The organism is Mesorhizobium sp. CA16 (assembly GCF_020165175.1).
Lineage (GTDB): Bacteria > Pseudomonadota > Alphaproteobacteria > Rhizobiales > Rhizobiaceae > Mesorhizobium.
The window spans coordinates 1-56493 of record NZ_JAIUHP010000012.1 but is presented as its reverse complement, the minus strand read 5'-3'; the positions used below and the strand labels follow the sequence as shown (position 1 = coordinate 56493).

53 protein-coding genes, 2 pseudogenes and 1 riboswitch (1 of these 56 only partly in view) are annotated in these 56493 nt (G+C 64.4%); of the genes and pseudogenes, 29 read left to right on the top strand and 26 right to left on the bottom strand.

The genetic code is table 11. From position 1 onward, the window contains the following. Positions 1–460: the 3' portion of a response regulator gene (locus tag LB525_RS17700; RefSeq protein WP_224545565.1), read on the top strand. 1874 nt of this gene lie to the left of the window's left edge; 460 of the gene's 2334 nt are visible here — the last part of the coding sequence; its start codon lies off the left edge, out of view; the stop codon is at positions 458–460. Positions 461–693: 233 nt separating this feature from the next. On the opposite strand, the gene LB525_RS17695 is transcribed toward LB525_RS17700, so the two are convergent. The 5 genes from LB525_RS17695 to LB525_RS17675 all read right to left on the bottom strand — a co-directional run bounded on the left by LB525_RS17695 (position 694) and on the right by LB525_RS17675 (position 4748). Then, positions 694–1830: a sterol desaturase family protein gene (locus LB525_RS17695; RefSeq protein WP_224545564.1), complete on the bottom strand. Its 1137-nt coding sequence runs from the start codon at positions 1828–1830 to the stop codon at positions 694–696. Positions 1831–2067: 237 nt separating this feature from the next. Beyond that, positions 2068–2184 (bottom strand): hypothetical protein, encoded by a 117-nt coding sequence (locus LB525_RS17690; RefSeq protein WP_224545660.1) that lies wholly within the window; start codon positions 2182–2184, stop codon positions 2068–2070. A gap of 29 nt (positions 2185–2213) precedes the next feature. Continuing rightward, a complete protein-coding gene (locus LB525_RS17685) occupies positions 2214–3074 on the bottom strand; it encodes a lytic transglycosylase domain-containing protein (protein ID WP_224545563.1) in 861 nt (286 codons plus the stop codon). A gap of 4 nt (positions 3075–3078) precedes the next feature. Further along, positions 3079–4329, bottom strand: coding sequence for a flavodoxin-dependent (E)-4-hydroxy-3-methylbut-2-enyl-diphosphate synthase (ispG, locus tag LB525_RS17680; RefSeq protein WP_224545562.1), 1251 nt, complete (start codon positions 4327–4329; stop codon positions 3079–3081). A 239-nt stretch (positions 4330–4568) separates the two neighbouring features. Continuing rightward, on the bottom strand, positions 4569–4748 hold the full coding sequence (locus LB525_RS17675) for a YdcH family protein (protein WP_042641511.1): 180 nt from the start codon (positions 4746–4748) through the stop codon (positions 4569–4571). Positions 4749–4987: 239 nt separating this feature from the next. Here LB525_RS17675 and LB525_RS17670 point away from each other — a divergent pair, with 239 nt between their 5' ends. Further along, entirely contained in the window at positions 4988–5191 is a 204-nt protein-coding gene (locus tag LB525_RS17670) for a YdcH family protein (protein ID WP_040985243.1), read from the top strand. A gap of 18 nt (positions 5192–5209) precedes the next feature. Here the strand turns inward: LB525_RS17670 and LB525_RS17665 are convergent, their stop codons facing one another. Beyond that, on the bottom strand, positions 5210–6010 hold the full coding sequence (locus LB525_RS17665; RefSeq protein ID WP_224545561.1) for an IclR family transcriptional regulator: 801 nt from the start codon (positions 6008–6010) through the stop codon (positions 5210–5212). 122 nt (positions 6011–6132) lie between these two features. Between LB525_RS17665 and LB525_RS17660 the strand changes: the two genes are divergently transcribed. The 8 genes from LB525_RS17660 (at position 6133) to LB525_RS17625 (ending at position 12607) form a co-directional block, all read left to right on the top strand. Next, entirely contained in the window at positions 6133–7005 is an 873-nt protein-coding gene (locus LB525_RS17660) for a transporter substrate-binding domain-containing protein (RefSeq protein ID WP_411966407.1), read from the top strand. Between the two features lie 116 nt (positions 7006–7121). Next, a complete protein-coding gene (locus tag LB525_RS17655) occupies positions 7122–7787 on the top strand; it encodes an amino acid ABC transporter permease (protein WP_140841553.1) in 666 nt (221 codons plus the stop codon). Position 7788: 1 nt separating this feature from the next. Beyond that, on the top strand, positions 7789–8439 hold the full coding sequence (locus LB525_RS17650; RefSeq protein WP_224545560.1) for an amino acid ABC transporter permease: 651 nt from the start codon (positions 7789–7791) through the stop codon (positions 8437–8439). A 3-nt stretch (positions 8440–8442) separates the two neighbouring features. Continuing rightward, entirely contained in the window at positions 8443–9234 is a 792-nt protein-coding gene (locus LB525_RS17645; protein WP_224545559.1) for an amino acid ABC transporter ATP-binding protein, read from the top strand. 37 nt (positions 9235–9271) lie between these two features. Beyond that, on the top strand, positions 9272–9733 hold the full coding sequence (locus LB525_RS17640) for a RidA family protein (RefSeq protein WP_140841559.1): 462 nt from the start codon (positions 9272–9274) through the stop codon (positions 9731–9733). Between the two features lie 19 nt (positions 9734–9752). Next, the gene (locus tag LB525_RS17635) at positions 9753–10958 is read left to right on the top strand and encodes an aminotransferase class V-fold PLP-dependent enzyme (protein WP_224545558.1); all 1206 of its coding nucleotides are present in this window, start codon (positions 9753–9755) and stop codon (positions 10956–10958) included. Between the two features lie 78 nt (positions 10959–11036). Further along, positions 11037–11534 (top strand): 5-(carboxyamino)imidazole ribonucleotide mutase, encoded by a 498-nt coding sequence (gene purE / locus LB525_RS17630; RefSeq protein WP_224545557.1) that lies wholly within the window; start codon positions 11037–11039, stop codon positions 11532–11534. Further along, complete coding sequence (locus LB525_RS17625) at positions 11531–12607, top strand: 5-(carboxyamino)imidazole ribonucleotide synthase (protein ID WP_224545556.1); 1077 nt, start codon at positions 11531–11533, stop codon at positions 12605–12607. The genes purE and LB525_RS17625 overlap by 4 nt, the downstream gene beginning before the upstream one ends. A gap of 153 nt (positions 12608–12760) precedes the next feature. Here LB525_RS17625 and LB525_RS17620 read toward each other — a convergent pair whose 3' ends face one another. Next, positions 12761–13183: a lysozyme inhibitor LprI family protein gene (locus LB525_RS17620; protein ID WP_224545555.1), complete on the bottom strand. Its 423-nt coding sequence runs from the start codon at positions 13181–13183 to the stop codon at positions 12761–12763. Positions 13184–13426: 243 nt separating this feature from the next. Between LB525_RS17620 and ykgO the strand changes: the two genes are divergently transcribed. From ykgO to LB525_RS17605, 3 genes are all read left to right on the top strand, one after another. Then, positions 13427–13552: a type B 50S ribosomal protein L36 gene (gene ykgO / locus LB525_RS17615; protein ID WP_040974291.1), complete on the top strand. Its 126-nt coding sequence runs from the start codon at positions 13427–13429 to the stop codon at positions 13550–13552. A 128-nt stretch (positions 13553–13680) separates the two neighbouring features. Next, on the top strand, positions 13681–14301 hold the full coding sequence (locus tag LB525_RS17610) for a hypothetical protein (RefSeq protein WP_224545554.1): 621 nt from the start codon (positions 13681–13683) through the stop codon (positions 14299–14301). Between the two features lie 154 nt (positions 14302–14455). Beyond that, positions 14456–15517, top strand: coding sequence for an alpha/beta fold hydrolase (locus tag LB525_RS17605; RefSeq protein ID WP_224545553.1), 1062 nt, complete (start codon positions 14456–14458; stop codon positions 15515–15517). Positions 15518–15590: 73 nt separating this feature from the next. Here LB525_RS17605 and pyk read toward each other — a convergent pair whose 3' ends face one another. Both pyk and LB525_RS17595 read right to left on the bottom strand, forming a co-directional pair. After that, complete coding sequence (gene pyk, locus LB525_RS17600; protein WP_095767318.1) at positions 15591–17018, bottom strand: pyruvate kinase; 1428 nt, start codon at positions 17016–17018, stop codon at positions 15591–15593. Beyond that, positions 17015–17503: a DUF1036 domain-containing protein gene (locus LB525_RS17595; RefSeq protein WP_224545552.1), complete on the bottom strand. Its 489-nt coding sequence runs from the start codon at positions 17501–17503 to the stop codon at positions 17015–17017. The genes pyk and LB525_RS17595 overlap by 4 nt, the downstream gene beginning before the upstream one ends. Before the next feature lie 235 nt (positions 17504–17738). Between LB525_RS17595 and LB525_RS17590 the strand changes: the two genes are divergently transcribed. The 3 genes from LB525_RS17590 to LB525_RS17580 all read left to right on the top strand — a co-directional run bounded on the left by LB525_RS17590 (position 17739) and on the right by LB525_RS17580 (position 20452). After that, the gene (locus tag LB525_RS17590; protein ID WP_095767316.1) at positions 17739–18536 is read left to right on the top strand and encodes an N-formylglutamate amidohydrolase; all 798 of its coding nucleotides are present in this window, start codon (positions 17739–17741) and stop codon (positions 18534–18536) included. A gap of 23 nt (positions 18537–18559) precedes the next feature. Next, positions 18560–18868 carry a DUF1244 domain-containing protein gene (locus LB525_RS17585; RefSeq protein WP_095767315.1) on the top strand — a complete coding sequence of 103 codons (309 nt, stop codon included), beginning with the start codon at positions 18560–18562 and terminating at the stop codon, positions 18866–18868. 402 nt (positions 18869–19270) lie between these two features. Continuing rightward, complete coding sequence (locus tag LB525_RS17580; RefSeq protein ID WP_224545551.1) at positions 19271–20452, top strand: MFS transporter; 1182 nt, start codon at positions 19271–19273, stop codon at positions 20450–20452. Here LB525_RS17580 and LB525_RS17575 read toward each other — a convergent pair. From LB525_RS17575 to LB525_RS17535, 8 genes and pseudogenes are all read right to left on the bottom strand, one after another. Beyond that, a pseudogene (locus LB525_RS17575) lies at positions 20410–20586 on the bottom strand (LysR family transcriptional regulator); the annotation flags it as partial. The gene LB525_RS17580 and the pseudogene LB525_RS17575 overlap by 43 nt on opposite strands. A gap of 595 nt (positions 20587–21181) precedes the next feature. Next, entirely contained in the window at positions 21182–21340 is a 159-nt protein-coding gene (locus LB525_RS17565) for a DUF3309 family protein (protein WP_040991775.1), read from the bottom strand. A gap of 97 nt (positions 21341–21437) precedes the next feature. Next, positions 21438–24614 carry an efflux RND transporter permease subunit gene (locus tag LB525_RS17560; protein ID WP_224545550.1) on the bottom strand — a complete coding sequence of 1059 codons (3177 nt, stop codon included), beginning with the start codon at positions 24612–24614 and terminating at the stop codon, positions 21438–21440. Between the two features lie 74 nt (positions 24615–24688). Further along, positions 24689–25891 carry an efflux RND transporter periplasmic adaptor subunit gene (locus tag LB525_RS17555; RefSeq protein WP_224545549.1) on the bottom strand — a complete coding sequence of 401 codons (1203 nt, stop codon included), beginning with the start codon at positions 25889–25891 and terminating at the stop codon, positions 24689–24691. Between the two features lie 86 nt (positions 25892–25977). Continuing rightward, positions 25978–26196 (bottom strand): hypothetical protein, encoded by a 219-nt coding sequence (locus LB525_RS17550; protein WP_224545548.1) that lies wholly within the window; start codon positions 26194–26196, stop codon positions 25978–25980. Positions 26197–26258: 62 nt separating this feature from the next. Beyond that, positions 26259–27680 (bottom strand): coniferyl aldehyde dehydrogenase, encoded by a 1422-nt coding sequence (locus tag LB525_RS17545; RefSeq protein ID WP_224545547.1) that lies wholly within the window; start codon positions 27678–27680, stop codon positions 26259–26261. A 123-nt stretch (positions 27681–27803) separates the two neighbouring features. After that, complete coding sequence (locus tag LB525_RS17540; RefSeq protein WP_224545546.1) at positions 27804–28934, bottom strand: patatin-like phospholipase family protein; 1131 nt, start codon at positions 28932–28934, stop codon at positions 27804–27806. A gap of 493 nt (positions 28935–29427) precedes the next feature. After that, complete coding sequence (locus tag LB525_RS17535; RefSeq protein ID WP_224545545.1) at positions 29428–30528, bottom strand: citrate synthase/methylcitrate synthase; 1101 nt, start codon at positions 30526–30528, stop codon at positions 29428–29430. 89 nt (positions 30529–30617) lie between these two features. Here LB525_RS17535 and LB525_RS17530 point away from each other — a divergent pair, with 89 nt between their 5' ends. Next, positions 30618–31763, top strand: coding sequence for a citrate synthase family protein (locus tag LB525_RS17530; RefSeq protein WP_224545544.1), 1146 nt, complete (start codon positions 30618–30620; stop codon positions 31761–31763). Between the two features lie 253 nt (positions 31764–32016). Here LB525_RS17530 and phaR read toward each other — a convergent pair whose 3' ends face one another. Next, the gene (gene phaR / locus LB525_RS17525; RefSeq protein ID WP_095767308.1) at positions 32017–32610 is read right to left on the bottom strand and encodes a polyhydroxyalkanoate synthesis repressor PhaR; all 594 of its coding nucleotides are present in this window, start codon (positions 32608–32610) and stop codon (positions 32017–32019) included. A gap of 304 nt (positions 32611–32914) precedes the next feature. Here phaR and LB525_RS17520 point away from each other — a divergent pair, with 304 nt between their 5' ends. The 6 genes from LB525_RS17520 (at position 32915) to LB525_RS17495 (ending at position 41006) form a co-directional block, all read left to right on the top strand. After that, complete coding sequence (locus LB525_RS17520) at positions 32915–34102, top strand: acetyl-CoA C-acetyltransferase (protein WP_224545543.1); 1188 nt, start codon at positions 32915–32917, stop codon at positions 34100–34102. 119 nt (positions 34103–34221) lie between these two features. Next, positions 34222–34944, top strand: a complete 723-nt coding sequence (locus LB525_RS17515) for a beta-ketoacyl-ACP reductase (protein WP_224545542.1) — start codon at positions 34222–34224, stop codon at positions 34942–34944. A gap of 719 nt (positions 34945–35663) precedes the next feature. Next, positions 35664–38972, top strand: a complete 3309-nt coding sequence (locus tag LB525_RS17510) for a helicase-related protein (RefSeq protein ID WP_224545658.1) — start codon at positions 35664–35666, stop codon at positions 38970–38972. A 151-nt stretch (positions 38973–39123) separates the two neighbouring features. After that, positions 39124–39510 (top strand): RNA-binding S4 domain-containing protein, encoded by a 387-nt coding sequence (locus tag LB525_RS17505; protein ID WP_224545541.1) that lies wholly within the window; start codon positions 39124–39126, stop codon positions 39508–39510. 202 nt (positions 39511–39712) lie between these two features. Beyond that, on the top strand, positions 39713–40051 hold the full coding sequence (fdxA, locus tag LB525_RS17500) for a ferredoxin FdxA (protein ID WP_095767304.1): 339 nt from the start codon (positions 39713–39715) through the stop codon (positions 40049–40051). 373 nt (positions 40052–40424) lie between these two features. After that, complete coding sequence (locus tag LB525_RS17495; protein ID WP_040991750.1) at positions 40425–41006, top strand: CarD family transcriptional regulator; 582 nt, start codon at positions 40425–40427, stop codon at positions 41004–41006. A 68-nt stretch (positions 41007–41074) separates the two neighbouring features. Here the strand turns inward: LB525_RS17495 and LB525_RS17490 are convergent, their stop codons facing one another. The 3 genes from LB525_RS17490 to LB525_RS17480 form a co-directional block, all read right to left on the bottom strand. After that, complete coding sequence (locus tag LB525_RS17490) at positions 41075–41851, bottom strand: amino acid ABC transporter ATP-binding protein (RefSeq protein WP_224527960.1); 777 nt, start codon at positions 41849–41851, stop codon at positions 41075–41077. After that, complete coding sequence (locus tag LB525_RS17485) at positions 41848–42528, bottom strand: ABC transporter permease subunit (RefSeq protein ID WP_140841602.1); 681 nt, start codon at positions 42526–42528, stop codon at positions 41848–41850. Before LB525_RS17485 ends, LB525_RS17490 begins: the two co-directional genes overlap by 4 nt. A gap of 160 nt (positions 42529–42688) precedes the next feature. Next, the gene (locus LB525_RS17480; RefSeq protein WP_095767302.1) at positions 42689–43462 is read right to left on the bottom strand and encodes an amino acid ABC transporter substrate-binding protein; all 774 of its coding nucleotides are present in this window, start codon (positions 43460–43462) and stop codon (positions 42689–42691) included. A 302-nt stretch (positions 43463–43764) separates the two neighbouring features. Here LB525_RS17480 and LB525_RS17475 point away from each other — a divergent pair, with 302 nt between their 5' ends. Together LB525_RS17475 and LB525_RS17470 are read left to right on the top strand one after the other, a co-directional pair. Continuing rightward, positions 43765–44628: an RNA polymerase factor sigma-32 gene (locus tag LB525_RS17475; protein ID WP_095767541.1), complete on the top strand. Its 864-nt coding sequence runs from the start codon at positions 43765–43767 to the stop codon at positions 44626–44628. Positions 44629–44784: 156 nt separating this feature from the next. Then, complete coding sequence (locus tag LB525_RS17470) at positions 44785–46881, top strand: caspase family protein (RefSeq protein ID WP_224527962.1); 2097 nt, start codon at positions 44785–44787, stop codon at positions 46879–46881. Positions 46882–47049: 168 nt separating this feature from the next. On the opposite strand, the gene LB525_RS17465 is transcribed toward LB525_RS17470, so the two are convergent. The 4 genes from LB525_RS17465 to thiB form a co-directional block, all read right to left on the bottom strand. Continuing rightward, positions 47050–48516, bottom strand: a complete 1467-nt coding sequence (locus tag LB525_RS17465; RefSeq protein ID WP_140841608.1) for a M48 family metalloprotease — start codon at positions 48514–48516, stop codon at positions 47050–47052. A 153-nt stretch (positions 48517–48669) separates the two neighbouring features. Beyond that, positions 48670–49458, bottom strand: coding sequence for a thiamine ABC transporter ATP-binding protein (gene thiQ, locus LB525_RS17460; protein WP_224527965.1), 789 nt, complete (start codon positions 49456–49458; stop codon positions 48670–48672). After that, entirely contained in the window at positions 49455–51077 is a 1623-nt protein-coding gene (thiP, locus tag LB525_RS17455; RefSeq protein ID WP_224527969.1) for a thiamine/thiamine pyrophosphate ABC transporter permease, read from the bottom strand. Before thiP ends, thiQ begins: the two co-directional genes overlap by 4 nt. Before the next feature lie 232 nt (positions 51078–51309). Further along, complete coding sequence (thiB, locus tag LB525_RS17450; protein ID WP_224527973.1) at positions 51310–52320, bottom strand: thiamine ABC transporter substrate binding subunit; 1011 nt, start codon at positions 52318–52320, stop codon at positions 51310–51312. Between the two features lie 45 nt (positions 52321–52365). Beyond that, a riboswitch (TPP riboswitch) is annotated at positions 52366–52471 on the bottom strand. Positions 52472–52606: 135 nt separating this feature from the next. Between thiB and LB525_RS17445 the strand changes: the two genes are divergently transcribed. From LB525_RS17445 to LB525_RS17430, 4 genes are read left to right on the top strand one after another with little or no spacing between them, the layout of a single operon-like run. Further along, positions 52607–53251 carry a thiamine diphosphokinase gene (locus LB525_RS17445; protein WP_224527976.1) on the top strand — a complete coding sequence of 215 codons (645 nt, stop codon included), beginning with the start codon at positions 52607–52609 and terminating at the stop codon, positions 53249–53251. A gap of 1 nt (position 53252) precedes the next feature. After that, the gene (locus tag LB525_RS17440) at positions 53253–55067 is read left to right on the top strand and encodes an ABC-F family ATP-binding cassette domain-containing protein (protein ID WP_224527979.1); all 1815 of its coding nucleotides are present in this window, start codon (positions 53253–53255) and stop codon (positions 55065–55067) included. Between the two features lie 55 nt (positions 55068–55122). Continuing rightward, on the top strand, positions 55123–55365 hold the full coding sequence (locus tag LB525_RS17435) for a type II toxin-antitoxin system CcdA family antitoxin (protein ID WP_095767295.1): 243 nt from the start codon (positions 55123–55125) through the stop codon (positions 55363–55365). Further along, positions 55365–55664 (top strand): CcdB family protein, encoded by a 300-nt coding sequence (locus tag LB525_RS17430; RefSeq protein ID WP_224527982.1) that lies wholly within the window; start codon positions 55365–55367, stop codon positions 55662–55664. The genes LB525_RS17435 and LB525_RS17430 overlap by 1 nt, the downstream gene beginning before the upstream one ends. A 32-nt stretch (positions 55665–55696) precedes the next feature. On the opposite strand, the pseudogene LB525_RS17425 reads toward LB525_RS17430, so the two are convergent. After that, positions 55697–56493 (bottom strand): annotated as a pseudogene (locus tag LB525_RS17425) (hypothetical protein); the annotation flags it as partial.

Below are 56493 nucleotides of genomic sequence, written 5' to 3'. Positions count from 1 at the left end.
CACCGTCATCCGCGGCCCGGCCGTGCCGGTCCCGGCGGCACCGGAATCGACGGCAGCGCCGAGCGGCCCGATCGATATCCTGATCGCCGAGGACAATGACGTGAACCAGCTGGTCTTCGGCCAGATCCTCAACGGTTTTGGCCTCAGCTATCGCATAGCCGGCAATGGTCGGACGGCTGTCGAGATGTACCGCTCGTTGCGCCCGCGCCTGGTGCTGATGGACGTCTCCATGCCGGAGATGAACGGTTATGAGGCGACGCGCGCCATCCGCGCCATCGAAGAGCAGAACGGCGATCACACGCCGATCATCGGCGTCACCGCGCATGCGCTAAAGGGCGACCGTGAAAAATGCATCGAGGCAGGCATGGACGACTATCTGCCGAAACCGGTCTCGCCCGACCGCCTCGGCGCCAAGATCGGCACCTGGCTCAGCGAGACCGTGGCGGCGAAGACGGCTTAAGCGTCAGGCGCCAGGTGCGTTCGGCGGCCACCGCCGAGTTCCTTCGCGCCCCCTCTGCCCTGCCGGGCATCTCCCTCACTTGGGGGGAGATCGGCAGTTCCGGCGCTTCGTCCGTCCGTTGGAGATTGGCGAAAGCAAACGTGACGGCCAATCTCCCCCTTGTGGGGAAGATGTCCGGCAGGACAGAGGGGGGGCGCTGTTCGGCCGACTCTGAACCAGCTCTTTTCGAGCCTTCAGCCCCGCCGGAACGGATACAGGAATTGCCGCCAATAGCCTTTCGGCACCGGATGGCCGTGAATGCCATAGCCCTTCGGCCACCGTCCCTCGGGCAGATGGTAGGTGCCGAATAGCCGGTCGAGCAGCGGAAAATGGATGGCGAAGTTGACGTCGATTGCCTCTTTCTCGAGCCCGTGATGCCAATGATGGAAGCGCGGTGACACCAGCACCTTTTCCGCCGGACCGAAGCTCGTTCCGATGTTGGAATGGATGAAGGACGAATAGACGTAGACGATCAGGATATAGGTCTGGATCGCCGATTCATCGAAGCCCAACACGAACATCGGCGTCGCCGTCAGGCTGCGCAGCACGATGATTTCCAGGAAATGCATCCGCGCGCCGGCGATCCAGTCCATCGACTTGGCTGAATGATGCACGGCGTGGAAATTCCACAGGAATGGGATGCGATGGAAGGCGCGGTGCACCCAATATTGGGCGAGATCGGTCAGGAACATCACCGCCAGCAGCTGCACGATCCAAGGCAGGTCGTGGACCCAGGCGCGCACCGACCCAAGACCGCCTTGCGCATTGACGAAATTGGACGGCGCGAGCGTCAGGTAGGTCAATATTTGCACCAGCAGCGACGAGACCAAATAGTAGAACAGGTCCTCGCGCCATTCGTCGCGGAACACGGTCTGGCCCTTGCTGCGGGCAAAAATGCGCTCGAGCGGAACGAATAAAACCCCCATGAACAGGGCGTTCAGGATGAAGAAGTCGAGACCGAAGAACACCCCCTCGATCCGCAACTCGTGACGCACCGGCAGCATGCCGACGAGCGAGGCCAACAGCACGGTGACCATCGCCGCCACGCCAAGGGTCTTTTCCCTGCGCAGCATCATGCTCAGAATGGCCAGGATGTAGCCGGAGATAAGCACGAAATAGAGGACCGGCTTGAAGAACAGCATCTGGTGGATCGGAGCCAGGTCCGGCATCGAGGTCAGCGATGGATAGCGCAACACGATGACCATCAAGAGGGCGGTGATGCCCGCAAGCAATGCGATCGAGCCGGACAGCCAGCCGGACCCGAATGGCCGCTTGGCGCGCGGCGTCTCGAGTTCGCCGACAACCTTTTTTAGGAAATTCTCCTCCGGCATGATGCTCCCCCTCATAAGATCATGAATAAAAATGGGCCCTGGAAATACTGAACCCGCCCTTACTATGGCAAAGCGCATTAAGATTTGAACACCCCCGCCCTGACAAGCGGATTCTCGTCGCAACATTAGCAATTGGCTATCGGCGTTGTTGACGGCCGGGAAGCTCGCGTCCCCGCCAGGAATGCAAGTCGCTACAATTTAAATCGCTGCTGGATGAGGCGGGCGCATTCGCCGGCATCAGCCGGCTGGTGTCGAGCTCAAGGTCGTAGGCGACACCCGGTGCACGCGTTCGAATTGCCAGCGGGCAAGTCCGGGCAGTCGGTCTGCACGCCGGCTTTCGCGCGTTTCGAGCACCTCTTGCGGCCCCCTGTCCTGGCGTTGCGTCACCGATTGCGCAACACCACGCAGGCGCCGCCGACGCTTTGCAGCTTGTCGCAGATACCGTTGGCCTCGCCGCGCGAGTCGGCGCCGATCCTGACCGCGTAGATGCCGCGCCGGCCGATCGGCGTGCGAACCCGGCTCACCACCGGATCACGGCTGGCGAGCAAAGCCGGGAACCGGCCCCTGACCCGCAGCCACTGGCCTATCGCCGCCGAGCGGCGGAAATTGCCCGCCACCTGCACGCCCCACGGCTTCACGTTGATCGAAGCCATGGCGACGGTCCGCGACATGATCACCGGCAGCCTGCGGCAGGCAAGCGCGAAGCTCATCTTCGGGTCGAGCGGCTGGACGGTGCCGGCATAGGACCTGTCCGAGAACTTATCCACGGGCTCGCCCATAACGTCGAAGACATAGCTTTCCGTCTCCATTGGCAGGAAGCCGCCCGAGCTCAGCCAGCGCGACACGCGGTTCTCGCCGGCATTGTAGGCCGCGGCCGCGAGCCCGAGATTGCCATAGCTGACCTTCATCTCGGCGAGATATTTCGCCGAGGCCGGGATGGCCTGCCCGATGTCGAAGGGATCGGCGAGCCCGCGCATCTTCGCGGTGCCCGGCATGAATTGCGCGATGCCTTCGGCGCCGACCGGGCTCACCGCGCCCGGATCGAAGCGGCTCTCCTTCCAGATCAGCCGGGCGAAGAAATCCTTGGGCAGGCCGTTCTGTTGGGCCTGGGTCTCGATCAGATCGCAGACGCGGGAAATCAGGCGCTTGGCGGCCGACTTCGACTGCGGCGGATCGGCGAATGCCTGGGCGGCCGGGCTCAGCACGAAAAACAAGAGCAGCGTTGCCTTTAGGAAACGCCGCATCGGTTCATTCCGCGGCGGCTTTGCCGTGTCCGTACCGCTGCTCGATATAGTCGCCGACCATCTTCTCGAAATCCTGCGCGATCGAAGGGCCGCGCAGCGTCGCAGCCTTCTTGCCGTCGATGAAGACAGGCGCCGTCGGCGTCTCGCCGGTGCCGGGCAGCGATATGCCGATGTCGGCGTGCTTGGATTCGCCGGGACCGTTGACGATGCAGCCCATCACCGCGACCTTGAGGTTCTCGACGCCGGGATATTTCTCGCGCCATACTGGCATGTTCTTGCGGATATCGGCCTGGATGCTCTGGGCAAGTTCCTGGAACACAGTGGAGGTGGTGCGGCCGCAGCCGGGGCAGGCCGCGACAATCGGCACGAACTGCCGGAAGCCCATGGTCTGCAGAAGTTCTTGCGACACCTGCACCTCGCGCGTGCGGTCGCCATTCGGCTCCGGCGTCAGCGAAATACGGATCGTGTCGCCGATGCCCTGCTGCAAGAGGATGCCCATCGCCGCGGAAGAAGCGACAATGCCCTTGGTGCCCATGCCGGCTTCGGTGAGGCCCAGATGCAGCGCATGATCGGAGCGGGTGGCAAGCTCGGTGTAGACGGCGATCAGGTCCTGCACACCGCTGACCTTGGCCGACAGGATGATCTTTTCGCGGCCAAGCCCGATCTCTTCCGCCATCTCGGCCGACAGGATCGCCGACTGTACGATCGCCTCGCGCGTGACTTCCTGCGCGGTGAGCGGCGAGCCCTTCGCCTGGTTGTCGTCCATCAGCCGGGTCAAAAGCTCCTGGTCGAGCGATCCCCAATTGACGCCGATGCGTACCGGTTTGTCATATCTGATCGCCATCTCGACGATCGCGGCGAACTGGCGGTCCTTCTTGTCCTTGAAGCCGACATTGCCCGGATTGATGCGGTATTTGGCCAGCGCTTCGGCGCAGGCCGGATGATCGGCGAGCAGCTTGTGCCCGATATAGTGGAAGTCGCCGACCAGCGGCACATCGATGCCGAGCCGCAACAGCCGCTCATGGATGCGCGGAACCGCCGCCGCGCTCTCGTCGCGGTCGACCGTGATGCGCACGATCTCGGAGCCGGCACGATGCAGCGCCGCGACCTGGGCGATGGTCTGGTCGACATCGGCGGTATCGGTGTTGGTCATCGATTGCACGACGACCGGTGCGCCGCCGCCGACCATCACGCCGCCGACCGATACGCCGACCGACCGGCGACGCGGGAAGGGAGAAGAAAAATATCCGGTCATGCCGGTCGCCTTCATTTGGGAGTTTCGGCATGAGGTGGCGGAGCAAAGATGGCTTGTCAATGGCAAGCGGCGAGCCAGCCTGCAAATCGGCTAGAGCCGTGCGGGAAATAACAACCGGTCCGACCGCAAGATTTGCGGCCAGCTTTCCGTCAACTTCAGTTAAAAGCACCGACCCGGTGGCATTTCTTGCCACCGGAAATTCACCGCAGCGGGTTGCGATGATGGTGCCTGGAAGAGCTTCAGTGTGTCGTCGGACTAGCTTTCAGCTTTTCAATCTCGTCCTTGATTGCCAGCTTGCGTCGCTTGAGATTCACGATTTCGAGGTCGTCGACCGAAGGATGGTTCATCGCATCGGTGAGCTCGCGCTCGATATCACCGTGTTTCCGCTGCAACTCGTCAAGATGGGATGCAAGAGACATGAATGGTTCTCCCTTTCATGGTTTCCTCGATTGCAGCCGTCGCAGGAGCCTCCACCGCAGGTTGCGACTGTGACGGCACCATGACAGTTTGCCACCAACCGATCTCGATGTCGAATGCCACGTGGTAGCATTCCACGACAAAGTGAAATGTGGTAAGGGCTGCGCGCCGGTCACAAACCCGCAAGTCACGGCCCCGCCCAAACAGCCCGATTGGGCGATGCATACGCAGACGGTAGATAATGTCCGAACAGGAACAGGCTGAAATACGCCTCGAATATTCCCGGCTCAAACAAGAACACGCCGATTTCGACGCCGCCATCAACGCGATGATCGCCACCGGCTGCGACCCGCTTCAGATCCAGCGCATGAAGAAGAAGAAGCTGATGCTGAAAGACCGGCTGTCGGCGCTGGAAGACCGCATCATTCCCGACATCATTGCCTGAGCGGATCGCCCCGCGCCGTCAAGAGATCGATAGCCGTGCCGCGCGTTCGCGCAGCAGCCCGAGAAGTTCGCCGGTCCGTTCTTCGGACGTGTCGATCGGCACCACAAGGCACATGGTCGCTTCGACCTTGCCTGGCGCAGAGAACACCGGCGCCGCAAGGCATTTTGTGTAGGCATCGACCAGGCCTGACGTGACGCAATAGCCGGTGATGCGCGCCCGCGCGATATCGTCGATGAAATCGTCGAGTTCGAGCTTGCGGCCGTCCGGCAGCACGAGGTCGTCTCGCGTGACCATAGCTTCGATCCCGCCGCGGTCGAGGCCGGCAAGCAGCAGCCGGCCGGAAGCAGTCCAGGGCAGCGGGATCTGCAGGCCGGTGGCCGAACTGATGCGGAATGGCCTGGTGCCCGGGCTCGAATGGACGATCGTGTAGCGGCCGCTCTGCAGCATGCAGAGTTCGGAGGTCTCGCCGGTCTCGCGCGACAGCGTGTCGACCTCCTGGCGGCCGCGCCTGAGCAGGTCGTTGCCGCGCATATAAGCCATTCCATAGAGATAGAGCTTCTTGCCGAAATAGACGCGGTTGCCGTCGCCAGCCATTTCCAGCAGCCCGGCTTCGACCAACTCGCGCACCAGCGTATAGGTCGTCGAGCGCGGCGCATTGAGCCCTTTGGCCAGGTCGCCGATGCCGATCGCACGCTGGTTGGCGTGCAGGAATTCCAGGATGTTCAAGGCCCTGTTGAGCCCCTTCTCGCGCGAGCCCGCCGGCCGCTCTTCATCCGCACCGTCGCTTGGCCACTCGGTCAGCGTTTCACTCTCTTGCATTGTCGATTCCTAGTGCTAGTATCTGTCTTGTACAGGATACACACGTCTCTTGTAAGAGACAATCGCTGATTGCGACGCGTATCTCTGCTGCATTGGGGAACACACCATCAAAGGAGGTCGCCGTGAACGACACATCCGGCAGACGTGATTTTCTGAAACTGGGAATGGCGGGGCTGGCCACCGCCGGCGCGCTCACCGCCATCAGCGCCGAGAAGGCGGCGGCGCAAGCCGCGTCCGACAGCGTGCTGCGCACTGCGCTCGATCGCGGCAAGCTGATCGTCGGCACCGGCAGCACCAACGCGCCGTGGCATTTCGAGAACGATGCCGGCGAGCTGGTCGGTATGGACATCACCATGGGCCGCATCCTTGCCAAGGGCCTCTTCGACGACCCGACCAAGGTCGAGTTCGTCATGCAGGATCCGGCGCAGCGCATTCCGAACGTGACGACCAACAAGGTCGACATCACCATCCAGTTCATGACCATGACGGCGCAGCGCTCGCAGCTGATCCACTTCTCGCGGCCATATTACGTCGAAGGCGTCGCGCTGCTGACGCTGCCTGGCTCCGAGAACAAGACCTTCGACAAGCTCCTGGCGAACGGTGCCAACACCCGCATCTCGATCCTGCAGAATGTCGACGCCGAAAGCTCGGTGCATTTTGCCTTGCCGCAGGCGCAGGTGCTGCAGATCGATACCCAGGCGAACGTTCTGCAGGCGTTGGAATCCAAGCGCGCCGATGCCGCCGCTGTCGATCTGTCGACGGTGCGCTGGCTCGCCTCGCGCAATCCCGACAAGTATTTCGACGCCGGCAAGAGCTGGTACTCGATGCTTTACGGCGCTGCGGTCCGGCAAGGCGACCTCGACTGGCTGACCTTCGTCAACCAGACCTTCACCATCGCCATGTTCGGCCATGAGACGGCGCTCTACGATGCCGCCTTCAAAGAATATTTCGGTCAGGAGCCGCCGCCGCGCCATCCGGGCTTCCCGGTCATCTGACGCGCCACACAACCAACCGGCGGAAGGGCGGGGCAACCGTTCTTCCGCCTGTTCTCCTCACACCGCCCATGCGAATGATGAATGCTACGTTCACCGCGGGCCATTGAGACGGACGCATGGGCTATACGCTCAATTTCAACCTGATCTGGCGGCATTTCGACAAGCTGTGGGGCGGCTTGCTGCTCAGCCTCGAGCTTGCCGTCATCTCGATCGCCATCGGCATCGTCATCGGCTTGGTGCTGGCCGTCTGGTATGTCTCGGCCGGACGCGTGGTGCGCGCCATCATCGCCGCCTATGTCGAATTCATCCGCAACGTACCGCTGATCCTGTTGGTCTATTTGGTCTTCTACGGCCTGCCGACGGTCGTCGACCTTGCCTACAGCGCCCCTACTTCGTTTGTCCTGACGCTATCGGTCTATAGCGGCGCCTATCTCGTCGAGGTGTTCCGCTCGGGCCTGGAGGCGGTGCCGCGCGGTCAGCTCGACGCCGGCAAGGCGATCGGCCTTACCCCATGGCAGCGCCTGATCCACGTACGCCTGCCGACGATGCTGCGCATCACGCTGCCGGCACTGTCCAACACCTTCATCTCCCTGTTCAAGGACACCTCGATCGCCTCGGTGATCTCGGTCCCCGAGCTCACCTACGGCGCCCAGTGGATCAACTTCAACACGTTCCGCATCGTCGAGGTCTATCTGGTGACGACGGCGATGTATCTGGTGACCGGCTACACCTTGCTGTTTGCGCTGCGGCTGGTCGAACGCCGGTTCAGGGCGGCGCGCTGAGATGCTGAGCCAGATCCTCTACGCCCTGCCGTTTCTTGCCGAAGGCTTCGCCGTGACCTTATGGGTCTCGCTGCTGGTCGTGGTCCTGTCCTTGATCGCCGGGGTCCTGCTGGGGGTCGGCCTGGTCTACGGCCCAGCACCGCTGCGTTGGGCGGTGCGCATCTTCTCGGACACCATCCGCGGCATCCCGATCCTGGTGCTGATGTTCTTCGTCTATTACGGCCTGCCCGCGGTCGGCGTGCACCTTCAGTCCTTCTGGGCAGCGGTGCTGGCGCTGACCTTGTTCAAGACGGCGCAGGTCGTCGAATATCTGCGCGGCGCCGTCGCCTCGATCCCGAAAGGCCAGTCGGAAGCGGCGATGGCGATCGGCCTCACCTTCCGCCAGCGCCTCACCTCGGTGATCTTCCCGCAGGCCTTCCGCCGCTTCCTGCCGCCTTGGATCAACGGCGTCACCGATGCCGTGAAGGGCAGCGCGCTGGTTTCGCTGCTCGGCATCACCGATCTGATGCAGGCGATCAACCAGGTCATCGGCCGCACCTATGAGGCGATGCCGCTCTATATCCTCGGCGCTCTCATCTATTTCGCCGTCAATTATGCGCTTTCCTATGCCAGCCGGCGGCTGGAACGGCGCTTCGCTTTCATCCGGGATTAAGTGATGGCCAGTTCGAACGACAACCCAGCGCTTCTCGACATTGCCGAGGTCTCGAAATCCTTCGGCTCGGTCAGTGTGCTGCGCTCGGTCAGCTTGCAGGTGGCGAAGGGCGAGGTGGTGACCATTATCGGCCCTTCGGGCAGCGGCAAGACCACGCTGCTGCGCTGCGTCAACTTCCTCGAAAGCTATGACAGCGGCTCGATTCGCATCGACGGGAAGGAGGTCGGCTTTCGCGACGGCGGCGCGCGCCAGCGGCGCAGCGAACGCGATTTGGCCGCCATGCGCGCCGAGACCGGCATGGTGTTCCAGAGCTTCAACCTCTTCCCGCATCTGACCGCCGCCGGCAACATTATGCTCGGCCTGACCAAGGTGCGCGGCAAGAGCAAGACGGAGGCGCGCTCGATCGCCGAGCATTGGCTGAGCCGCGTCGGCCTCGCCCACAAGGCAGACAGCCTGCCCGCCGAACTTTCGGGTGGCCAGCAGCAGCGAGTCGGCATTGCCCGCGCAGTCGCCATGGAGCCCAAAATCCTGCTGCTCGACGAGATCACCTCGGCGCTCGACCCGGAGCTCGTCGGAGAGGTGCTGGCGGTGGTCCGCAGCCTCGCCGAAGACGGGATGACCATGGTGATGGTCACGCACGAGATGGCCTTCGCCCGCGATGCCTCCAGCCGCATCGTCTTCATGGCCGATGGCGGTGTCTCGGCCGTCGGTCCGCCGAAAGAAGTGCTCGCGGCGGAAACGACCAACGAGCGCCTCCGCGCATTTCTGGCGCGTTTCCGCGCCTCGCATTTCTGAAAGCGGATGGCCTCGGCCTTCCAGGGAGTACCCTTCCATGTCGCCTTACATACGGCTCGCCGAGCTTGGCCTGACGTTGCCGGAGCCGCCGACGCCCATCGCCAATTTCGTCACCCATGCCGAGAGCGGCCGGCTGATCTTTCTTTCGGGACAGGGGCCGCTGCGTGCCGACGGCACGCTTTGCACCGGCAAGGTCGGCGATGACGTGACCGTGGATCAGGCCTATGAGCATGCCCGCCTCACCGGCCTCAATTTGCTCGCCGTCATGCATGCCGCGGCGGGCGATCTCGGCCGCATCGTGCGCGTCGTCAAGCTGCTCGGCTTCGTCAATGCCACGCCGACCTTCAGCGACCACCCCAAAGTGGTCAATGGCTGCTCGGATCTCTTCGCCGATGTTTTCGACAAGCTTGGCGGCCATGCTCGCTCGGCCATCGGCGTCGGCTCGCTGCCACGCAATATCACTGTCGAAATCGAAGCGGTCGTGGAGATCGCCGCCTGACTTAACGGAGTCCACTCACATGAAGACCTATTCCGATACCGGCTCCAACACCACCATCCGCGAGCGGCTGGGCTTGAGGCCAATCATCAATGTCTCGGGCACGATGACGGCGCTGGGCGCCTCGATCATCGTTCCCGAAGCGATCAGCGCCATGGCCGAGATCGCTTCGCAATGGGTGGAGATGGACGATTTGCAGCGCGCCGCGAGCGCGGTGGTCGCACGCCTCACCGGCGGCGAGGCCGGCTTCATCACCGCCTGCTGCGCCTCGGGCATCACCATGGCCATCGCCGGCGCAATGACAGGCACCAATCTTCTCGCGATCGAACGCCTGCCGGACGACACCGAAGGGCTGAAGTCCGAGGTCGTCATCCAGCTCGGCCACATCGTCAACTATGGCGCGCCCATCGACCAGTCGATCCGCGTCGCCGGCGCCAAGGTCATTCCGGCGGGCACCGTCAGCGTCACCCAGGACTATCACGTGCGCGAAGCGATCAATGAACGGACGGCGGCGGCTCTCTACGTCGTCGCCCACCACACCGTGCAATACGGCATGCTCTCGCTGGAGGAATTCTGCGAGATCTGTCATGCCAAGAACATTCCAGTGATCGTTGATGCCGCGTCCGAATATGACCTGCGCAGCTTCCTGGCGCGCGGCGCCGACATCATCGTCTATAGTGGCCACAAATTCCTTTCGGGCCCGACCAGCGGCATCCTCACCGGCCGCAAGGACCTGGTACGCGCCGCCTACCTGCAGAACCGCGGCGTTGCGCGCGCCATGAAGGTCGGCAAGGAAAGCATCGCGGGCACCATGGCGGCGCTCGACGCCTGGGAGAAACGCGACCATGCCGGCATCCGCCGGCGCGAGGAGGCGGCGCTCAATCTGTGGAAGGATTCACTTCAAGGCATCCCCGGCATCGGTGCTGAGATCATTCCCGACCCGACCAACAATCCACTCGACCGCCTGCAGGTCTTCGTGCGCCCGGAAAGCCGCTTCACCGCCGCAGGCCTCGCTTCCGCTTTGGCTGCCGGCTCGCCGCCGGTTATCGTCCGCAATCACGAGGTCGAGCGGGGCCATTTCTTCCTCGACCCCTGCAATTTGCATCCCGGCGAGGCGGAGATCGTCGCCAAGCAGCTGCGCGCCGTGTTGACGGCCAAGGAGCGTCCGGCCGATGCGATGAAAATCGCGCGCAAGGACTCCTCGGGCTCTTTGCGTTGGCCGGACTAGCTCGGTGCGCATTCGCCACATCCTTGCGGCTGTCGGCGAATTCCGCTAAGGCGCGCCTTTGCCGCCGGGAGCGAAGCCTTGACCGATCAGCGTGCCGACGTCGCCATCATCATGGGCAGCCAGTCCGACTGGACGACGATGCGCCAGGCCGCGGAAACGTTGGAAGCGCTGGGCATCCCGCACAAGCGGCTGATCGTCTCCGCCCACCGCACGCCCGACCGCCTCTATGAGTTCGCCAAGGGCGCCAAGGCCGCCGGTTACAAGGTGATCATCGCCGGCGCCGGCGGAGCGGCGCATCTGCCCGGCATGACGGCGGCGATGACGCCGCTGCCCGTCTTCGGCGTTCCGGTGGAATCCAAGGCGCTTTCGGGCCAGGACTCGCTGCTTTCCATCGTGCAGATGCCGGCCGGCATCCCGGTCGGCACTTTGGCGATCGGCAAGGCGGGCGCCGCCAATGCAGCACTTCTCGCAGCGGCGGTGCTGGCGCTGAGTGATGAAAAACTCGCTACCCGGCTCGACGCCTGGCGCGCGGCGCAGACCGCCAAGGTCGCCGCCGAGCCGACGGACACGCCGTGAGCCTGGCGCCCGGATCGACCATCGGCATCATCGGCGGCGGCCAGCTCGGCCGCATGCTGGCGATGGCCGCGGCGCGCCTCGGTTATCGCATCGTCGTGTTAGAGCCCCTGCCCGACTGCCCGGCCGCCCAGGTCGCCAACCGGCAGATCGTCGCCGCCTACGACGATCCGGCAGCGCTTGCCGAACTGGCCAGTGCCAGCGCCGTCGTCACTTACGAATTCGAGAACGTCCCGGTCGCCGCGGCGCAAACGCTGGCGGCAACGGTCCCAGTCTATCCGCCGGCCCGCGCGCTCGAAGTCGCGCAGGATCGCCTCACCGAAAAGAGCTTTCTCAACGGCATCGGCATCCCGACGGCGGAGTTCTGCTCGGTCGACAATGACGATCAACTGACCGAGGCCCTCAAAACGTTCAACGGCAGCGGCGTGCTGAAGACCCGCCGCATGGGCTATGACGGCAAGGGCCAGCGCGTCTTCCGCAACATGCAGACCGGCGGCTTTGCCGGCACCTGCGAGGCGATGGGCAATGTGCCGCTGATCCTGGAATCGCTGGTCGCCTTCGAGCGCGAGATTTCGGTGATCGCCGCGCGTGGGCTCGACGGCTCGGTCGCCGTCTTCGATCCGACCGAAAACGTCCACCGGGAAGGCATATTGCGCAGCTCCACTTTGCCGGCGGCCATTCGTCCGGAGACGGAAGCCGCCGCCAAGGATGCCGCTTCGAAAATTCTTTCCGCGCTCGGCTATGTCGGCGTCATCGGCGTCGAGTTCTTCGTGCTGGCCGACGGCGCGCTTCTGGCCAACGAGCTGGCGCCGCGCGTGCACAATTCCGGCCACTGGACCGAGGCCGCCTGCGTCGTCTCGCAGTTCGAGCAGCATATCCGCGCCGTCGCCGGCCTGCCGCTGGGTTCGCCCGCCCGGCATTTTGACTGCGTGATGGAAAACCTGATCGGCGACGACATGCTGAAAGTGCCGGCGCTGGCGGCTGAGCCCGACCTGATGTTGCATCTCTACGGCAAGGCCGAGTCGCGTCCCGGCCGCAAGATGGGCCATTTCACGCGGATTCGACGCAGGGGCTGAGCCCGCGCCCCAGGGTGTGTTGAGATTCAGGTCAGGCCAAGCCGAAAATGGTGGCTTTCGAGAACCGGAGCGGAGCGGACATTTGGGTCCGTGAGCACCGGAGCGCAGAAAACCATCATTTGCAGGCTGGCATCACCTGAATATCAGCACACCCTACTGTATGCCCTGGTCGTCGTCCCCCTCTGAGCCGGCGCAGCTCGGATCGCTCAGCTTGCAGTTGGCGCCGGAGGTGAGCTGCTTGATGCGCTCGTTGGTGAGCTTGGTCAGGCATTGCGAAACCTCCATCGGGTGGATGGAGCCACCCTCGCTGTCGGCGGTCGAATAGGCGCACTCAGCGTCGCGAAAAGCGATCCAGGCGCGTTGCGCCGTCTGCAGCAGCTTGTTCGAGGCCTGATCGTTGCTGCTGACGATGTTCTTGTACGCGGCATTGAGCTTGGCATCGGCCGCCTGACAGTCGGCATCGGCGCAAATGTTCAGCATCGACTGGCTGTCGTCATTGCGGTCGCAGTCCTCGGCAAAGGCTGCCGGAGCCGTCGCGAGCAAGGCAAGACAGGCAGGCAAAAGCAGGCGGCGCATGTGCAATCTCCGGTCGTTTCGGCGAGACCGCACCATCCCAGCCGCCCTTTAGTCGCGCAATGCCGTGTTGCCGGATGGCGAATATTTGATCTGCCGGCCCACTTGTGGCATTCGGGGCACGCGCACGTGGTTGACACGGGCAAGGCACCTCGTTTATGAGCCACGCAAGTTCAAAGGCGCGCTTTTTCCGGGCGCGCCTTTAAAATTCGGCCCGGGACGGGCCCTGACCGAACAGGCAAGACCATGAAGATCAAGAATTCGCTCAAGGCGCTCAAGGCGCGTCACCGCGACAACCGGCTGGTTCGCCGCAAGGGACGCATCTACATCATCAACAAGACCGCTCCGCGTTACAAGGCGCGCCAGGGCTGAGGCTTGAGCGCAGCTTGCTGTCGCTTGCTGCGCGGCGTCCTCGCCGCGCTGGTGTCGATTGCCGGTTCGCCGGCGCTCTCACGCTAAAATCGCTTTGACGATCCGCCGTCCGGGACTAGATTCCGGCGATGCGGATTCGTTTTGCATTTTTCGCCGCCCTTATGCTCTCCGGCACAGTTTTGCCTGCAGGGGCAGAGACGGTGCCAGGCGCGCTGCCGCCAGATGCCGCGCCGCCCGCCACAACACCGCCGCCCGCCGCTCCGACCAGGCAGGGCCGCCTTGACCAGCTCTTCGCCGAGTTGAAGCGCGAGCGCAATGAAAAGGCCGCCGAGCGCATCGCCGGCCGCATCTGGAACGAGTGGAACCAGTCGGGCAGTGCCTCGATCGACCTGATGATGCAATGGGCGCAAAAAGCGACGGAAGACCAGAAATTCGACGTCGCCCTCGACTTCCTCGACCAGGTCGTGACCTTGCAGCCCGACTATGCCGAAGGCTGGAACCGCCGGGCCACCGTGCATTTCCTGATGAAGAATTACGGGAAGTCGATGGCCGACATCGACCGCACCTTGCAGCTCGAGCCGCGCCATTTCGGCGCGCTTTCGGGCCTCGCCCAGATCATGGCCGAGACCGGCCACAAGCAGTCGGCGCTGGAGGCCTGGCAAAAGGTGCTGGCGATCTACCCGATGATGCGCAGCGCCCAGAACCAGGTCTCGACGCTCTCGGAAGAGCTGGCCGGCGAGGGGATTTAGGCAGTAGGAATTGGGCAGTAGGCAATAGGAAAGAGAGCAACCTACTGCCTACTGCCTACTGCCTACTGCCTACTGCCTACTGCCTACTGCCTACTGCCTACTGCCTACTGCCTACTGCCCTACTGCCCTACTCCCCTACTCCCCTACTCCCCTCATGAATCTCATCTGCGCCGCCCTCCTCTTCCTCGTTGCTCTCCTCTTTGCCTTCGCCGGCGTCACCCGCGCCGGCGTCTGGCTGGTCGAGCGGCGCAGCCCGCCTATCGGCGCCTTCGCCGAGATCGATGGCGCGCGCATCCATTACGTCCATATCCCGGCGCCCGCCGGCGCCGACCTGCCGCCGGTCGTCTTCATCCATGGCGCCAGCGCCAATCTCAAGGACCAGATGCTGCCGCTGAAGCCCCTCCTCGAGGGTCGCGCCGAAATGCTTTTCCTGGACCGCCCGGGGCTCGGCTGGTCGGAGCGCGGAGACAATGAGACGTTGGCGAAGCAGGCGGATACCATTGCCGCGCTGATGGACCGGCTGGGAATCCGCGACGCAGTCATCGTCGCCCATTCCTTCGGCGGCGCGATCACCACGGCCTTCGCCCGTCAGCATCCGGAAAAAACGCTTGGCCTCGTCTTCCTTTCGCCCGCCACGCATCCCTGGCCGGGCGGCGCGACCGCCTGGTACTACAAGCTCACGGCCACGCCGGCGATCGGCTGGCTGTTTTCCGAAACGCTCGCCTATCCGGCCGGCATGCTGCAGATCGGCGGCGCGACGTCTTGCGTCTTCTCGCCGAACGCTGTGCCGGACTCCTACGTCGACAATGCCTCGATCCCGCTGGTGCTGCGGCCGTCCGCCTTCCGCGCCAACGCCCGCGATGTCGCCCAGCTCTACGACTATGTCCGCGCCGCCTCGCCTGGCTATCGCGCAATCAAGGCGCCGACGGTCGTCATCTCGGGCGATCGCGACAAGGTGGTCTACGCGACAATCCATTCCATCGGCGTGGAACGCGACATTCCCGGCGCCGAGCTGGTCTGGATCCACAATCTCGGCCACAAGCCGGACTGGATCGCGCCCGACCTCGTGGTCGGCGCCATTGCGAAAGTGGCCGGCGCGCCGATCGATTTGCAGGCGATGACTAAAACAGTGGGAGGCCGGATCGCCGGCGATGCGCAAGGCGCCGGTAGATGTCCTGAGCTCCGGGTGCCAGACGCAGAACTCGCGCCGGGCTGAACTCGGAGGTTCAAGCACCAAGGGCGTGTTGAGATTCGGGGCAGGCCGGCCTCACCCGAATATCGACTACGCCCTAGTGAGTCTCCGATCCCACATACGCAATCCGCAGCATATTGGTCGAGCCGGGCGTCCTCAGCGGCACGCCGGCCGTGATGATGACGCGATCGCCCGGCTTGCCGAAGCCTTCCTCCAGCGCGATGCGGCAGGCCCGGTCGACCATGTCGTCAAGGTCGGTCGCGTCCGGCGAGACGACACAATGCGTGCCCCACAAGAGCGACAGCCGGCGCGCCGTGTTGACGATCGGCGACAACGCCACGATCGGCACCTGCGGGCGCTCGCGCGCGGCGCGCAGACCGGTGGTGCCCGACGCGGTGTAGGAGATGATCGCCGACAGTTTCAGCGTCTCGGCGATCTCGCGCGCGGCCAGCGAGATGGCGTCTGCGCCGGTGGCTTCCGGCTCCGAGCGCTGCGCATTGATGATGCCGGCATAGGTCGGGTCGGTTTCGACCTTGGTGGCAATGCGGTTCATCATGGCGACCGCCTCGACCGGATAGGCGCCGGCTGCGGATTCGGCCGAAAGCATGATCGCATCCGCGCCTTCGAAGACGGCGATCGACACGTCGGAGACCTCGGCGCGGGTCGGCACGGGCGCTGTGATCATCGATTCCAGCATCTGCGTGGCGATCACCACCGGCTTGCCGGCGCGGCGCGCCGCGCGCGTGATCTGCTTCTGGATGCCGGGCACGGCTTCGAGCGGCATCTCGACGCCGAGATCGCCGCGGGCGACCATCAGCGCGTCGGAGAGCTCGATGATCTCAGGAAGTCGGGCCACCGCCTGCGGCTTCTCGATCTTGGCCATGATCAGCGCGCGGCCGCGCGCGATCTTGCGGGCCTCCGCCAGGTCCTCCGGCCGCTGCACGAAGGACAGCGCCACCCAGTCGACGCCGGTGGCAAGAACCGCGTCGAGATCGGCACGGTCCTTCTCGGTCAGCGCGCCGACCGGCAGGTCGGTGTCGGGCAGGCTGACGCCCTTCTTGTCGGAAATGCCCGAGCCGGCGACGACCGTGCAGGTGATCGATTTGCCGTCGCTCTTCAGCGCCTTCAGCTCCAGCTTGCCGTCGTCGATCAAAAGACGGTGACCGGCCTCGACCGAACTCAGGATTTCGGGATGCGGCAGATATACCCGCTTCGACGTGCCGGCTTCGGGATTATCGTCGAGCGTGAAAGTCTGGCCAACAGCCAGCGCTTCCTTGACGTTGGCGAACTTGCCGACCCTGAGCTTCGGGCCCTGCAGGTCGGCCAGGATGCCGATCGGCCGGCCGACGGCCGCCTCGACCGCGCGGATGCGGCCGACCAGCGTGCGCATCAGCTCGTGGTCGGTATGGCTCATATTGATGCGGAAGACATCTGCGCCCGCTTCGAAGAGCTTTCTCAGCATCTCCTCGGAGGAGGAAGCCGGACCGATGGTGGCGAGGATCTTGACCTTGCGGCTACGTCTCATTGACTGTTTGTTCCCGGAGCGGGGGTCGCTGGCGCGCCTCCCGTTGCGGGCTCGTCGGTCAGCTGGACCATCCAGCTGGCCTGCTCGCCCGTGTCATATTCCTGAAATCCGGCGCGTTGGAAGCCCCGGGCGACGCAATCATTCACGCCGGCTATCTTGAACTCTTTTTCGGCGACGCACATGTTGATCGGGCCGTCCCAGCGCCCGCCACGTTCGGCGTCTTCTGCATAAAGATAGTAAAACCTTGATGACAGCGGACCCTCGATCAGCGTCTTGCAGGTCGATCCTTCGATGTGCCACCAGCCCTCGGTGATCCAGCCGGCCTTGGCGCGATAGCCGATGCCGACGCCCACCAGATTTTGCGTCGCGTTGCAAACGCGGAAGTCGGCCCGGGCCGGCGAGGTCGCGGTTATCGCGAAAAAACCCGCGCCGACGATCAGCAACGGCACGGCCAGGCGCTTGCGCAACCGACCGGCAAAACCCATCGCAGATCCCCTTGCGAACCACATTTGCATCTCTCGAAGCCCTTTTCAGCAAACTCCGGGCGCATGTCAACGCGCCGTTTTGTTCAATTCCAATCGATTTAGAAGGGCCCGTCGCGCAAATTCTCCCTCGGTCGGGGATTTTTTGCGGAAACCTTGGCCAAACAACGGCATTGCGCCGGCGTCCTCTTCGTGGAATGACGATAGCACATCGCAGCCGCCATCCCCTTTTCAGCCGATGACCCGATCCACAGTTTTCACGCCGTTCGACATAGTCGAGGGCGACCGCAAGAAAGGCGTCGTGCTTCTCGCCGACCACGCCCGCCGCGATCTCCCCGACGAATACGGCAGTCTCGGCTTGCCGGCGTCCGAATTCGACCGTCACATCGCCTATGACATCGGCGTCGAGACGGTGACGCGCGAGCTCGCCGCTGCGCTTGACGTGCCGGCGGTGCTTGCCGGTTTCTCGCGGCTGCTGATCGATCCCAACCGAGGCGAGGATGACCCAACCATGATCCGCCAGCTCTATGACGGGACCGTGGTGCCGGGAAACTATCCGATTGCCCGGGAGGAGCGCGAGCGCCGGCTCGACCGTTTCTACCGGCCCTATCACGACGCCGTCGGGGCGATGATCGCCTCCGTCGCCCATGCTTCGGGCAAGGCGCCGTTCATCCTCTCCGTGCATTCCTTCACGCCGGCGATGCAGGGTTTTGTCCGCCCCTGGCATGTCGGCGTCCTGTGGGACCGAGACGACCGCGTGGCGCGGCCGCTGATCGACATGCTGGCCGAGGACAAGTCCCTCGTCGTCGGCGACAACGAACCCTATGACGGCGCGCTGCGCGGCGACACCATGTTCCGCCACGCCATCGTCAACGGCTACGCACATGCTCTGATCGAAATCCGTCAGGACCTGATCGCCGACCGCGCCGGCGCTTTGGCCTGGGCCGAACGCTTGGCGCCGATCGTTGACGCCATCGACCGGCGCCCCGATATTCATCAGGTGAAAATGTTCGGCTCGCGCACCGGACCTGTGTGACGAGACCGACGGCGGAGTTCCCCATGACCGAGCTCAACGACGACCAGAAACGCGATTTCGAGGCAGCCGCGTTCCGCCGGCTGGTGGCGCATCTGCGCGAGCGCGGCGATGTCCAGAACATCGACCTGATGAACCTCGCCGGCTTCTGCCGCAACTGCCTGTCCAACTGGTATCGCGAAGCCGCCGAAGCCGAAGGTGTGGCATTGTCGAAAGACGCTGCGCGCGAGATCATCTACGGCATGCCCTATGCCGAATGGCAGGCGCTCAACCAGACCGAGGCGTCGGAAGCCAAGAAGGCCGAGTTCGAGGCGCGACGGCCAAAGGATCACTAAGCAGCGACGACGCACGCTTTCGCGACTTCGTCATTCCAGGGCGGAGCAAGGAGCGAAGCGACGCGCGCAGACCCTGGAATCCATTCCGTGACGCCTGCCGAAGAGCACGGCGATCCAGAATATCGTCGCATCGGCGCCGCCCGGGAACATTCTGCATGGTAGCGGCGCTCCTAAGTCACGGAATGGATCCTCGGGTCTACGCGCGTCGCTTCGCTCCTTGCTCCGCCCGTGGATGACGAACGGAGAGGCGTCGTAGCAATCGTCAAAGCAGCAGCCTGCCGCGAACGACGCCGACCCCCGATCGCTCCCTTGGTCCAAGCACTTCCCCGCTGCGGTCCTTGACTACGAATTGAATCGATCTAATTTGCCGCGCGAATCCTTTTGCATGGCGGATTTCAGACCATGAGCGTGCAAACCACGATGCAGGCCGCGGCGCGCGGCCGCTGGGCCGTCGCCGGTATTTTCCTCGCCAATGGTTTCTTGACCGGCAGCTGGGCGCCGCAGATCCCGGTGTTCCTCACCCGGCTCGACATCACCCGATTCACCCTCGGCCTGCTGATCCTCCTGTTCGGCGTCGGCGCGGTCATCGCCATGACCTGGTGCGGCCATCTGATCTCCCGGCACGGCTCGCGCAGCGTGACGCGCTGGTTCGGTGTTTGCGGCAGCTTCGGCCTGCTGATCGTGGCGCTCGCCCCTAACGTTCCGCTGGCGGCGATCGCCATGCTCGTCTTCGGCGGCTCAATCGGCGGCATGGATGTCGCGATGAACTCGAATGCCGTCGTGGTGGAAAGGCGGCTTTCGAGCGCGATCATGTCGTCGTCGCACGGCTTCTGGAGCCTCGGCGGCTTCGCCGGTGGCGCGCTCGGCGGCTACTCGATCCAGAATTACGGCTATCTTGCCCATGCCGTCGCGGTGACGGTGATAGCCTTTGCCGTCATCGCGTTTGCCGTTCGTTATCTCATCGCCGAGGGCCGGCCGCAGGCGGTCGAGCACCAGAAGTTCACGCTGCCGCGGCACATGGCCGTCTATCTGGTCGGGCTGATGGCGCTGCTCACCATGATCTCGGAGGGCGCGGTGCTCGACTGGGCGGCGCTCTTCCTGCACCAGGAACTCGGCGCCGATCTCGCGGTCGCCGGGCTGGCCTATGCCGCCTTCTCCGGGGTCATGGCGCTGATGCGTTTCCTGGGCGACGGCGTGCGCAACCGCTTCGGCGCGGTGTCGACCTTGCGCGGCTCGGCGCTGGTCGCCGCCGCCGGCATGCTGGTCGCCGGCCTCTCGCCCTCGCCTTACCTTGCCATAGCCGCCTTTGCTTTCTGCGGCTTCGGCATCGCCAACATGGTGCCGATCATCTTTTCGGCCGGCGGCAACCAGGAAGGCATGTCGTCCGGCACCGGCATGAGCGTCGTCACCACCATGGGCTATTCCGGCATATTGGTGGCGCCGTCGGCAATCGGCTTCGTCGCAGAGCATTCGAGCTTCGGCCCGATCTTCGTCGCGCTGTCCGCGCTGCTGGTCGTCGTGCTCTTGATGGCCGGCCTCGCTCACCGGGCCGAATTCGCACCTGAACCCGTCCCAGCCGAATAGCGCTTCAGTTCCTCGTGCAGGAAATCCGCCACGCGGCGGATGCGCATGCTGGTGCGCACGTCGCGATGCATGGCGAGTCAGACCGGCAGAACCGGCGAGGGCAAATCGGGCAACAGTTTTTCCAGGTTCGGATCGGCATGCCCTGGTGGGTGCTGCGCGCCGGCAGCCCGTTCGTGGCCATGTGGCGCGAGATCGTCTCGATGTCCTATCTGCGCTTCGAAGCGCGCCGGCTGGTCTCGACGCGGATGGAGGAGGTCATCGGCGAAATCCCGCACACCCCGCTCGACCAAGCGGTGAAGGAAGCATTGCAGGATATCGGCGTCGCCGCGGAGCCGTCGCGCCTCGCCGCCTGATCGCAGCATGCCAAAAAGCGGCCGATCCGGCAGCCCGGCTGCAAACTACAAGGATCGGTCGGGCATGTCTGCGTTGGCAGGCCGTATGCCTTGGAGACTGGCTGAGGCCTCCCAACCTCGTCATCCACGGGCGGAGCAAGGAGCGAAGCGACGCGCGCAGACCCGAGGATCCATTCCGTGACCTCGAAGCGTAGCAAGGGTGCAGAATTCTGCTTCGCCGCATCCCACGGCCCAGTTCACGCAATGGATTCCAGGGTCTCCGCGACGCCGCTTCGCGGCTGCTCCGCCCTGGAATGACGAGATTGGGCAAAGCTTCAGCTAATTCCCAGCGTTTGCGCTGGCTGCAGCCTTTCAAATCCCTGGACCGAGGAACCGGTCAGATCCTGCCCATCAACAAGAGTATCAACAGCACGACCAGGATGACGCCGACGATGCCCGAGGGGCCGTAGCCCCAGGATCGCGAATGCGGCCATGCCGGCACGGCGCCGATCAGGATCAGGATAAGGATAATTACGAGAATTGTGCCGATCGTCATGAAAAACCCTCGCCGTCTGGTTGAACTTCGAGGGAACAATGCAAAAAGCCGCCCGGTTGTTCCCGGGCGGCTTTTTTCCTTGGGGTTGTGAAACGGTCTATTCCGCAGCTTTCGGGAAGGCCTCCGCCGGCCCCGCGCCCGTCTCGCTGGGCGGCTCGTCGGTCATGACTTTGCCTTTGCCGCGCCGCAACAGGCGGCTGAACCAGCCGCGGCGCTGGCCGGGCTTCACCTTGGCGCGGGTGAACACCATTAGCATCGAGGGCGTCACCACCAGCGTCAGCAGCGTGGCGAAGGACAGGCCGAAGACGATCGCCGAGGACAGCGAGATCCACCATTGCGTCGACGGCGCGTTGATCGTCGTCTCGTGATGAAAGATTTCGAGACCGAGCCCGAAGGCGATCGGCAGCACGCCGAGAATGGCAGAGACCGCCGTCAGCACCACCGGACGGGCGCGCTCGCGGCAGGTCTGCAGCACCGCATCCATCTTGTCCCAGCCTTCCTCGCGCAACCGGTCGTAAGTGTCGATGAGCACGATGTTGTTGTTCACCACCACACCGGCCAGCGCGATGACGCCGATGCCCGACATGACGATGCCGAAGGCCTCGCCTGTCAGAAGCAATCCGAGGAACACGCCGATCGTCGCCATGACCACGCAGGACAGGACGAGCCACACGCTGGTGAATTTGTTGAACTGCGCAAGCAGCACCAGGAAGATCAGGAAGATCGCTGCGCCGAAAGCCTTGCCGAGGAAGGCGCTGGCTTCCGCGCTGTCCTCGTTTGAGCCGGCGAGCTTCCAGCGGATGCCGCTGCCGAGATCCATATAGCTGACGGCCTTGGTGACCTGCTCCTGCACCGCCGCGACCTGCGCGCCGGCGCTGACATTGGCCTGCACGACCACGGTGCGCGCGCCGTCGATGCGGTTCAGGATGCCGACGGTCGGCTCCGGCTTGCGCACGACGAAATTCGAGATCGGCACCGACCCTTGCGAGGTCTGCACCCTGAGCTCGTCGAGCGTCGACAGCGTGCGCCGGTCCTCGGGCAGGCGGAGCCGGATGTCGACCGCGTCGTCGGCGCCGGCCGGCCGGTATTCCGACAGCTTGAGGCCGTTGGTCACCAGTTGCACCACCGTGCCGACCGAAGTTGGGCTGATGCCGTATTGCGCCGCCTTGGCGCGGTCGACCTCGATCGCCCAATCGACACCGGGCGGCGGCAGGCCGTCCGAAATGTCGATGACATTGGGGATCTTGGCGATGCGTGCCGCGACCGCGCGCGCCTTATCGTCGAGCCCGGCCGGGTCGACGGCCGACAGCCTGATCTGGATCGGCTTGCCGGTCGGCGGGCCGGCTTCCGGCACGCGCACTTCGACATCGACGCCGGGAATGCCGGCCATCACGCCGCGTAGGTCGTCGAGGATCTGGTTGGCCGACTTGCGCTCGCGCCAATCGACGAACTCGTACTGGATGACGCCGACCACGTCTTCCGGAATGTCCTGGCCGCCGCCTTGCGTCTTGCCGACGCGGGTATAGACCGACTTCACGCCGGGCCAGCCGAGCAGACGGTTTTCCGCCGTCTTCGTCGCGGCGTCCATTTCGGCCAGCGAAAGATTGCCGCGGGCATGCACATAGAGCAGGCCGTAATCCGGCTCGACGCTGGGGAAGAACTCGACGCCGGCGCCATATTTCGAATAGGCGAAGCCGACGCCGACCAGAAGTCCGACGGTGAGCAGGATCACCGTGATCGGGAAGCGCACAGCCTGCTTGACCACCGCCATGTACCAGCCGTCGCGGTTGCCTTCCTCGTGATGCTCCGGTGCCTTGGCGAAGATCGCGCCCAAAGTCGGCGCGAAGACCAGCGCGTAGAGCATCGAGGCCGACAGCGTCACGATCAGCGTGATCGGCATATATTTCATGAAGTCGCCGATGATGCCCGGCCAGAACAGCAGCGGCGAGAAGGCGGCGATGCGCGTCATCGTCGCCGCGATGACCGGGCCGGCCATGCGCTTGGCGGCCAGCGCGAAGGCATCCGCCTTCGGCATGCCCTCGCTCATGCGCCGTTCCGCGAATTCGGTGACGATGATGGCGTCGTCCACCAGCATGCCGACGGCCAGGATCAGGCTGAACAGCACGATCATGTTGATCGTGTAGCCCATCATGGCAAGCAGCAGGATGCCCATCAGGAACGATGACGGGATGGCAAGCCCGATGAGCAGCGAGGCCCGCCCCGACAGCGCATAAAGGATGACGATGAACACCAGGATGACGGCGATCATCACATGGTTCTGCAGGTCGCCCAGCAGCTGGTTGACGAAGACCGACTTGTCCTGCGTGTAGGTGACATGCATGCCCTCGGGCATGGTCTTGATAAAGGTGTCCGACACTTCCCTGACATGGTTCAACGTGTCGATCAGGTTGGCGCCTATGCGCTTCTTGACTTCGATGGCGATCGCAGGCTTGCCGTTGAGGCGAGTGACCGTCTCGGCGTCCTTGAAGGTCGAGCGTATGGTCGCGATGTCCTTGGCCTGGACCACGGCGTTCGGCGTGGCGACCACCGGCAGGTTCGCGACATCCTCGGGCGTCTCGATCAGCGACGGCACCTTGACCGCGTATTTGCCTTCCGAGCCTTCGAGATTGCCGGCCGCGACCAGGCTGTTGGAGGAGGCGACGCCCTGGATCACCTGGTCGAGCTGCAGTCCGTAGGAGGAAAGCTTCACCGGATCGACGACAACCTCGACAAGGTCGTCGCGAGCGCCCTGTAGCGAGCCTTCGAGCACGCCGGGCACCTCCTCGATGCGGTCGCGCAGCTCGCGCGCGGCCGACGTCAGCACGCGCTCCGGCACATCGCCGGAAAGCGTGACGACCAGAACCGGGAATTCCGAGACGTTGACCTCGTTGACGGTCGGCTCTTCCGCCGCCTGCGGCAGGTCGGCCTTGGCGTCCTGCACCTTGCTGCGCGTATCCTGCAGCGCCGTCGCGAGATCCGTCTGCGGCTGGAATTCGACCAGCACATAGCCGCCGCCCTGGAAGGCGGCTGAGCGCATCTCCTTGAGCCCCTTGAGGCTCTTGAGCTTGCTTTCCATCGGCCTCAGCAGCAGGCGCTCGGAATCCTCCGGTGAGATGCCCTGATAGATCAGGCTGACATACATCATCGGAATCGGAACGTCGGGCTCTGCTTCCTTCGGCGTGGACTGGTAGGCGACCCAGCCCGCAACGACCAGAAACAGCAGCGCCGATATGGTGAGGCGAGCGTTGTTGATGGCGAGTCTGACGATATCCATGACTTCGGCCTGTTATGCTTCGGGGGCTGCGGACTGCCATCGCCGGATTGGGCCGGCGACGGACGCGTCCTGCTTTACTGCGTGCCGGCGGTGGCTTCGCCAATCAGCTTGTCGATGGTCGCCTGGTCGGCCTCGACGGGCTTCACCGGATCGCCCTCCTTCACCAGCTCCTGGCCGGCGACGATGATGCGCGCATCTTGCGGAATGCCGCCCAGCACCAGGCCGTGCGGCGTGTCGTCGACCAGGTCGATCGGAAAGAACGCCACCTTGTCGTCCTTGCCGACGGCGCGAATGCCGAGGTCGCCCTTGTCGCCGAGCGTCACCACCGAACGCGGCAGCATGACCGCGTTGGTCGGCTCGGCGCTGAGCGCGATCTCGGCCGTCATGCCGGCGGGGATGGAGCCGTCGGGATTGGGTATCGCCACCTCGACGCGGAAGGTGCGGGTCTGCGCCGAGGCATCGCGGCTGATGTAGCGCACGGTGCCGGTGACCTTCTGGTCGTTGACGAGGCGGACATCGGCCTCGTCGCCGATCTTGACGTAGCGCAGGTCGCGCTCGCTGATCTCGCCGCGGGCGATGACCGGATCGAGCTTCAGGACTGTCGCCACCTCGCCGCCCTGCATCACCGAGCTGCCGAGCTCCACCGGGATGCGGTCGATGACGCCGTCGAATGGCGCCTTGACCTCGTTGCGGTCGAGCTCCGCCTGCGCGGTGTCGAGCTGCGATTGCGCCAGCGTCAGGTTGGAACGGGCGGTATCGAGCTGCAGCTTCGGCAGATTGCCGGTCTTGGCCAGCCGCTCGGCAGCATCGAGCTCGGCTTTGCGCTGCGCCAGCAATTGCTTGGCATTGTCGACGTTGGAGATCTTCTCCTCGGCCGCGAGCATCAGCACGAGGTCGCCGGTCTTGACGCGGTCGCCCTGCTTGACCGGCAACTTCTCGATGACGCCGGCGACGCGCGTCGCCAGCACGGCCCGCTTGTCGGCCTCGGTCAGGCCGGAGATGCGGATGGCGCGCGCATAGGTTTTGCGCGGCGGCGTCACTACGGCGACCGTGCGCAACGCGGCTTTGGGCTCGGCTTGCGCGGCGTCCGGCTTGGTGGCCTCCGGCTGAGCGGGCTTGCCGGCGTCGGCGTGCTTGTCGGTGGCGGCCGACTTGTCGGTGGTAACCGACTTGTCGGCGGCGCTACCGACGGACGAAAACTCACCCGTGCCCATCCAGGCCGCGAATCCGATGAGCACGACAATGGCAGCAAGCTTGTGAAACCTGATTTTCGGCATCGTCATTTTTTCCGTTGCAGGACCTGGCGAGGTCGGCGCTTCCGACTTCGGGCGCGCGGCCGATATGGGTGTGCGCGGGGCCTAGTTCAATTTGCCGTGATCGGCGAAGCGCAGCTTCTACCTGAAAGTTGCGGCGCAATATAGTCGGAAAAGTTGCGGTAGCATTGCGAAGTGGAACGTGGTTCCTCGACAAATCCAAGCTTTTCTGCCAGACGGCTGCGCTTTTTTCCGGCGCGCCGATAGTTTTCCATGGCTTCCCTAACGTTACTGGCAACAGCCGTCAGGATGATGCGGAAAGCTCCCATATGAAGCGCCGATCATCCGCGTTGACCGCGGTTCCATCCCCGCCATTCCCGGGCTGAAGCTGTCAAGTGATGAGCTTCAGCAGCCGGAAAAGACGCTCGAATGTCTTGCCATAGGGCGGGCGCAGCAGGCCGCCGGCGCTGAGCTTCGACTGGATGAAGATGGGCTTTTCCTTGCTGAAGGTGCGAAAACCCCACTCGCCGTGATAGGCGCCCATGCCGCTGTCGCCGACGCCGCCGAAGGGCTGCCGCTCCTGCGCCAGATGCATCATGCAGTCATTGACCGTGACGCCGCCGGCCACGGTTTCCCGCATGACCCTGCGGCGATTGGCGCTGTCGCTGCCGAACCAGTAAAGCGCCAGTGGACGCTCGCCCCGGTTCACATGATCGAGAGCCTCGTCCACGCTGCCATATTCGACGATCGGCAGCACCGGTCCGAAAATCTCCTCGCGCATCAGCCGCAGAGTCTCGCCGGCATTGCGCACCAGCACCGGCGCCATCTTGCGGTCGCTGATGCCGAGCTTCTCGTTCGCAGGATTGATCTCGATAATGTCGGCGCCGCTGTCGCGCGCCTCGGCGACCATGTCGCTCAGCCGCCGGTGATGCCGCTCGCTGACGATCGCCGTATAGTCGGGATTGTCGCCGAAGCGCGGATAGAGCTTCGCGATTGCCGCCGCGAACTTAGCCGCGACCGCCGCGCCCTGGCCTTGCGGGACCATCAGATAGTCGGGCGCGATGCAGGTCTGGCCGGCATTGAGCAATTTGCCGTAGGCAACGCTGGCGACCGCCGCATCAAGATCGCAGGAGGGATCGAAGATCGCCGGCGACTTGCCGCCGAGCTCGAGCGTCACCGGCGTCAGATTGTCAGCGGCAGCCAGCGCAACCTGGCGGCCGACGGCGGTCGAGCCCGTGAACAGGAGGTGGTCGAACGGCAAGGACACGAACGCCTTGCCGACCTCCGCGTCGCCGACCGCCAGGCTGATCTCGTCGGCGGCGAAATATTTTTCGACCAGGCTGGCGAGCAGGTCCGAAAATTTCGGCGTCAGCTCCGAAGGCTTGATCAGCACGCGGTTGCCGGCGGCCAGAGCGGCTGTCGCCGGCGCGATGGCGAGCTGGAAAGGATAGTTCCAGGGCGAGACGATGCCGACGACGCCGAGCGGCTGCGGCAAGAGGCGGTTGCGGCCGGGCAGGAAGGGCAGGCTGGTGGCGACGCGGCGCTCGCGCATCCAGGCGCCGAGATGCGACAGCGCATGCCTGATGCCGGCGCGCACGACGAACAGTTCGGCAAGCCGCGTCTCCTGAGCCGAGCGGGCGGAAAAATCGCTGTCGATCGCCGCGCAGATCTCGGCTTCGTGCTTTTCAGTGAGCGCCAACAGGCGCTTCAGCCGATCCTTGCGCAAGTCCAGCGTCGGGAACGGCTCCTTCTCGAAGGCCCTGCACTGCGCTTCAAACCTGACCCCGAGAGCGTTTTGTCTGGTTTGCAGCATCGCGACCTCCCCTTTACGTTCAGGTAAGCTATATCGCCCCGACAACCGAATCCAGCATTGCCCCGGTTCCGCTGGGGAAGATGCTGACAGCCGGAGCGGACTTGCTGACAGGTATGGAAGACATCAGGCGCGGCGGCGCGCAGATTCTGGCTTAATGTGCGCTGCCAGGAACTCCTTGACGCGACGCCCGGGTGCCGGGCCGCGCAGCGGCTTGAAGCCGTCGTCGAGCTCGCCTGAAAGGTCGAGCGTGGCGTTCTGGCCGACGGCGTCGTAATTCTCTTCCAGCCAGTCGCTGGCGGCGCTGCGGCCGAGGTCGCGCAGATAGGCGATGAAAGCCCATTCGGCGTTGACCTTGGACGACGCGGAGAGGTCCTTGAAAGCCTCGTCGGCATCGATGCGGTGCATGCGGATGTCGCGATATTCGCCATGCGGCAGGCGTCCGGCCGCGATCAACTCCTTGACGAAGGCGATCGAGCGGAATTCGCGCAGCAGCCCGGCATTGAAGGTGATCTCGTCGATGCGGTTCTGGATCTCATTGGCGCTCTTCGGCGTGCCTTCGCGCACCACCGGATTGATCTGCACCAGAAGCACGTCCTCGGTCGCCGCCGTCTTGAAGAACGGATAGAGCGCCGGATTGCCGCCATAGCCGCCGTCCCAATAGGGCACGCCCTTGATCTCGACGGCGCGGAACAATTGCGGCAGGCAGGCCGAAGCCATCACCGTGTCGAGGTCGATCTCGCCGTCGGAGAAGACGCGCAGCTGTCCCGTCTCGACATTGGTCGCCGAGATGAACAGCTCAATCGACTTGCAGGCGCGCACATTGTCGAAGTCGATCTCCTTCGCCACCACATCGCGCAGCGGGTTGAGGCCGAGCGGATTGGCGACATAGGGCGAGAACACCCGCGACATCGTGTCGAAGAAAAAATAGCCGGGCGTGTTCTCGATCGACCAATTGCCCCAGACCACGTCCCACGGCATGCGCTGCACCGGGCTGAAACGCCCCTTCGAGGCCACCGCTCGCCAGAAATCGTCGAGCTTTTTGCGCGCGCCTTCGACGCCGCCCCGGACATATCCGTCGGCCAGCGCCACCGCGTTCATTGCGCCGGCGCTGGTGCCGGACACCGCCGCGATCTCCAGCCGCCCGTCCTCCAGCAGCCGGTCGAGCACGCCCCAGGAAAAGGCGCCATGCGAACCGCCGCCCTGGAGCGCGATGTTGATCTTCTTCTTTTCCTCCGCCTTGCCGTTCTTCGCCATGGCGTTCCTTGTCTCGATGCGCCGGCCTACCGCTGCGTTGTTTGCACGGAGACGACGCAGTCAGCCTATGTTGCAGCGCAGCATATAGGGGCGAACCAAGGCAAGAACACGAACACACAAGCGTGATCATGGAATTTCCTCGCTCCACGAAATGGGCTACAGCATGCTGTGACTAGCGCGACTGATCAGGCCGAACCTTGATTGCCAGGTGGTTCCCCCAATCCGTCGCTGCTCCGCAGCGCCACCTTTCCCCCCTCCGGAGGGAAAGGAAGGGAGCGTTGCTGGACGAGCATTGACGGCAAAAAGCTTGGCGCCTTTCCTCTACCCCTTCGATCGGGGGAGAGGTGGCTCGGCGAAGCCGAGACGGAGTGGGGGTCGACCAGCGCTGCATAAGACAAGGCATGCGCCAAGCTGCATGCACGCTATCGCCAAAGGCCAGCCGCTTGGAAAGGTGTGCATGCCGTAGCCGAGGCGGGGCGAGGAACCGAACCTCTCAAGCAACCAGATCGGGCACCGGCCCGACATAATGCGACTGCGGCCGGATGAGCCGTCCGGTCGCCTGCTGCTCGCGGGCGTGCGCAATCCAGCCGGCAACGCGGCCGGCGGCAAAGACGTTGGAGAACGCCTCTTTCGGGAAGCCGACCGCTTCCAAAAGAAGCGCGGTATAGAACTCGACATTGGTCTGGATCGAGCGCTGCGGCTTGGCGATGCTGAGCACCTCAAGCGCCGCCTGCTCCACGGTTTCGGCGAAGGCCAACCTGCTACCCATCTCCTTGCTGCTCGTCTTGTTGCGCGAACCGAGCTGCCGCACGACCGTCTTCAGCGCATCGGCTCGCGGGTCGCGCACGCGGTAGATGCGATGGCCGAAACCCATGATGCGCTGGCCATGGGCGATCTCGTTGCGCAGCCATGCCGTGGCGTCGCCGCTGGCCTTGATGGCGTCCAGCATCTCGATCACCGGCCCCGGCGCGCCGCCATGCAGCGGACCTTTCAGCGCGCCGAGCCCAGCCAGGATCGCCGAGGTCAGTCCGGCCTGGGTCGAGGCCACCACGCGGGTCGCGAAGGTCGAGGCGTTGAGCCCGTGGTCGCAGACCGTCACCAGATAGCTGTCGAGCGCCTTGGCAAGCGCGGGCGAGGCGGAGCCGGAAAGCATGCGCAGCATGTCACCGGCATGATCGGCTTTTTCGTCGGGAGCAATAGGCGTCTTACCCCGGCCAAGGCGCAGCAAGGCCGGCGTCAGCACCGCAGGCGCCGCGACCAGCCGCAGCGCATCGGCAAGCCTGTCGCCGTCCGGCAGGACGGCCATGCCGGCGCGCATGCCGCTGTAGACGTCGAGCGGCGCAAGCTGGGCAAGCATCGGCTGGACGCGATCGAACACTTCCACCCGAGCCTTGCCGATCGCCTCCTCCAGTTCGGCATCGCTCGGAAGGTCGTCGAAGAAGCCGTCGAACAGCAGACGCACCACCTGCGCGTAGCGCCGGCGGCCGGCCAGTTCCATCAGCGAATGGCCTCGGATGGTGAGGTGCCCACCCGCGCCATCGACATCGGAAAGCACCGTGTCTGCCGCCACAACATCATCGAGCCCATTTGCCATGACCGTCTCCTTGACCTTTGGTGCATGACAATTAATGCTGCGCAATCAATGCATCAATCTTGATCAAGATAATCAATGTAAGGCGGCAAATGACGGAATGGCTGACCCGGGATGAGGCGCTGGAGCGGCTCAATGTCCGTCCGCAGACGCTTTATGCCTATGTCAGCCGCGGCCGCATCGGCATGAGGCCGGACGAAGCAGACCCGCGCCGCAGCCGGTACCGCGCCGACGACATCGCCGCGCTCGCCACGCGCCGCGACCGCGGAAGGAGCCCGCAGGCAATCGCCGAAAGCGCCATCGCCTGGGGCGAGCCGGCGATTCCCACGTCAATCTCCACGGTGCTGCATGGTCGTCTCATCTATCGCGGCAGGGACGCGGTGGAGCTTTCGGCGACGGCGACGCTCGAGGAGACCGCCGAGCTGCTATGGGCTTCCGCCCGTCCGGTATCGTTCGCCTCGCTGACCCCTTCGGCCGCCCGGCAAAGCGGCACGCCCACCGCCTTCGCCAGGCTTTCGGCGCTCGCCGCCGCAGGCTGGTCCTCGCTCGGACGCAGGCCGGCGATGCTGCAGCAGGACGGCGCCGCCGCGACCAGCGCGCTGGCAACCGCGCTCGGCGCGTCGCCGGGCTCCGAACCCGTGCATATCAGGCTGGCGCAGGGCTGGTCGGTGGAAGCCGCCGGCGCCGATCTCATCCGCAAGGCGCTGGTGCTTTTGGCCGATCACGAGCTCAACACCTCGACCTTCGCCGCCCGCGTCGCGGCCTCCACCGGCGCGCCGATCGCCGCCTGCCTGCTCGCAGGCCTTGCGACGCTGACCGGCCCGCGCCACGGCGGCGCCGGCGCGGCGGCGATCACGCTTGTCGAGGATGCCGGGCGGCTGGGTCCGGACGAGGCGATTGCACGCTGGCTCGCTCATGACCGGCCGCTGCCAAGCTTCGGCCACCCGCTTTACCCGGAAGGTGATCCGCGCGCGCAAGCACTGCTGCCCGACCTGGAGATCGATGACGGGATCGTACATCTTCGCGACGCCGTGCTCGCCGCGACCGGGCTGCATCCGAATATCGATTTTGCGCTGGCCGCGATGACGCGCAGCCTCAGCCTGCCGGCCGATGCGCCGTTCCGCCTGTTCGCGCTCGGCCGCAGCGTCGGCTGGACGGCGCATGCTGTCGAACAGGTGACCAGCAACAGGCCGATCAGGCCCCGCGCCCGTTATGACGGGCCAATTAGCGCGGGATGATGACTTGCAGATTAGCCGGAACGCGTTTGAGGTCGTCATTCTAGGGCGGAGTAAGGAGCGAAGCGACGCGCGCAGACCCTAGAATCCATGCCGTGACGCTAAGGCGTTGCAACGTATACAGAATTCTGCACCGCTGCGCCCTACGGCGTCGGTCACAGAATGGATCCTCGGGTCAAGCCCGAGGATGACGAAGGGATGGGCCTTTGCGCCAATCTCCAGCGTTCGCGATCGCCGCCAAACGGCGGCACACCCGTCAGGACATCGTGTCCAGCTTGCGCTGCATCGCCGCAATCTGCGCCTTCAATTCCTGCAGATCGTCGCCCTTCTCTTCCTTCTTCGCTGGCTCGGCGGCCGGCGCTGAATTGCCGCCGGCGGGCGGGAACGGCGTGAACATGCGCATGGCGTTCTGGAACATCTCGACATTGCGTCGCGTCTGTTCCTCGAGCGCCTTGATCGGCGTCTTCATCATGTCGATCGGCGTTTTCCCGAAGGTACCCTTGAGCTGCTCGCGAAACCGCTCCTGCTCCTTGGAGAAGGCGATCATCGATTGTTCGAGGAAGCTCGGCACGATCATCTGCATCTGATCGCCGTAGAAGGAGATGAGCTGGCGCAGGAACGGGATCGGCAGCATGTTCTGCCCATCCTTGTTCTCCAGCTCGAAGATGATCTGCGTCAGCACCGGATGCGTGATGTCGTCGCCGGTCTTTGCGTCCTGGACCGTGAACTCCTCGCCCTTCTTGACCATCTCGGCCAAGTCCTCGAGCGTCACATAGGTGCTTGTGCCGGTATTGTAGAGCCGGCGATTGGCATACTTCTTGATGACGATCGGGTCGTCTTTTGCGGCCATCCGTATCCTCCCCAGGACACCGGCACCTCTAGGAGTAAGCGGCCGGTAACGATTGCGCCCTTTATCGAGGATACGCGCAAAAGCCTCACAATTCCAAGCGGTTTGTGCACTGCGGCATCAATTAATGCTGCAGGGCATGACAAAATTCGCCGCGCGGTCAACGTCATGTTGCCGCAACCGGCGCGCGCTCTGCTTGCCGCGCATGGCGGCCATGCCCATTTCCGGTTTGACTCGGCTGCCTGAACCGGCAAGAAAGTCTTCAAGGATAGCCTAGAACACGACACCTCGAAGTCTGGAGAAGAAAATGTCCGCTTCCAATTCCATCGTCGTCGCCAGCGCCGCTCGCACCGCGGTCGGATCCTTCAACGGCAGTTTCGCCGCCACGCCGGCGCATGAACTCGGCGCCGTAGTCATCAGGGAATTGCTGGCGCGCGCGAACGTCGAGGCGGCGGAAGTCGACGAGGTCATCCTCGGCCAGGTGCTGACCGCTGCGCAAGGACAGAACCCGGCTCGCCAGGCCTCGATCAATGCCGGCCTGCCGAAGGAGACCACGGCCTGGGGCCTCAATCAGGTTTGCGGCTCGGGCCTGCGCGCCATTGCGCTCGGCATGCAGCAGATCGCCACCGGCGACGCCAAGGTGATCGTCGCCGGCGGTCAGGAATCGATGTCGATGTCGCCGCATGCCGAGCACCTGCGCGCCGGCGTCAAGATGGGCGACTACAAGATGATCGACACCATGATCAAGGACGGCCTGTGGGATGCCTTCAACGGCTACCATATGGGTAACACCGCCGAGAACGTCGCCCGTCAGTTCCAGATCACCCGCGAAACCCAGGACGAGTTCGCGCTCGCCTCGCAGAACAAGGCGGAGGCTGCGCAGAAGGCCGGCAAGTTCAAGGACGAGATCGTCGCCTTCACCATCAAGGGCAAGAAGGGCGACACAACAGTCGATCAGGACGAGTACATCCGGCACGGCGCGACGCTCGACGCCATGACCAAGCTGAAGCCTGCTTTCGACAAGGACGGCACGGTCACCGCCGCCAACGCGTCGGGCATCAATGACGGCGCCGCCGGCGCGCTGCTGATGACCGAGTCCGAGGCCGTGCGGCGCGGCATTACCCCGCTGGTGCGCATCGCCTCCTGGGCGACCGCCGGCGTCGATCCGGCAATCATGGGCACAGGGCCTATTCCCGCTTCGAAGCGGGCGCTGGAGAAGGCCGGCTGGTCGGTCAAGGACCTCGACCTCGTCGAGGCCAACGAGGCGTTCGCCGCGCAAGCCTGCGCCGTCAACAAGGGCATGGGCTGGGATCCCTCGATCGTCAACGTCAACGGCGGCGCCATCGCCATCGGCCATCCGATCGGTGCTTCGGGCGCCCGCGTCTTCAACACGCTGGTCTACGAGATGCGTCGCCGCGGCGCCAAGAAGGGCCTTGCCACGCTGTGCATCGGCGGCGGCATGGGCGTTGCGATGTGCGTGGAAGCGCTGAACTGAGCGAATAGCGAATAGGGAGTAGCGAATAGGGAAAACGGCGTCGGCGCAGCAGGCTTCAATCCCCTACTCGCTATTCGCTACTCCCTACTCGCTCCTCCGATCAACAGGGAGGAGCACACATGACCAAAGTAGCAATCGTCACGGGCGGAACACGCGGCATCGGCGCGGCGATATCGGTCGCCTTGAAGACCGCCGGCTATTCGGTCGCGGCGAACTATGCCGGCAATGACGAGGGGGCCCAGAAATTCAAGGCCGAGACTGGTATCCCCGTCTACAAATGGTCGGTCGCCGACTACGAGGCCTGCGCCGCAGGCATCAAGCAGGTGGAGGCCGATCTCGGCCCGGTCTCCGTGCTGGTCAACAATGCCGGCATTACTCGCGACACCATGTTCCACAAGATGACGCCCGCACAGTGGAAGGAAGTGATCGACACCAACCTGTCCGGCGTCTTCAACATGACGCATCCTTTGTGGAGCGGCATGCGCGACCGCAAGTTCGGCCGCGTCATCACCATTTCCTCGATCAACGGCCAGAAGGGTCAGATGGGCCAGGTCAATTATTCGGCCTCGAAAGCCGGCGATATCGGCTTCACCAAGGCGCTGGCTCAAGAGGGGGCTCGCGCCGGCATCACAGTCAATGTCGTCTGCCCCGGCTACATCGCCACCGACATGGTCATGGCCGTGCCGGAAAAAGTACGGGAGTCGATCATCGCTCAGATCCCGGTCGGTCGCCTCGGCGAGCCGGAAGAGATCGCGCGCTGCGTCGCCTTCCTGGCTTCCGATGAGGCCGGCTTCATCACCGGCTCGACCATCACCGCCAATGGCGGTCAGTATTTCGCCTGACACCCCAGTAGGTCGCCCGACACCGTTTACCGCCAAAGGCGGCTCCGGCACCGAAGCCGCCTTTTTTGTTCGCCGGCACGCCGGCGCGACACCTTGCCTCAATTCGGCACGCAAAAGTTAACGGCCGCAGCCACGCTCTGTGCATAACCGCTGCGACAAGCTGTGAATCCTCGGTGGGCAAGCTGTGGATAACACCATATCTAGGGGTGAACAAACCGGGAAAGCCGTCGGATCGCTGATTCGTCGCCGATTCGTTCCGGCTTTGGCCGGAAAGTTAACAGTGGACGGTGCAAACGTCACCGAACTCGTTAAAGGCGATTAAGAAAAATCAACAATTTCATAAACTTGAAGTCTGCGCCCAGGTCGGGTCTGACCATTGCCCGGCAAAGGTTAACGACGACCCGGGTCCGGCCGAGGCAAAGCAGGAATCGGGCCAATTCAGCGATTCAGCATGTGGTGAGACTCACCGTCAAAAAATCCACATATAGCCGTGAACAAACCCTGAATCAGAACGAGTCACCGATTCGTCGCTGATTCGTTCCAGACTCGTTCCAGCTGTTAACAAGCGGCCGATTTTGGCTGCCCCCTCCGGCATAGCCAGTTCGCGAGGGAACATTCCGCTTTCGCTTCACGCCCGAAGTCCCTATGTGTCGCCTGTCACACGCGGCGGCAGCGCCGTGCTTCAGACTACGGGCGGCAGAAACCTTATTTCCGAGCCGATGAACATCCAGCCGAAACACTCCCACCCGCTGATCCTTTCGGGCCGCGACGTGACGGCCGTGCTGGGCCCGACCAACACCGGCAAGACGCATCTCGCCATCGAGCGCATGGTCGCGCATGAGACCGGTGTCATCGGCCTCCCGCTGAGGCTGCTCGCCCGCGAGGTCTATGCGCGCGTCTGCGAGAAGGTCGGCGCCCACAAGGTGGCGCTGATCACCGGCGAGGAGAAGATCGTGCCTGCCGGCGCGAAATATTCGGTCTGCACCGTCGAGGCGATGCCGCGCGAGACCGACGCCGCCTTCGTCGCCATCGACGAGGTGCAGCTCGCCGGCGATCTCGAGCGCGGCCATATCTTCACCGATCGTATCCTGCATCTGCGCGGCCGCCAGGAGACGCTGCTCCTGGGCGCGGCCACCATGCATGGCATCCTGCAGCGCCTGTTGAAGGGCGTGTCGGTGGTGACGCGGCCGCGGCTGTCGCACCTTGCCTATGCCGGCTCGAAGAAGCTCACCCGGTTGCCGCGGCGCACGGCGATCGTCGCCTTCTCGGCCGACGAGGTCTATGCGATCGCCGAGCTGATCCGCCGCCAGCAGGGGGGTGCTGCCGTCGTGCTCGGCGCTCTTTCCCCGCGCACCCGAAATGCCCAGGTGGAGATCTTCCAGTCCGGCGATGTCGACTATCTCGTCGCCACCGACGCCATCGGCATGGGCCTGAACCTCGATCTCGATCACGTCGCCTTCGCTCAGAACCGCAAGTTCGACGGCTATCAATACCGCAACCTGACCGCCGCCGAGCTTGGCCAGATCGCCGGCCGCGCCGGCCGGCACCTGCGCGACGGAACGTTCGGCGTCACCGGCCAGGTCGACCCATTCGACGAGGAACTGGTCGCCAAGATCGAGGGACACGATTTCGATCCGGTGAAGGTGCTGCAGTGGCGCACCGCCGATTTCGACTTTTCCAGCCTCGATGCGCTGAAGCGCTCGATCGAGGCCAATGCGCCTGTCGAAGGGCTGACCCGCGCGTTGCCGGCGGTGGATGCGCAGGCACTGGAGCAGCTATCGCGCGACGGCGACATCCGCGGCTTGGCCACCGGCAAGGAGCGCGTGGCGCTGCTTTGGGAAGCCTGCGCGCTCCCCGACTATCGCAAGATCGCGCCGGCACAGCATGCCGATCTTATCGCCTCGATCTATATGGACCTTGCGCGTCACGGCCATGTCGATGAGAATTACATGGCCGAGCAGGTGCGGCGCGCCGACACGACGGAAGGCGATATCGACACGCTGTCGCACCGGATCGCGCAGATCCGCACCTGGACTTTCGTCTCCAACCGCCCCGGCTGGCTGGCCGATCAGCTACACTGGCAGGAAAAGACGCGCGAAATCGAAGACAGATTGTCGGATGCGCTGCATGAGCGGTTGACGAAACGCTTCGTAGACCGCAGGACTTCCGTCCTCATGCGGCGCCTTAGAGAAAATACCATGCCTGAAGCCGAAATCAGCCCGTCCGGAACCGTCCTCGTCGAAGGCCATCACGTCGGCGAGTTGCAGGGGTTCCGCTTCACCGCCGACCAGAGCGCCGGCGGCGAGGACGCCAAGGCGGTGCGCACCGCCGCCCAGAAGGCGCTCGCGGCCGAGTTCGAGGCGCGCGCCGAGCGCTTTGCCGCCTGCGCCAATGGCGACCTGGCTTTGGGCTCGGACGGCGTCCTGCGCTGGATCGGTGCGCCGATCGGCACGCTGGTCGCCGCCGACGAGGCGCTGAAGCCGCGCCTGGTTCTGCTTGCCGACGAGCAGCTGACCGGCCCCGCCCGCGACAAGGTCGCGGCGCGCGCCGAGCGTTTCGTCAATTTCCAGATCGAAACGCTTTTGAAGCCGCTGGTCGACCTGAAGAATGCCGACCAGCTCGCCGGCATCGCGCGCGGCATCGCCTTCCAGCTGGTCGAGCATTTCGGCCTGATCAATCGCCGCGACATCGCGGAGGAGATGAAGTCGCTCGACCAGGAAGGCCGCGCAGCGCTTCGCCGCCTCGGCGTCCGCTTCGGCGCCTACCATGTCTTCGTGCCGGCGCTGATCAAGCCGGCGCCGGCTGGCCTGGTGACGTTGCTGTGGGCGCTGAAGAACGACGGCAAGGACAAGCCCGGCTTCGGCGATGTGGTGCATGCGCTGGCTTCCGGCCGCACCTCGGTCGTTATCGACCCGACCTTCGACAAGACCTTCTACAAGCTCGCCGGCTACCGCAATCTCGGCCGCCGCGCCGTGCGCGTCGATATCCTCGAGCGGCTTGCCGACCTCATCCGCCCGGCGACCAACTGGAAGCCCGGCCTCGGCCAGCGTCCGGACGGCGCCTATGACGGTCACGCCTTCATAGTGACGCCGCCGATGATGTCGATCCTCGGCGCCACGGCCGACGACATGGAGGAGATCCTGAAAGGTCTCGGCTATCGCTCGGAGGCCAAGCCGGCCGCCGAGGTTAAGGCGAAGCTCGACGCGCTGGACGACGCCGCCCGCGAAGCGGCAGCGGCCAAGCTCGCCGCGGATAATGCCGCGCGCGCCGCGCGCGAGGCAGAGGCACAAGCCGCGGCAACTGATACGGTCGCGGAGGCAACGGTCGACGGCTCGGAGCCGGCTGCCGCCGAAGCTCCGGCTGAAGCCGTCGCGGAAGTGGCAGCGGAACCTGCCACGGCAGAGCCGGCAGAAGCTCCGGCCGCGGTTACGGAAGAGCCCGCCGCTGTGGAAGGCGCCGCAGCGGTGGACATAGCGGCAGCGCCCGAGTCGGCCGAAAGCGCCGACGCTCTTACCTCCCCCCAACACCAGGTGGAGGATAGTGCCGGCGGCGATCCGCCAGCCGAAGCCGAGGAACCAAAACCTGTGCTCCTGTGGCGCCAGGCGCGTTTCGACCATCAGCGTCCGCGCCATCGCCACGACAACCGTCGCGACAATCGCCCGCGCGGCGCCCAGCCCGCACGCGAGGCAGGCGCCGCAAGCGGTCAGCCCGGCGATCGGCCCGCCCAGGAAGGCCGCCGCGAGCAGCGCGAAGGCGCCGGCAAGCCGCGCTTCGACCGCTCGAAGTTCAAGCCGAGGCCCGAGACAGGCGACCGGCGTGAGGGCGCTGAACGGCGCGAAGGCAAGCCGCAAGGCGAACGCCGCGAAGGCCGGCCGGACTGGAAGGGCGGCAGGCAGGACGACAAGGGCAACACTCCGGCCGGCAAGCCTGCCTTCCAGGGCAAGCCGCGCGAGGAACGTCCGCAGCGCTTCGATCCGGATTCGCCCTTTGCCAAGCTCGCCGCCTTGCGCGACCAGCTGAAGAAATAGGTTCGAGCATGATCCCGAAAAGTGGGACCCGGTTTTCGGGCGAGATCATGCTCCATCAAAGAACCAGCATGATCCCGAACCGAAGGACCGCGTCAGCGAAAAGTGGGAACCGATTTTCGGATAAGATCATGCTCTACCAAAGCTAGCCGCGATGGTTGGAGAAGGCCGTCAACGCATCGACAAATGGCTGTTCTTCTCGCGCGCGGTGAAGTCGCGGTCCTTGGCGGCAAAGGTCGTCGTCGCGGGACGCGTCCGCATCAATCGCGACAAAGCAGCGCAGGCGTCGGATCTGGTCAAGCCCGGCGACGTGCTCACCATCATGCTCGAGCGCCGTATCCTCGTCTGGAAGGTGCTGAACTGTGGCGCCAGGCGCGGCCCGGCCGACGAGGCGCGGCTGCTTTACGAGGATCTGTCGCCGACGCCGGCACCCAAAGGCGAGGCGGTTCCGGACGCCGTTCCAGCCTTGCGCGAGGCCGGCAGCGGCCGCCCGACCAAACGCGAGCGGCGGCAGACCGACCGGCTGCTCGGCGACGACTGAGATATAGCCGGGCCGCGGCACGGCTGCAGCAATTCCAGGAAAACTGCGCAACGGTTGGGCTGGAGGACTTGGCCGAAGCTTTCCGGCTGGAATTCCATTCCGCGACACCGGCTGCGCCTGCAATCCCTGCCCTTGCATGCGGCGGGCAAAGGCGTTACCTCAGCCGAAAAGCCCAGCAAAATGGGACGTTCCGGAGCCTGCAATGACCTATGTCGTGACCGACAATTGCATCAAATGCAAATATATGGACTGCATCGAGGTCTGTCCGGTCGACTGTTTCTACGAGGGCGAGAACATGCTCGTCATCCATCCTGACGAGTGCATCGACTGCGGCGTCTGCGAGCCCGAATGCCCGGCCGACGCGATCAAGCCGGACACCGAGGGCGGCCTCGACAAATGGTTGCAGATCAATTCCGAATACGCCGAGAAGTGGCCCAATATCACCGCCAAGAAGGAGCCGCCGGCGGACGCCAAGACCTTCGACGGCGAGACCGGCAAGTTCGAGAAATATTTCTCGGCGGAGCCCGGCGAAGGCGATTGATATAGCGGCCGGGAATACCGGCATGACGCGGCGTAACCGGACCGATACAATTGCTGTCTTGACGGGCAGCGCTGCCGCTTGGCGTTAGCGAATGCAGCAAAACCTTGATTCTTCCGACTTTTTGTGTTACATCAACGAAACATGCCGGTGACACAACGTCGATTTATGGCGCTAACGCCCCAAATCACTGAAAGGTGAGCTTTTAGATCCGGACCAGAGCGATCTGGGGCAGGCGGTCGCATTCGTGCGATATGCCGGCCCTTGGCTTTTCCGGTGGGTTCATCCTGTTGCGCGGCTAACGGTCGGCTTTGCCGACCTCGTGGGTTCGAGCCGGCATGATGCCGGCTGCACAACTTAAGGAGTTCAGGGCGTAATGGCAACGATCACCCCGCAGAAGAAGTCCAACGCGGCTCGTCACGGGTTCAAGACCGGCGAATTCATCGTCTATCCGGCGCATGGCGTCGGCCAGATCGTGGCGATCGACGAGCAGGAAGTTGCGGGTCACAAGCTAGAACTGTTCGTCATCGATTTCCAGAAGGACAAGATGCGGCTGAAGGTGCCGGTCGCCAAGGCGACCTCGATCGGCATGCGCAAGCTGTCGGAAGAGGATTATGTCGACCGCGCGCTGAAGGTCGTGCAGGGCCGCGCCCGCATCAAGCGCACCATGTGGTCGCGCCGCGCCCAGGAATATGACGCCAAGATCAACTCGGGCGACCTGATCTCGATCTCGGAAGTTGTGCGCGACCTCTACCGCGCCGACAACCAGCCGGAGCAGTCCTATTCCGAGCGCCAGCTCTACGAAGCCGCGCTCGACCGCATGGCCCGCGAGATCGCCGCGGTGAACCGCATGTCGGAGACCGAGGCGGTGCGCCTCATCGAGGTCAACCTCAACAAGGGTCCGAAGCGCGGCGCCAAGGCCGACAACGAGGAAGCCGAGCAGGAAGAAGCTGCCTGAGCTTTTTCGCTTTTGAGTTTACGAAGAACCCGGCGTCGCGCCGGGTTTTTTGTTTCTGGTACCCAATTCTACACCCCGCTGCCGCCTTCCCTCTGCGCCTCCTCTTGCCTGAGCGAGGCGATGAAGCGCTTGGTTCGCTCGCGCTCCGGATTGTCGAACACGACCGAAGCCGGGCCTTTCTCGACGATCGAGCCGGCGTCCAGAAACACCACCTCCTGCGCGATCTTGGAGGCGAGCCTGAGATCATGCGTGGCCATCACCATGGTCGTGCCTTCGCGTGCGAGCTGTCCGAGCACGTCTACTACCTCCTGCGCCAGTTCCGGATCGAGCGCAGAGGTCGGTTCGTCGCAGAGCAGCACGCGCGGCGACGGCGCCAGCGCCCGGGCGATCGCCACGCGCTGCTGCTGGCCGCCGGACAGAGTCGCCGGCCAGGCGTCGGCCTTTTCCGCCATGCCGACCTTTTCGAGCAGCGCCATCGCCCGCTCGCGCGCCCTTGGCTCAGGCCATTTCAGCACCGTCACCAGTCCTTCCATGACATTCTCGATCGCTGTGCGATGCGGGAAAAGCTGAAAATTCTGGAACACCATGCCGGTCTGCAGGCGGATGCGCTGGATATGCTTGGCCGGCACCTTGCCACCCGGATGGAACGCAAGCGTCTCGTCGCCGATGCGCAGGGACCCGGACGTCGGGATTTCCAACAGGTTGATGCAGCGTAAGAGCGTGCTTTTGCCGCCGCCGGAAGGGCCGACCAGCGCAGTCACGCTGCCCTCGTCGAGGGTGACGGTCACGCCCTTCAGCACAAGATTGTCGCCGAAGCGCTTTTCGATGTTGCTGAGGCCGATCATGCGTTGGCCTCCAGGAACCCGCCATAGCGGTTTAGCCGCACTTCCAGCCGCGCCTGCAGCGCCGACAGAACCGAGCTCAACGCGAGATAGAGCGCGGCCGCTTCGACATAGAGGATCAGCGGCTCATAGGTGGTCGCGACGATGCGCTGCGCGGCCTGGAACATCTCGGGCACCGTGATTGCCGCCGCCAGCGAGGTATCCTTGACCAGCGAGATGAAGGTGTTGGAAAGCGGCGGGACAGCAACGCGGCCCGCCTGTGGGAGGATGGTGCGCCGCATCGCCTGGCTCCAGGTCATGCCGATCGAATAGGAAGCTTCCCACTGCCCCTTCGGCACCGAGCCGATGACGGCCCGGATGATCTCAGACGTATAGGCGCCGATGTTGAGCGTGAAGCCTATCAGAGCGGCGGGAAAGGCATCGAGCAGAATGCCGACCGACGGCAGGCCGTAGAAGATCAGGAACAACTGAACGAGCAGCGGCGTGCCGCGAAAAATCCAGACATAGAAGCGCACCATCGCGACCAGCGGCTTCGGGCCGAACAGCCGGATCAGCGCCGTCACCAGTCCGGCGATGAGCCCAAGCGCGAAGGACAGGAGCGTCAGCGGCACGGTGAAGATCAGCGCCGCCCACAACAGCGTCGGCAACGATTCCAGCATCAATTGCAGCCAGTGCGGCACGAAGCGCTTCTCCCTTCCAGATACGGCGGCGCGTCCCCCGTATGGACCGACTATCATGCAAAACCCGGCGGGCCGTCAAAGACGACCCCGATGAATGCCGTGCAAAAACAGCGGGCCGTCGAAGACGGCCCGCCGGTATCCGAGCAAGGAGACGATTGCCTTACTTCGAAACGTCCTGGCCGAAATACTTGTCGGCGATCTTCTGGTAGGTGCCGTCGGCCTTGATGTCGGCCAGCGCCTTGTTGATGGCCGCGACCAGCTCCGGATCCCCCTTGCGCACGATCACGCCGGAATAATCGGCATTCTCTTCCTGCGCCGCGATCTTCACATTGGCGTCCGGCTTGTGCTTCTTGAAATCGAGGAAGGACAGGCTGTCATTGATCGTGGCGTCGGCGCGGCCGGTGAGCAGAAGCTGGATCGACTGGTCGAACCCGTCGGTGCCGACGAGCTCGGCGCCGTTCTTCTCGGCGAGCTTGCCGAAATTGGAGGTCAGCGACTGCGCCGACTTCTTGCCCTTGAGATCGGCGAAGGTCTTGATGTCGGTGTTGTCGCCGCGCACGATCAGCACCGCCTTCGAGGCGATGTAGGGATCGGAGAAATCATACTTGGCCTTGCGCGCATCGGTGATGCCGACCTCGTTGATGACGGCGTCGTAGCGGTTGGCGTCGAGGCCGGCGATCAGGCCGTCCCACTTGCCTTCAAGGAACTGAACCTTGACGCCGAGCTTGTCGCCGATGGCCTTGGCGATCTCGACGTCGAAGCCGACCAGCGCGTTGGACTCATCGTGATAGGTGAAGGGCGCATAGGTGCCCTCAGTGCCTACCTTGAGCACCCCGGCCTGCTTGATCTGGTCGAGATTGGCGCCGGCATAGCCGGCGGTGATCGCCAGAACCTGCAGCGTTCCGGCGAGAAGAAGCGGTTTGAGCCATTTCATTTTTCTGTGATCCCGTTTTGACCGGTGTCCCGGCGCGACTGTGCGAGCCGCAAACTGGCAGATAGAAGGCTGCAAAATAAGGAACCAGATTTCAAAAATCGGCTCTGCCAGAAATCTGATTCTCTAAACCGCCGAGAATTCACCAGAAGGCTTCCCGGCAGATAACAGAATGCTTCCGTCGGCACCATCTACCCCCTCGGGCGGCGGAACCATCCATGCGCCTGACACGTTGCATGGCTGTTGTAGGGCGCGGCGGCATCTTTTCAACCGCTATACGCGCAATCGTCGCAAAAGGAGCCGGCATGATCGAAGACGCGGCAGGACGGACATTGGTCCGGGCGGCAATGAAGGCTCCATACCTCGAGCGCGACGAGGAGCATGTCCTTGCGCTTCGTTGGAAGGAAGAGAACGACCAGCATGCGCTGCACAGGATCACTGTCGCCCATATGCGCCTTGTGATCTCCATGGCCTCGAAATTTCGCCATTACGGCCTGCCGCTCGGCGATCTCATTCAGGAGGGGCATGTCGGCCTGCTCGAGGCGGCCGCCCGTTTCGAACCCGCGCGCGAAGTACGCTTCTCGACCTATGCCACCTGGTGGATCCGCGCCTCGATGCAGGATTACATCCTGCGCAACTGGTCGATCGTACGCGGCGGCACCAGTTCCGCGCAGAAGGCGCTGTTCTTCAATCTCAGGCGTCTGCGCGCGCGCCTCGCCAACGGCGCCGAGCCTCTCTCCAATGCCTCGCTCTACCGCGAGGTCTCGGCGGCGCTGGGCGTGCCGGAGGCCGACGTGGCGATGATGGATTCGCGCCTGTCTTCCCCCGACAGCTCGCTCAACGCGCCTTTGGCCGACGAGAACGGCGCTGCCGAGCGGATGGATTTCCTGGTTTCCGAAGATCCGCTTCCCGACGAGATCGTCGGCGAGAGGATCGACGTCCAGCGCCGCGCTATCTGGCTGCGGAGCGCGCTCGGCGCGCTCAATGCCCGGGAGCTCCGCATCATCGAGGAGCGCAGGCTGAGCGATGACGGCGCCACGCTGGAATCGCTTGGCGAACAGCTCGGCATCTCCAAGGAGCGCGTCCGCCAGATCGAGGCCCGCGCCATGGAAAAGCTGAAGCTGGCGCTGGTGAAGCAAAACCCTGAATTCCTGGCGGAAGCCGCCTGAAGTCAGTCCGGGACCAAACTCAAAGATAAGAAATAACACGCCGTCATCGGGGCCATTTTTCCTCGATGATAACTAGGATTGTGAGCTCTTTAACAGACTGTTGCGCCGCAATCGGCTTTTTGACTCCTCCAGATCACACCACATGGGGGATTTGCCATGCTGCGATGCTGCGCGCTGATTGCACTCTTGATCCTCGTGGGTCTCACGACGTTTCAAGCGCATGCCGAGCGAAGGGTTGCCCTTGTGGTCGGCAATTCGCAATACCGCGAAATCCCGGCGCTCAAGAATCCGGACAAGGACGCAGAAAACGTATCGAGGACATTCCGGCTGGCCGGCTTCGAGGTGTTCGCCGCCAAGGACCTGACCAAGCTTCAGTTCGAAGAGCGGTTCCGCAACTATCTGGCGGCGGCGGACGGCGCCGATCTGGCGGTCGTCTATTATTCGGGGCACGGCTTCCAGATCGGCGGAGAGAATTTCCTGATCCCGGTCGATGCGTCGCTGAAAGATGCGGCCGACATGGAGGTCCAGGCCATCAAGGTCGACGACATATTGCGGCAGCTGCGCTCGAGATCGAAAGTCCAGATGATCATCCTCGACGCTTGCCGCAACGATCCTTTCCCGCGCAAGGACTATTGGCTGCGCGACCAGTTGATCGTCGCCGGCGGCAGCGGCCTTGCGCAGGTAACGGGTTCGCAGAACACGCTGATTGCCTTTGCCACCGAGCCGGGGGCGGTCGCCTATGACGGGTCCGGCGACCTCAGCCCGTTTTCGTCGTCCTTCTCCCGCCGTGCGCTGGCGCCGGGCCAGGAGATACGCTCGGTGATGGCGGCCGTCCGCCGCGACGTGGTCAAGGCCACCAACGGCAAGCAGGTTCCGTGGGAGAACTCCTCGCTGATCGACGACGTCGTGCTGATGCGCGGGGCGGAGCAACCGGCGCCGCCGCCGGAAGCTGAGCAGGACCAGCAGACGGCGGAACGCGGAATCCAGGTGGCCGACGCCGCCGAAGCGATTGGACGTCGCGATATCCAGGTCCCGCTCGGCGTCGGTCCGGTTCCGCTGAAACTGGAGCTTCCGGCCAAGGATGCCTCTATCAGCCTCAAGCTTGCGAGCTACCCGGCGGCCGGCACGCTGTCCCTGCCCGACCGTGTCCTTTCGCCGCAATCGAGGTTGACGGCCGCCGAGGTCGACAAACTGCGCTACGAGCCGCAGATCGGTTCGGTCGCGCCCGTCGAAGTCGGCTTCGATATCCGCGCGGGCAGCGCCGCGAAGCGATCGACGATGCAACTCTCGCCGAGCGTCGACCCTTGCGACCAAGCCGCCGGCGAGCCGCTCGACCTGCAGGGCGTTGTCTCGGGCCGCTTGCCGAACGAGATCGGCGGCGGAGCTGTCGAAGCTTGCGAGGCGGCGGTGAAGTCCTATCCCGACATTGCGCGCTTCCGCTACGAGTTGGGGCGGGCACTGCTGGCGTCGGGCCGGATCGACGAAGCCAGGAATGTGATCCAGGAGGCGGCCGATAAGGGGCACGTCCGTGCCGTGTACGAGCTCGGCTACATCGCCGCATCCGGAATGAGCGCGGCTCCGGATTTGACCAAAGCCAACAGCCTCTATGCACAGGCGTCGGACAAGGGAGATCCCTACGGCATGACTGCCTTGGGGCGCGCTTTGTTCGACGGTGTCGGCGTCCAGCGCGACACCGGCAAGGGACTGGACCTGCTGCTCCAGGCAGCGGCGATGGGGCATGTCGATGCCACCAAGGACCTTGCGGTGATCTTCAAGGAAGGCCGCAACGGCGTGCCCGCCGACCCGGCCCGCGCCTTGGCTTTCCTCCGAGCCGGCATCGACCGGCAGGAGGCTTATTCGATGGCCATTCTCGGTCTCTCGCCCAAGCGAAGCGAAAAGACGGTCCCGGTGTGCAAGCCCAAGGTGGTGACCAAAGTGGTCACGAAGATAAAGGTGGTCCGTACCCCCGCGCCAAAAGCGCCGCCACCGGTCACCAAGATACCGGCCAAGCGCATACCGAACGGCACCGGATCGGCATCTTGGCGTGGCAATGGCGGCGATCACCCCGAGCCCCGCGGCGGCGGATCTGACAGCGGCAGCACCGACGGTGACAGCACCGGCAGCACCGACACTGGAAGCACCGGCAGCACTGACTCCGGCAGCACCGGCAGCACTGATTCCGGCGGCACCGGCAGCACTGATTCCGGCGGCACTGATACTGGCAGCACCGGCGGCTCTGACGGGATCAGATAGCGGCATCGATGGCGTGGACGCAGCCAGCCGAACGGCAGCGTCGAGAGAGCATGATCCCGATAAGTGGGAACCGGTTTCGGACGACATCATGCTCCAACAAGGATCGTGATGGCGATTCAACGAAACGCCGTCACCATCAAGCGGCCGCCGGAAAGCGGGGTGTCGGTCTTATTTGTCGGTGACGATCTTGACCTTGTCGCCGGACGACACAGTCGCGCCCGGCGACATGGCGTTGAGCACGCGGAACAGATCGAGCTTGCGGTCGACGCCGACCATCTGCGCGGCAAGCGAGCCCATGGTCTGGCCGGCCTGGACGGTGACGACCCTGATATGCAGCGGCTTCAGCGCCGCCTTCTCGGCCGGGCTCAGCACGCGGAAGGAGCCACTGACCGAGCGCGCCACAGGGTCCAGCGAAGTGCTGGCCGAGGGCGCGGCCGTCAGCAGCCTGTAGACCTGCCCACCGGCCCGGATCACCGCGATGTCGAACTGCCAGCCTTGCGCGCTGGCATGCGCCGTCGCCGCATCGTTGCCGTTGATCGTGTCCTGGCGCACGCTGGCGTCTTCCAGCCCCGCTACCCAGCCGCTGCGGATGTAATCGGTGAGCGAGACGGACTTGTCGATCGCCACGCCGTCGAAGCGGATGGCGATGTCGCCCGGCCCGGTCGCCGTCACGGCGGCCGCCGAATTGTCGATGACGAAACCGTCCGGCACGGTAAACGAGACGCCGAGATTGGGATGCATGAAGGTCTGGCCGCGCACATAGCCTTCTTCCGGCGTGTCGCCGTAAAGCAGGCCGTCTATGCCGGCCAGAAATGCGTCGCGGTCGCGCGTGCCGACGCCCGGCGGGCCGAAATTGCGCGCCAGCCGCTGCGCCAGCTCGATACGCTGCGGCGTGTTCGGGTGCGTCGCCAGGAAGTCGAGGCTGGCGTCGGTGGCGCCGCTCACCGAGCGGAAATCCGTATAGGCCGACATCGACTGCAGGAAGCGGCCGGCGGCATAGGGATCATAGCCCGCCTCGCCGATCGACTTGATGCCGATGGCGTCGGCCTGCAGTTCCTGGTTGCGCGAGAATTGCGCAAGCCTGAGCTTGCCGCGGATCAGCGCCGCCTTGGCGGTCGGGCTGTCGCCGAGCACATCGGAAACCACCTTGGTCGCCAGGCCCTCCTCGGCTTCGAGCTGCTGCCGCTGCAGGCCGTGATTCGCGGTGACGTGCCCCATCTCATGCGCGATGACGGCGGCAAGCTCGGAGGAATCGTTGGCCAGCGCCAGCAGGCCCCGCGTCACATAGAGATAGCCGCCCGGCAGCGCGAAGGCGTTGACATTGGGCGAGTTGAGGATGGTTATGCGATAGGTCTGGGTCGGGTTGGCCGACACCACCGTCAGATTGCCGACGACCTTGGCCACCATGCGTTCGAGCTTTGGGTCGGAATATTCGCCGCCATAGGTGGCGAGAATCCGCGGGTGCTGCGCCTTCGCCATCTCTGCGAGCTTGGCGTTGGCCACGACATTGTCGACGGTGATCGGCTTGTCGGAAGGTTGGAAGCCGCTCTCCTGCACGTCCGGCGGCGTGAACATCTGGCAGCTCGCCAGCACGGCGACGCTCGCCAGCGCGAGAAATCGTGCCAGCGGCTTCATCCACACCTTCTCAGCGCCGCTCGACAGGTCGGCTTCCTTTCCAAATCTTTCGGCAAATCACGGTCCATCCGGACCAGCATGGCCGGACCTAGCCATACTCCCCCGGACAAGGCAAGGAAACGCCGGATCGCCCATTGCCGGTTTGGCCATAAATTATGTCCGCTTCCGGGCAACATGTTGTGATCCGGCAACGGTGCCACCTCGATCGCCGATATAGCGTCTGAACGCATCCGGTCCAGACCGATCGAAGAAATCCTCGGCCGGCCCGGCTGCCGCGATCGTGCCTTCGTCGAGAAATGCCACGTCCTGCCCGACGCGGCGCGCATCTTCCGGCTGATGCGTCACGAACAACACCGTCATTTCGCGCTCGGCATGAATGCCAGCCACAAGGTCCAGCATATCGTCGCGCAGCGCCGGGCCGAGCGACGCGAAAGGTTCGTCGAGCAGCAAAACGGGCCGGTCGCGCAGCAGCACGCGCGCCAGCGCCACGCGCTGCCGCTCGCCGCCGGAAAGCTCGCGCGGCAGCCGCTTTTCCTTACCGGCAAGGTCAACCCGCGCCAGCGCCTCGGCGACGTCGGCGCGATCGGCGTCGCCGAGTTTCAGCGACGGCGAGCGGCCGAGCCCGACATTGGCTTCGACGGAAAGATGCGCAAACAAATTGTTTTCCTGGAACACCATCGACACCGGCCGCGCCGAAGGCGGCGTGTTTCCGAGACCGACGCCGCCGATCAGGACCTTGCCCGCATCGGGCATTTCGAAGCCGGCTATCAGATTGAGCAGCGTCGACTTGCCGGAGCCGCTCGGCCCCATGATGGCGGTGATCCTGCCGGCCGCGAATTCGGCGTCGAAGCTGAAGGAGGATTCGCCATAGCTGAACGAGACGCCATCCAGCGCGACGGGGAGACCCTTTTGCGCGGCGATGCCGTCGATGGTCGTCGTCATGACTTTCCTTCCCGCCCCAGCCAGTCCGCGGCGACCACCAGCATCAGGCAGACGAGGCCGAGCAGCAAGGCAAGTCCCGCGGCGTCGGCTGTCCGGTAGCTGCTCATGCGCGCCAAAAGCAGATAGGGCAAGGTCTGCACGGAATCGCTGCCGAACAGCGCGATCACGCCGAGATCGCCAAGCGATAGCGCCATGGCGAAGGCAAAGCCGGTCGCCAAAGGCCGCCTGAGCGACGGCCAGTCTATCAGGCTGAGCCGGTTCCAGCCGGATATGCCGAGCGCAAGGCAAAGCCGCTCGTGGCGCTCGCTCGCCGCGTCATAAGCCGGGCGAACGGCGCGGATGGCGAAGGGCATCGCCATCACCGCGTTGACGGCGACGACCATGACCGGCGCGATGGCAAAGACATCGGTGACGTGGCGCAGCGCCAGGAACCAGCCGGCGCCAAGCACGATCGGCGGCACGACGAGCACGAAGCCGGCGCCGGTGTCGGCGGCATATTCGAGCAGGCCCATGGCCCCGCCTGCCCGGCGCCGCAGGGCCAGCGCGCGCCGTGCCGCGATCAGCGCCAGCGACAGCGTCACGCTGAGAAGCGCTGCAAGCAGGGCAAGGCCCGCGCTGGTGAGGGTGGCGCGGCGCACCGCTTCCTCGCCTGCCAGCCGGCCGAGATCGGCCTCCAGGCCTGAAAGCAGCGTCGCCGCCATCGGTCCGGCAACGAACAGCAGCGTAAGTGCGATGAGGCCGGCATTCAGCACGGTTTCGAGCGGGCCCGCGGAAAGGTAGCGGCGCGGCGCGACCGGCAGATTGGCATCACCGACCGTGTTGGCGCCGAGCCGCGTGAGTGCTGCGACCACGACGAAGGTGAGCGCGATCTGAAGAAACGTCACTGTTACGGCCCGCGTAGGATCGAAATCGAAGCGCAGCGCCTGGTAGATGGCCACTTCCAGTGTCGTCGCGGCCGGACCGCCGCCGAGCGTCAGCACGATGGTGAAGGAGGTGATGCAGAGCATGAAGACCAGCCCGGCAATCCCCGGCAGGGCCGCGCGCAGCACCGGCCATTCGATCAGCCGGAAGGCCGGCCAGGCACCCATGCCGAGCTGGCTCGCCAGCCGCCACTGGTCGGCGGGAACGGTGCCCAGCGCCTCGAGGAACAGGCGCGTCGCCAAGGGCAGGTTGAAGAAGACATGAGCGACAAGGATGCCGGAGAGGCCGTAGATCCCCGGCCAATCCCCACCGCCAAGTCCGGCCAAGACGCCGGCAAAATATCCAGCCCGACCGTAGAGCGCCAGGATGCCGAGCGCGGCGACGATCGCCGGCAATGCCAGCGGCACGGTGAACAATTGCAGGATCAGGCGGCGTCCCGGGAAACTTGGGTGCCTCGACAAAGCGCGCGCCACGAGCAGCGCCGGCGCGACCGACAGCAGCGTCGAGAGAGCCGCCTGCCACAGCGTGAAGCGGGCGACGCGCAGGAGGTAATTGTCGAAGGCGGCGGCAGCGCCGGAGAGGTCGTGCGCGCCTTCGACGGCGAGGCCGGCGAAGGCACCGCCGATGAGGAGGGCGATGGCCGCCAGCGCGACGACGCCGGCGGTGACGCGGGAGTCAGGGTGCACGGCGGCTTGCATGCTGCACCTTGGTGGAATTCAGCAAACGCCGCGTTCCTTCGCGCCCCCCTCTGTCTTGCCGGACATCTCCCCCACAAGGGGGGAGATCAGCAGCGCCCGCGCCTCGCTCATCACTGCAACGTTGCCAGTTGGCGAAATCGCCGATGACAGCCAATCTCCCCCTTAGAGGGGGAGATGTCCGGCAGGACAGAGGGGGGCGCCGTAGAGCGATCATCTTGCGCGAATAGCGATCCTACTTGCTCATCACCGCCAGCCACTCATCCACCCACGCCTTGCGGTTGGCGGCGACCTCCTGCGGGCTGAACAGCAAGGTCTTGGTCGGCTTCACCAGTTTGTCGAAGGCCGGGTTGAGCGGCTTGTCGGTCTTGCCGGCCGGGAACATCCAGTTGGTTTCCGGAATGACATCCTGGAATTTCGGTCCGGTCATGAAGGCGATGAACTTTTGCGCCAGCGGGTTCTTCGCGCCCGTCATGGTGATGCCGGCAACCTCGATCTGCAGGTATTCGCCTTCCTCGAACGAGGCGGCCTGGTAGCGCTCGGTGTTCTCGGCCACCATATGGTAGGCCGGCGAGGTGGTGTAGGACAGCACCATCGGCGCCTCGCCTTTGGTGAACAGGCCATAGGCTTCGCTCCAGCCCGGCGTCACCGTCAGGACCTTGGTCTTGAGCTTTGCCCAAGCCTCCGGCGCTTTGTCGCCATAGACTGACTTCACCCACAAAAGCAGCCCGAGACCGGGCGTCGAGGTGCGCGGGTCCTGGATGACGATTTTGTCCGTGCCGGCGCCTTCGATCAGCTCCTTCAGGCTCTTCGGCGGGACTTTAAGCTTCTGCGTGTCATAGATGACGGCGAAATAGCCATAGTCGAAAGGCACGAAAGTGTCGTCGCTCCAACTTCCAGGGACGTCGATGGCGGAGACTTCGCCATGCGGCGCGAACAGACCGCTCGACTTGGCGTCGGCGGTGAGATTGGTGTCGAGGCCGAGCACGATGTCGGCCTTGGTGCCGGCGCCTTCGAGCTTGACGCGGTTGAGGAGCGCCACGCCGTCGGCCACCGAGACGAATTCGAGATCGCAGCCGCATTCGGCCTCGAATTCCTTCTTCACCGCCGGGCCGGGACCCCAATCGGCGGTAAAGCTTTCATAGGTATAGACGGTGAGCTTGTCCTTCGCAGCGGCAGGCGCGACGCCCGCCAGAAGCGAAACTAAGCCGGTTGCGAGAATGAGATGGGACAGTATTGCGCGCATATCGGCGCCTCCTTCGTTCGAGTGACAAGGAATTGAGGCGCCGGATGGTCCGAAACGTCTAATCCCTCCGCCGGTACAAACCGGATCAGGTTCAGCGGGTTGGCTTGATCGCCTCTCAGCCGGATCACGTCCGGCACCCCGTTAGAGCGTTTCGACAGATAGGCCCGGCCGAAGCAGCGCGCAAGCGGAAGTTTGCCGGGCAGCTAATGTTCGCCGGTACCCTCGCAGCCGAAGCGCACGGCATCCCGCTTCCGTTTCGCCCGACGGGCTGGTAAGGGCGACGGCCATGGGCACATTCACCATCCTGCTTGGCGGCGAGCTTATCCGCACGCCCCGGCTCGAACGCCAGATCGAAGGCTCGCGCGTCATCGCCGCCGATGCCGGCATCGGCCATGCCCGCATGCTTGGACTTGTCCCCGAACTTTGGGTCGGCGATTTCGACTCGGTGCCGGCGAACCTGCCGGATGACCTCGCCGCCGTGCCGCGAAAAGTCTTTCCGGCCGAGAAGGACATGACCGATGGCGAGCTCGCCATAGCGGAAGCGCTTCAGCGTGGCGCCACCAGCCTCGTGTTGGCCGGCGCCTTTGGCGGCAAGCGCGCCGACCATGCCTTCCTGCATCTGGCGCTGGCCGTGCGGCTGGCCGAGGCTGGCACGACCGTGCTGCTGACCAGTGGCGCGCAGGAAGGCGCTCCCATCCTGCCCAGCAAGGCCAGCTTCGACTATGACGACGGCACCTTGTTTTCGGTGCTCGGCTTTTCCGACCTGTCCGGCCTGACGGTCACCGGCGCCAAATGGCCTCTCGACCGCGTCGAGGTGGCGTTCGGTTCCTCGCTCACTATATCAAATGAGGTCAAAGGGCAGCTTGGCATCGCGCTGGAGCGCGGCCGGGCGCTGCTTCTGGCCCACCCCTATCCTCTTCCAGAAAGTTGACATGGCGCCGCCACTCCTCAACCTCGACGGCATTAAACTGACTTTCGGCGGCACCCCGCTGCTCGACGGCGCGGCGCTCAGCGCATCCGCCGGCGAGAAGATCGCGCTGGTCGGACGCAACGGCTCGGGCAAGTCGACGCTGCTCAAGATCGCCGCAGGGATGATCGAGCCGCAGGACGGCGAGGTGTTCCGCCAGCCTTCGGCGACCGTCCGCTATCTGCCGCAGATGCCGGACATGGACGGCTTCGCCGACGTGCGCGCCTATGTCGAGGCGGGCCTTGGCCCGGCCGACGATCCGCATCGCGCCACCTATCTGATGGACCATCTTGGCCTGACCGGCGAGGAGCGGCCGAACGACCTGTCCGGCGGCGAGGCGCGCCGCGCCGCCCTTGCCCGCGTCATGGCACCGGAACCCGACATCCTGCTCCTCGACGAGCCGACCAACCATCTCGACCTTTCGGTGATTGAATGGCTGGAAGAAGAGCTCGCCCGCACCTCCTCCGCGGTTATCCTGATCTCGCATGACCGCCGCTTTCTCGAGCGCGTCACGCGCGCCACTGTCTGGCTGGACCGCGGCCAGACGCGGCGGCTGGACAAGGGCTTTGCGCATTTCGAGGAATGGCGCGACCAGGTGCTGGAAGAGGAAGAGCGCGACCAGCACAAGCTCGGCCGCCAGATCGTGCGCGAGGAACATTGGCTGCGCTATGGCGTGACCGCCAGGCGCAAGCGCAACATGCGCCGCCTCGGGGAGCTGCAAACCATGCGCCAGCGCTTCCGCAGCCATCGCGGCGCAGAGGGCACCGCGACGATGGTGGCCAGCGACGCCGCCGAATCCGGCAAGCTGGTGATCGAGGCCAGGAACATCGACAAGAGCTTTGGCGATCTCACCGTGGTCAAGGGGTTCTCGACCCGCATCCAGCGCGGCGACCGCGTCGGCCTGGTCGGCCCGAACGGCGCCGGCAAGACGACATTGTTGAAGATGCTGACCGGCGAGCTGGCGCCGGACGCCGGCACCGTGCGGCTTGGCGTCAATCTCGAGATTGCGACGCTCGATCAGAAGCGCGAGGCCGTCGATCCGCAGGAGACGCTGGCGCATTACCTCACCGACGGACGCGGCGAGAACCTTGTCGTCAATGGCGAGCAGCGTCATGTCGTCTCCTACATGAAGGATTTCCTGTTCAAGCCGGAGCAGGCCCGCACGCCGGTGCGCGAGCTTTCCGGCGGCGAACGCGCGCGGCTGCTTTTGGCCCGCGTGCTGGCCCGGCCAGCGAACCTTCTGGTGCTGGACGAACCGACCAACGATCTCGACATGGAGACGCTGGAGCTGCTGCAGGAGCTTGTCGCGGGCTTTGCCGGAACCGTGATACTGGTCAGCCACGACCGCGACTTCCTTGACCGCACCGTCACCAGCGTGATCGCGCCGGACGGCGGCGGCCGCTGGATCGAATATGCCGGCGGCTATTCCGACATGCTGGCGCAGCGCGGCGGCTCCAGGCTGGAAGACCGCAAGGCAAGATCCAAGACCGAGGCGAGCGAGGCTGGACCGAGAGCCGAACCGGCGGCGCCCAAAGGCGCCGCGAAAAAGCTCTCGTTCAAGCAGAAATTCGCACTGGATTCGCTGCCTAAGAAGATCGAAGCGGTGACGGCCTCGATCTCGCGACTGGAGAACAACATCGCCGACCCCTCCTTCTACGAGCGCGATCCCGCCTCGTTCCAGAAGACTATCGCCGCGCTCGACAAGGAGCGCACGACGCTGGCGGCACTCGAGGAAGAGTGGCTGGAACTGGAGATGCTGCGCGAAGAGATGGAGGGGTAGGCTTGCCTGCACGTTCTATGCGCTTATATTATGCGCATGGAATAGAGAGGCTGCCGTGCTCCAATCAACTGCGAAACCGCAACGCAAATCGGTAAACACCTCGATCGATTCGAGATTGATCGAGGAGGCCAAGGCATTGGGTATCAATATGTCCCGCGCCGCCGAGCAAGGAATCGCCAAGGCAATTTCTGCCGAGAAGATCCGTCGCTGGCAGGAGGAGAACAAGGAAGCGCTCGAAAGCTCTAACGAATACGTCAAGCGTAACGGTCTGCCTTTGGCCAAGTACCGGCTGTTTTGATGGCTCGCTACGATTTCTACCGAAGCACGGGAAGCGACGGTTATCTCCTCGATGTCCAGTCCGACATACTAGAACAGCTCGATACCAACGTCGTCGTTCCCCTTCTGCCCCCCAACATCGCACCGCTGCCGGCACGCAGGCTGAACCCGATCTTCAGGATCGATGGCAAGGAACACGTTATGATCACTCAGTTCATTTCGGCTGTGACGGCTTCCGAATTGCGGGCGGCAGAAGGAAACCTTGGCAGGCATCATGACGAGATCGTCGCCGCTCTCGACATGCTTTTTCAGGGATTTTGAGCAGCGGCGCCATTGCGCCACCGCTGCTGCCATCACCCCGACGTCTTCGCCGCCCAGGCCTTCAGCGCCTCGTCAAAAACCTTCTCGCCCGGGATGCCCTTTTCCATGGTGAGCAGGGCGCGGCGTCCGGTCTTGTAGACCACCGGCACGTCGATCCAGGCCTGGCCTCTCAGCAGCGTCAGGTTGGCGTCCTCGTCGGCCTTGGTGTCGTTGAGCGCGACGAGGAAGAAGCCGTCGGCGATCTTGGCCGGGATGCCGATCAGTGGGCTGCCGGCATCCTGCTCGGAGCTCTTCATGGCGATGCGCAAGATGTTGTCGACGCCGCCGCCGTCGAACCCTTCCGGCGTCAGGAAGATCATCTCGATGATGTGGCTGGCGGGCAGCGTCTGGTCGGTGTTGCGCCGGATCGTCATGCGCAGCTGGATATTCTTGCCCGGGATCGTCGCCTCGGCGCGGATCGCCGGTTCCGGCGGCAGGTCGCCGCCGGGCGATTCCTGCACAAGCGACCACACGATGCTGCCGGGCTCGGCCGTGCCCTGCTGCGTGCTGGTGCGCTCCTCATAGAAGATCGCCTTCTGCCCGACTGGCACCGTCGCCTCGGCGGTCGCAGGCGCCGGCGCAGCCGGTGTCGCGCCCGCGGGCGGCGGCGTTGCCGCGTTAGCCGCCGGAGGCGTGGTTCCGGCTCCGGGCGGCGTTGGATTGGCCGCGTCGGTCGCCGGCGCTCCGGCGGCAGGCGTCTCAGGCGTCGGCGTGGCCGGAGCAGGCGTGGCCGGAGCGACCGCTGCCGGAGCAGGCGGGGTCGTCGCCGGCGTAGCCCGCGGCCCCCCGG

Coding starts and splice junctions, on each gene's coding strand:
- LB525_RS17695 (WP_224545564.1), bottom strand. CDS start 1,830: ATGCCGGAGGAGAATTTCCTAAAAAAGGTTGTCGGCGAACTCGAGACG.
- LB525_RS17685 (WP_224545563.1), bottom strand. CDS start 3,074: ATGCGGCGTTTCCTAAAGGCAACGCTGCTCTTGTTTTTCGTGCTGAGC.
- ispG (WP_224545562.1), bottom strand. CDS start 4,329: ATGACCGGATATTTTTCTTCTCCCTTCCCGCGTCGCCGGTCGGTCGGC.
- LB525_RS17675 (WP_042641511.1), bottom strand. CDS start 4,748: ATGTCTCTTGCATCCCATCTTGACGAGTTGCAGCGGAAACACGGTGAT.
- LB525_RS17670 (WP_040985243.1), top strand. CDS start 4,988: ATGTCCGAACAGGAACAGGCTGAAATACGCCTCGAATATTCCCGGCTC.
- LB525_RS17665 (WP_224545561.1), bottom strand. CDS start 6,010: ATGCAAGAGAGTGAAACGCTGACCGAGTGGCCAAGCGACGGTGCGGAT.
- LB525_RS17655 (WP_140841553.1), top strand. CDS start 7,122: ATGGGCTATACGCTCAATTTCAACCTGATCTGGCGGCATTTCGACAAG.
- LB525_RS17650 (WP_224545560.1), top strand. CDS start 7,789: ATGCTGAGCCAGATCCTCTACGCCCTGCCGTTTCTTGCCGAAGGCTTC.
- LB525_RS17645 (WP_224545559.1), top strand. CDS start 8,443: ATGGCCAGTTCGAACGACAACCCAGCGCTTCTCGACATTGCCGAGGTC.
- LB525_RS17640 (WP_140841559.1), top strand. CDS start 9,272: ATGTCGCCTTACATACGGCTCGCCGAGCTTGGCCTGACGTTGCCGGAG.
- LB525_RS17635 (WP_224545558.1), top strand. CDS start 9,753: ATGAAGACCTATTCCGATACCGGCTCCAACACCACCATCCGCGAGCGG.
- LB525_RS17620 (WP_224545555.1), bottom strand. CDS start 13,183: ATGCGCCGCCTGCTTTTGCCTGCCTGTCTTGCCTTGCTCGCGACGGCT.
- ykgO (WP_040974291.1), top strand. CDS start 13,427: ATGAAGATCAAGAATTCGCTCAAGGCGCTCAAGGCGCGTCACCGCGAC.
- LB525_RS17610 (WP_224545554.1), top strand. CDS start 13,681: ATGCGGATTCGTTTTGCATTTTTCGCCGCCCTTATGCTCTCCGGCACA.
- LB525_RS17605 (WP_224545553.1), top strand. CDS start 14,456: ATGAATCTCATCTGCGCCGCCCTCCTCTTCCTCGTTGCTCTCCTCTTT.
- pyk (WP_095767318.1), bottom strand. CDS start 17,018: ATGAGACGTAGCCGCAAGGTCAAGATCCTCGCCACCATCGGTCCGGCT.
- LB525_RS17595 (WP_224545552.1), bottom strand. CDS start 17,503: ATGGGTTTTGCCGGTCGGTTGCGCAAGCGCCTGGCCGTGCCGTTGCTG.
- LB525_RS17590 (WP_095767316.1), top strand. CDS start 17,739: ATGACCCGATCCACAGTTTTCACGCCGTTCGACATAGTCGAGGGCGAC.
- LB525_RS17585 (WP_095767315.1), top strand. CDS start 18,560: ATGACCGAGCTCAACGACGACCAGAAACGCGATTTCGAGGCAGCCGCG.
- LB525_RS17580 (WP_224545551.1), top strand. CDS start 19,271: ATGAGCGTGCAAACCACGATGCAGGCCGCGGCGCGCGGCCGCTGGGCC.
- LB525_RS17565 (WP_040991775.1), bottom strand. CDS start 21,340: ATGACGATCGGCACAATTCTCGTAATTATCCTTATCCTGATCCTGATC.
- LB525_RS17560 (WP_224545550.1), bottom strand. CDS start 24,614: ATGGATATCGTCAGACTCGCCATCAACAACGCTCGCCTCACCATATCG.
- LB525_RS17555 (WP_224545549.1), bottom strand. CDS start 25,891: ATGCCGAAAATCAGGTTTCACAAGCTTGCTGCCATTGTCGTGCTCATC.
- LB525_RS17550 (WP_224545548.1), bottom strand. CDS start 26,196: ATGGGAGCTTTCCGCATCATCCTGACGGCTGTTGCCAGTAACGTTAGG.
- LB525_RS17545 (WP_224545547.1), bottom strand. CDS start 27,680: ATGCTGCAAACCAGACAAAACGCTCTCGGGGTCAGGTTTGAAGCGCAG.
- LB525_RS17540 (WP_224545546.1), bottom strand. CDS start 28,934: ATGGCGAAGAACGGCAAGGCGGAGGAAAAGAAGAAGATCAACATCGCG.
- LB525_RS17535 (WP_224545545.1), bottom strand. CDS start 30,528: ATGGCAAATGGGCTCGATGATGTTGTGGCGGCAGACACGGTGCTTTCC.
- LB525_RS17530 (WP_224545544.1), top strand. CDS start 30,618: ATGACGGAATGGCTGACCCGGGATGAGGCGCTGGAGCGGCTCAATGTC.
- phaR (WP_095767308.1), bottom strand. CDS start 32,610: ATGGCCGCAAAAGACGACCCGATCGTCATCAAGAAGTATGCCAATCGC.
- LB525_RS17520 (WP_224545543.1), top strand. CDS start 32,915: ATGTCCGCTTCCAATTCCATCGTCGTCGCCAGCGCCGCTCGCACCGCG.
- LB525_RS17515 (WP_224545542.1), top strand. CDS start 34,222: ATGACCAAAGTAGCAATCGTCACGGGCGGAACACGCGGCATCGGCGCG.
- LB525_RS17510 (WP_224545658.1), top strand. CDS start 35,664: ATGAACATCCAGCCGAAACACTCCCACCCGCTGATCCTTTCGGGCCGC.
- LB525_RS17505 (WP_224545541.1), top strand. CDS start 39,124: ATGGTTGGAGAAGGCCGTCAACGCATCGACAAATGGCTGTTCTTCTCG.
- fdxA (WP_095767304.1), top strand. CDS start 39,713: ATGACCTATGTCGTGACCGACAATTGCATCAAATGCAAATATATGGAC.
- LB525_RS17495 (WP_040991750.1), top strand. CDS start 40,425: ATGGCAACGATCACCCCGCAGAAGAAGTCCAACGCGGCTCGTCACGGG.
- LB525_RS17490 (WP_224527960.1), bottom strand. CDS start 41,851: ATGATCGGCCTCAGCAACATCGAAAAGCGCTTCGGCGACAATCTTGTG.
- LB525_RS17480 (WP_095767302.1), bottom strand. CDS start 43,462: ATGAAATGGCTCAAACCGCTTCTTCTCGCCGGAACGCTGCAGGTTCTG.
- LB525_RS17475 (WP_095767541.1), top strand. CDS start 43,765: ATGATCGAAGACGCGGCAGGACGGACATTGGTCCGGGCGGCAATGAAG.
- LB525_RS17470 (WP_224527962.1), top strand. CDS start 44,785: ATGCTGCGATGCTGCGCGCTGATTGCACTCTTGATCCTCGTGGGTCTC.
- LB525_RS17465 (WP_140841608.1), bottom strand. CDS start 48,516: ATGAAGCCGCTGGCACGATTTCTCGCGCTGGCGAGCGTCGCCGTGCTG.
- thiQ (WP_224527965.1), bottom strand. CDS start 49,458: ATGACGACGACCATCGACGGCATCGCCGCGCAAAAGGGTCTCCCCGTC.
- thiP (WP_224527969.1), bottom strand. CDS start 51,077: ATGCAAGCCGCCGTGCACCCTGACTCCCGCGTCACCGCCGGCGTCGTC.
- thiB (WP_224527973.1), bottom strand. CDS start 52,320: ATGCGCGCAATACTGTCCCATCTCATTCTCGCAACCGGCTTAGTTTCG.
- LB525_RS17445 (WP_224527976.1), top strand. CDS start 52,607: ATGGGCACATTCACCATCCTGCTTGGCGGCGAGCTTATCCGCACGCCC.
- LB525_RS17440 (WP_224527979.1), top strand. CDS start 53,253: ATGGCGCCGCCACTCCTCAACCTCGACGGCATTAAACTGACTTTCGGC.
- LB525_RS17430 (WP_224527982.1), top strand. CDS start 55,365: ATGGCTCGCTACGATTTCTACCGAAGCACGGGAAGCGACGGTTATCTC.